The sequence below is a fragment of the Mesorhizobium sp. L103C131B0 genome, assembly GCF_000502275.1.
GTDB lineage: Bacteria > Pseudomonadota > Alphaproteobacteria > Rhizobiales > Rhizobiaceae > Mesorhizobium.
In genome coordinates this window covers 1-57,671 of sequence record NZ_AYXC01000011.1, presented here as the reverse complement: position 1 = coordinate 57,671, position 57,671 = coordinate 1, and the positions used below count along the sequence as shown (strand labels likewise).

The 57,671-nt window shown below is 61.6% G+C and carries 45 protein-coding genes, 1 tRNA gene and 1 pseudogene (1 of these 47 running past the window's edge); 13 read left to right on the top strand and 34 right to left on the bottom strand.

Annotated elements, in window-relative coordinates:
- The 10 genes from X730_RS146300 to X730_RS146345 all read right to left on the bottom strand — a co-directional run.
- Positions 1-1,618 carry the 5' portion of an alpha-glucosidase family protein gene (locus tag X730_RS146300; protein WP_023754825.1) on the bottom strand. 32 nt of this gene lie to the left of the window's left edge, so the window shows 1,618 of its 1,650 coding nt (coding positions 1-1,618); its start codon is at positions 1,616-1,618; its stop codon lies off the left edge, out of view.
- Positions 1,618-3,618: a glycogen debranching protein GlgX gene (gene glgX, locus X730_RS146305; protein ID WP_023754826.1), complete on the bottom strand. Its 2,001-nt coding sequence runs from the start codon at positions 3,616-3,618 to the stop codon at positions 1,618-1,620. Before glgX ends, X730_RS146300 begins: the two co-directional genes overlap by 1 nt.
- Positions 3,619-3,851: 233 nt before the next feature.
- A complete protein-coding gene (locus X730_RS146310) occupies positions 3,852-5,480 on the bottom strand; it encodes an alpha-D-glucose phosphate-specific phosphoglucomutase (protein WP_023754827.1) in 1,629 nt (542 codons plus the stop codon).
- A 3-nt stretch (positions 5,481-5,483) separates the two neighbouring features.
- Positions 5,484-6,929 carry a glycogen synthase GlgA gene (gene glgA / locus X730_RS146315; protein ID WP_023754828.1) on the bottom strand — a complete coding sequence of 482 codons (1,446 nt, stop codon included), beginning with the start codon at positions 6,927-6,929 and terminating at the stop codon, positions 5,484-5,486.
- A gap of 19 nt (positions 6,930-6,948) precedes the next feature.
- Positions 6,949-8,214 (bottom strand): glucose-1-phosphate adenylyltransferase, encoded by a 1,266-nt coding sequence (gene glgC, locus X730_RS146320; protein WP_023715696.1) that lies wholly within the window; start codon positions 8,212-8,214, stop codon positions 6,949-6,951.
- Positions 8,215-8,321: 107 nt separating this feature from the next.
- Positions 8,322-10,535 carry a 1,4-alpha-glucan branching protein GlgB gene (gene glgB, locus X730_RS146325; RefSeq protein WP_023805743.1) on the bottom strand — a complete coding sequence of 738 codons (2,214 nt, stop codon included), beginning with the start codon at positions 10,533-10,535 and terminating at the stop codon, positions 8,322-8,324.
- A 70-nt stretch (positions 10,536-10,605) separates the two neighbouring features.
- A complete protein-coding gene (locus X730_RS146330) occupies positions 10,606-13,068 on the bottom strand; it encodes a glycogen/starch/alpha-glucan phosphorylase (RefSeq protein WP_023826765.1) in 2,463 nt (820 codons plus the stop codon).
- A gap of 140 nt (positions 13,069-13,208) precedes the next feature.
- Positions 13,209-13,991, bottom strand: coding sequence for an ATP-binding cassette domain-containing protein (locus X730_RS146335; RefSeq protein ID WP_023670726.1), 783 nt, complete (start codon positions 13,989-13,991; stop codon positions 13,209-13,211).
- Entirely contained in the window at positions 13,988-15,049 is a 1,062-nt protein-coding gene (locus X730_RS146340) for an ABC transporter permease (RefSeq protein WP_023670725.1), read from the bottom strand. The genes X730_RS146335 and X730_RS146340 overlap by 4 nt, the downstream gene beginning before the upstream one ends.
- Before the next feature lie 151 nt (positions 15,050-15,200).
- Positions 15,201-16,217, bottom strand: a complete 1,017-nt coding sequence (locus X730_RS146345) for a sugar ABC transporter substrate-binding protein (RefSeq protein WP_023670724.1) — start codon at positions 16,215-16,217, stop codon at positions 15,201-15,203.
- Positions 16,218-16,442: 225 nt separating this feature from the next.
- Between X730_RS146345 and X730_RS146350 the strand changes: the two genes are divergently transcribed.
- The 4 genes from X730_RS146350 (at position 16,443) to X730_RS146365 (ending at position 20,475) form a co-directional block, all read left to right on the top strand.
- Positions 16,443-17,669, top strand: a complete 1,227-nt coding sequence (locus X730_RS146350; protein WP_023826764.1) for an ROK family transcriptional regulator — start codon at positions 16,443-16,445, stop codon at positions 17,667-17,669.
- A complete protein-coding gene (locus X730_RS146355; RefSeq protein ID WP_023684581.1) occupies positions 17,670-18,116 on the top strand; it encodes an RbsD/FucU domain-containing protein in 447 nt (148 codons plus the stop codon). It abuts the gene before it with no gap.
- Entirely contained in the window at positions 18,113-19,036 is a 924-nt protein-coding gene (locus X730_RS146360; protein WP_023684582.1) for a carbohydrate kinase, read from the top strand. The genes X730_RS146355 and X730_RS146360 overlap by 4 nt, the downstream gene beginning before the upstream one ends.
- 296 nt (positions 19,037-19,332) lie before the next feature.
- Positions 19,333-20,475, top strand: a complete 1,143-nt coding sequence (locus X730_RS146365) for a DegT/DnrJ/EryC1/StrS aminotransferase family protein (RefSeq protein WP_023684583.1) — start codon at positions 19,333-19,335, stop codon at positions 20,473-20,475.
- Between the two features lies 1 nt (position 20,476).
- Here X730_RS146365 and cysQ read toward each other — a convergent pair whose 3' ends face one another.
- From cysQ to cysD, 3 genes are read right to left on the bottom strand one after another with little or no spacing between them, the layout of a single operon-like run.
- On the bottom strand, positions 20,477-21,265 hold the full coding sequence (gene cysQ, locus X730_RS146370) for a 3'(2'),5'-bisphosphate nucleotidase CysQ (RefSeq protein ID WP_031196090.1): 789 nt from the start codon (positions 21,263-21,265) through the stop codon (positions 20,477-20,479).
- A 10-nt stretch (positions 21,266-21,275) separates the two neighbouring features.
- Complete coding sequence (gene cysN, locus X730_RS146375) at positions 21,276-23,213, bottom strand: sulfate adenylyltransferase subunit CysN (protein WP_023684584.1); 1,938 nt, start codon at positions 23,211-23,213, stop codon at positions 21,276-21,278.
- A gap of 2 nt (positions 23,214-23,215) precedes the next feature.
- Entirely contained in the window at positions 23,216-24,121 is a 906-nt protein-coding gene (gene cysD / locus X730_RS146380; protein ID WP_023670717.1) for a sulfate adenylyltransferase subunit CysD, read from the bottom strand.
- Positions 24,122-24,535: 414 nt separating this feature from the next.
- On the opposite strand from cysD, the gene X730_RS146385 reads away from it, so the two are divergent.
- Positions 24,536-25,828, top strand: coding sequence for an O-antigen ligase family protein (locus tag X730_RS146385; protein WP_031197113.1), 1,293 nt, complete (start codon positions 24,536-24,538; stop codon positions 25,826-25,828).
- Positions 25,825-26,760, top strand: a complete 936-nt coding sequence (locus tag X730_RS146390) for an NAD-dependent epimerase/dehydratase family protein (RefSeq protein ID WP_023826762.1) — start codon at positions 25,825-25,827, stop codon at positions 26,758-26,760. Before X730_RS146385 ends, X730_RS146390 begins: the two co-directional genes overlap by 4 nt.
- Here X730_RS146390 and X730_RS146395 read toward each other — a convergent pair.
- From X730_RS146395 to X730_RS146405, 3 genes are all read right to left on the bottom strand, one after another.
- Positions 26,748-27,287 (bottom strand): sugar transferase, encoded by a 540-nt coding sequence (locus X730_RS146395; RefSeq protein WP_023684586.1) that lies wholly within the window; start codon positions 27,285-27,287, stop codon positions 26,748-26,750. The two genes, X730_RS146390 and X730_RS146395, sit on opposite strands and share 13 nt — an antisense overlap.
- A gap of 17 nt (positions 27,288-27,304) precedes the next feature.
- Complete coding sequence (locus X730_RS146400) at positions 27,305-28,237, bottom strand: glycosyltransferase family 2 protein (protein WP_023732070.1); 933 nt, start codon at positions 28,235-28,237, stop codon at positions 27,305-27,307.
- A gap of 138 nt (positions 28,238-28,375) precedes the next feature.
- Entirely contained in the window at positions 28,376-30,364 is a 1,989-nt protein-coding gene (locus tag X730_RS146405; protein WP_031197112.1) for a nucleoside-diphosphate sugar epimerase/dehydratase, read from the bottom strand.
- Between the two features lie 296 nt (positions 30,365-30,660).
- Here X730_RS146405 and X730_RS1000000167590 point away from each other — a divergent pair, with 296 nt between their 5' ends.
- Positions 30,661-31,386 carry a class I SAM-dependent methyltransferase gene (locus X730_RS1000000167590; RefSeq protein ID WP_023754836.1) on the top strand — a complete coding sequence of 242 codons (726 nt, stop codon included), beginning with the start codon at positions 30,661-30,663 and terminating at the stop codon, positions 31,384-31,386.
- Positions 31,387-31,639: 253 nt separating this feature from the next.
- Positions 31,640-32,344 (top strand): hypothetical protein, encoded by a 705-nt coding sequence (locus X730_RS146415; RefSeq protein ID WP_023754837.1) that lies wholly within the window; start codon positions 31,640-31,642, stop codon positions 32,342-32,344.
- Positions 32,345-32,350: 6 nt separating this feature from the next.
- Here X730_RS146415 and X730_RS1000000167585 read toward each other — a convergent pair whose 3' ends face one another.
- From X730_RS1000000167585 to X730_RS146455, 11 genes and pseudogenes are all read right to left on the bottom strand, one after another.
- Positions 32,351-33,328 (bottom strand): hypothetical protein, encoded by a 978-nt coding sequence (locus X730_RS1000000167585; protein WP_155922470.1) that lies wholly within the window; start codon positions 33,326-33,328, stop codon positions 32,351-32,353.
- Positions 33,318-34,742, bottom strand: coding sequence for an ABC transporter ATP-binding protein (locus X730_RS146425; protein ID WP_023826761.1), 1,425 nt, complete (start codon positions 34,740-34,742; stop codon positions 33,318-33,320). Before X730_RS146425 ends, X730_RS1000000167585 begins: the two co-directional genes overlap by 11 nt.
- Complete coding sequence (locus tag X730_RS146430; protein ID WP_023754840.1) at positions 34,732-35,496, bottom strand: ABC transporter permease; 765 nt, start codon at positions 35,494-35,496, stop codon at positions 34,732-34,734. The genes X730_RS146425 and X730_RS146430 overlap by 11 nt, the downstream gene beginning before the upstream one ends.
- Before the next feature lie 17 nt (positions 35,497-35,513).
- Positions 35,514-38,042, bottom strand: a complete 2,529-nt coding sequence (locus tag X730_RS1000000165395; protein WP_196813853.1) for a glycoside hydrolase family 99-like domain-containing protein — start codon at positions 38,040-38,042, stop codon at positions 35,514-35,516.
- A gap of 105 nt (positions 38,043-38,147) precedes the next feature.
- The gene (locus tag X730_RS1000000165390) at positions 38,148-39,701 is read right to left on the bottom strand and encodes a sulfotransferase family protein (RefSeq protein WP_050588133.1); all 1,554 of its coding nucleotides are present in this window, start codon (positions 39,699-39,701) and stop codon (positions 38,148-38,150) included.
- On the bottom strand, positions 39,698-40,600 hold the full coding sequence (gene rfbD / locus X730_RS146435) for a dTDP-4-dehydrorhamnose reductase (RefSeq protein ID WP_023754843.1): 903 nt from the start codon (positions 40,598-40,600) through the stop codon (positions 39,698-39,700). Before rfbD ends, X730_RS1000000165390 begins: the two co-directional genes overlap by 4 nt.
- Positions 40,597-41,691, bottom strand: a complete 1,095-nt coding sequence (rfbB, locus tag X730_RS146440) for a dTDP-glucose 4,6-dehydratase (RefSeq protein WP_023754844.1) — start codon at positions 41,689-41,691, stop codon at positions 40,597-40,599. The genes rfbD and rfbB overlap by 4 nt, the downstream gene beginning before the upstream one ends.
- Before the next feature lie 25 nt (positions 41,692-41,716).
- Positions 41,717-42,250: a dTDP-4-dehydrorhamnose 3,5-epimerase gene (gene rfbC / locus X730_RS146445; protein WP_031197106.1), complete on the bottom strand. Its 534-nt coding sequence runs from the start codon at positions 42,248-42,250 to the stop codon at positions 41,717-41,719.
- A pseudogene (locus X730_RS1000000166375) lies at positions 42,231-42,344 on the bottom strand (dTDP-4-dehydrorhamnose 3,5-epimerase family protein); the annotation flags it as partial. The pseudogene X730_RS1000000166375 and the gene rfbC, both read right to left, overlap by 20 nt.
- 1 nt (position 42,345) lies before the next feature.
- Positions 42,346-43,227, bottom strand: a complete 882-nt coding sequence (rfbA, locus tag X730_RS146450; RefSeq protein ID WP_023687178.1) for a glucose-1-phosphate thymidylyltransferase RfbA — start codon at positions 43,225-43,227, stop codon at positions 42,346-42,348.
- 271 nt (positions 43,228-43,498) lie between these two features.
- The gene (locus X730_RS146455; RefSeq protein ID WP_023703207.1) at positions 43,499-44,092 is read right to left on the bottom strand and encodes a biotin transporter BioY; all 594 of its coding nucleotides are present in this window, start codon (positions 44,090-44,092) and stop codon (positions 43,499-43,501) included.
- 117 nt (positions 44,093-44,209) lie between these two features.
- Between X730_RS146455 and X730_RS146460 the strand changes: the two genes are divergently transcribed.
- Positions 44,210-45,118 carry an MBL fold metallo-hydrolase gene (locus X730_RS146460; RefSeq protein WP_023754846.1) on the top strand — a complete coding sequence of 303 codons (909 nt, stop codon included), beginning with the start codon at positions 44,210-44,212 and terminating at the stop codon, positions 45,116-45,118.
- 2 nt (positions 45,119-45,120) lie between these two features.
- Here X730_RS146460 and X730_RS146465 read toward each other — a convergent pair whose 3' ends face one another.
- Both X730_RS146465 and X730_RS146470 read right to left on the bottom strand, forming a co-directional pair.
- The gene (locus X730_RS146465) at positions 45,121-45,903 is read right to left on the bottom strand and encodes a DUF1499 domain-containing protein (RefSeq protein WP_023684603.1); all 783 of its coding nucleotides are present in this window, start codon (positions 45,901-45,903) and stop codon (positions 45,121-45,123) included.
- Positions 45,904-46,025: 122 nt separating this feature from the next.
- Entirely contained in the window at positions 46,026-47,654 is a 1,629-nt protein-coding gene (locus X730_RS146470) for a fatty-acid--CoA ligase (protein WP_023826759.1), read from the bottom strand.
- Positions 47,655-47,951: 297 nt separating this feature from the next.
- Between X730_RS146470 and X730_RS146475 the strand changes: the two genes are divergently transcribed.
- Together X730_RS146475 and X730_RS146480 are read left to right on the top strand one after the other, a co-directional pair.
- Positions 47,952-48,311, top strand: coding sequence for a hypothetical protein (locus tag X730_RS146475; protein WP_023670697.1), 360 nt, complete (start codon positions 47,952-47,954; stop codon positions 48,309-48,311).
- Positions 48,312-48,470: 159 nt separating this feature from the next.
- On the top strand, positions 48,471-48,860 hold the full coding sequence (locus tag X730_RS146480) for a DUF427 domain-containing protein (RefSeq protein ID WP_023731365.1): 390 nt from the start codon (positions 48,471-48,473) through the stop codon (positions 48,858-48,860).
- A gap of 165 nt (positions 48,861-49,025) precedes the next feature.
- Here the strand turns inward: X730_RS146480 and X730_RS146485 are convergent, their stop codons facing one another.
- From X730_RS146485 to ppdK, 3 genes are all read right to left on the bottom strand, one after another.
- Positions 49,026-49,796 carry a polysaccharide deacetylase family protein gene (locus X730_RS146485; protein ID WP_050588131.1) on the bottom strand — a complete coding sequence of 257 codons (771 nt, stop codon included), beginning with the start codon at positions 49,794-49,796 and terminating at the stop codon, positions 49,026-49,028.
- A gap of 89 nt (positions 49,797-49,885) precedes the next feature.
- Complete coding sequence (locus X730_RS146490; protein WP_023742710.1) at positions 49,886-50,986, bottom strand: glycosyltransferase family 9 protein; 1,101 nt, start codon at positions 50,984-50,986, stop codon at positions 49,886-49,888.
- Positions 50,987-51,160: 174 nt separating this feature from the next.
- Positions 51,161-53,866: a pyruvate, phosphate dikinase gene (gene ppdK / locus X730_RS146495; protein WP_023826758.1), complete on the bottom strand. Its 2,706-nt coding sequence runs from the start codon at positions 53,864-53,866 to the stop codon at positions 51,161-51,163.
- 215 nt (positions 53,867-54,081) lie between these two features.
- On the opposite strand from ppdK, the gene X730_RS146500 reads away from it, so the two are divergent.
- On the top strand, positions 54,082-54,426 hold the full coding sequence (locus X730_RS146500; RefSeq protein WP_023687172.1) for a VOC family protein: 345 nt from the start codon (positions 54,082-54,084) through the stop codon (positions 54,424-54,426).
- Between the two features lie 110 nt (positions 54,427-54,536).
- Positions 54,537-54,611, top strand: a tRNA-Gln gene (locus X730_RS146505).
- 117 nt (positions 54,612-54,728) lie between these two features.
- On the opposite strand, the gene X730_RS146510 is transcribed toward X730_RS146505, so the two are convergent.
- Positions 54,729-55,037, bottom strand: coding sequence for a hypothetical protein (locus X730_RS146510; RefSeq protein WP_023670691.1), 309 nt, complete (start codon positions 55,035-55,037; stop codon positions 54,729-54,731).
- A gap of 1,230 nt (positions 55,038-56,267) precedes the next feature.
- Positions 56,268-57,671 (bottom strand): chromosome segregation SMC family protein (locus X730_RS146520; protein WP_023826757.1); only part of this gene is annotated, 1,404 nt, incomplete at its 5' end.

The window sequence follows — 57,671 nt, the reverse complement described above, 5'->3', positions numbered from 1 at the left end:
CCGGCAGCAACAGCCCCTCCTCCTGCAGGACGGCACCGCCACCCAGAGCGATCGCCTCGACAGGCTGGAGATCCGGCGGCAGCCGCCAGTCGGCCGGCTTGTCGGCGAAATTGAAGACGCAGAGCAATATCTCGTCCTCGCCCTGCCGGATGAAGGCAAGGACATCGCCGTCGGTATCGAGAAAGCGGATCGGGCCCTTGACCAGCGCCAGATGCGCCTTGCGCAAGGCGAGCATCGTCCGGTAGCCGGCGAGCACGGACTTGTCGTCGGCGTTCTGGATATCGACCGCCCGAGCGCGGTGGCTTTCCGGCACCGGCAGCCAGGGTTTTCCCGAGGAAAAACCGGCATTGTCGGCGCCCGCTTCCCAGACCATCGGTGTGCGGCAGCCGTCCCTGCCCTTTACCCCCGGCCAGAAACGGATGCCGACGGGATCGCGCAGATCCTCGAAGGTCAGTTCCGCCTCCTCCAGCCCAAGCTCTTCGCCTTGGTAGAGACAGATCGAGCCCCGCAGGCAGGAGAGCAAAGCGATAGCGAATGTCGCCACCGCATCTGGATCGCCGCCCGGCCGCGTCCAGCGGCTGACATGGCGCACGACATCGTGGTTGGAGAATGCCCAGCAGACCCAGCCGTCGGCGACAGCTGCCTCGAAGGCCTCGACGCAGCCGCGCACATGGGCGGCTGAGAATTGCTGACCGAGCAGGTCGAAGGTGTAGCACATGTTGAGCTTGTCGCCGCCGGATGTGTAGGCGGCCAGCGTCTGCAGCGAACGGCCTTCGTCGCCGACCTCGCCGACACTGGCGCGGCCGTCATATTCGTCGAGCAAAGCGCGGAAGCGCCTGAGGAAACCGAGGTTTTCCGGTTGCGTCTTGTCGAACAGATGCTCCTGGAAGAGATAGGTGTTGGTTTCGCCATTGGTGCCGGCGACGCTCGACGCCAGCGGCGGATTGCTGCGCAGCCAGCGGTCGTGGACATAGTAGTTGACCGTATCCAGGCGGAAGCCGTCGACGCCGCGCTCGAGCCAGAACCGCACCGTCTGCAACAACGCGTCTTGAACCTCAGGATTGTGGAAGTTGAGGTCCGGCTGCGAGGCGAGGAAATTGTGCATGTAGTATTGCCGGCGGGTCGCGTCCCACTCCCAGGCCGGGCCGCCGAAGACCGACAGCCAGTTGTTGGGCGCGTTGCCGTCCGGCCTGGTGTCGGCCCAGACATACCAGTCAGCCTTGGGATTATCCTTGCTGGCACGGCTCTCTACAAACCATTCGTGCTTGTCGGAGGAGTGCGACAACACCTGATCGATGATCACCTTCAGGCCGAGCCTGTGCGCCTCGGCAACCAGCGCGTCAAAGTCGCCGAGCGTGCCGAACATCGGATCGACCGCCTGATAGTCGGAGACGTCGTAGCCCATATCGGCCATTGGCGATTTGAAGAAGGGCGACAGCCAGACGGCGTCGACGCCGAGCGAGGCGACGTGCGCCAGCCGTGAGGTGATGCCTGAGAGGTCGCCGCTGCCGTCGCCGGTGGAGTCCTGGAAGGAGCGAGGATAGATCTGGTAGATGACGCAGCCGCGCCACCAGTCGGCGCTCTGTTCGGGTCCCGGCTGGGCATTGTCGTCGGCCATCACGGACCCTTCCTGGCGCGGGCCTTTGCGGTCCGGCGCTCGATCATGAAACTGACACTGCGGCCGGGCAGCGGCCACGCGAGGTCGACCGCTTGCGCTTCAACAGCCGGCTGCCATTCAAACCCTTGCCGCGCGGGCAGCGTGAAGACGCATTGGCGGCGATCGCCATTGACGATCACAGCCAGGCGGCCTTCCCCGCCATCGCCGAGCAGCATGACGAGGCGATGGCGCGAGCCATCGTTCCAGTCGGCTTCGCCGAGCGGCGCGCCGGTCTCGGTCAGCCAGGCGACGTCGGGCGTTTCAGAACCGGCCGGCGGCTCTCCGGTCAGGAAGCGCGTATCGGAAAGCGCCGGCACCGCGCCGCGCAGAGCTGCGAGCGCGGACACATGGGCTTCCAGCCCGACGTCGCGCCTGGCCCAGTCGAGCCAGGTGATGGCGTTGTCCTGCGCATAGGCGTTGTTGTTGCCCCCTTGCGTGCGGCCGAATTCATCGCCCGCCGTCAGCATGATGGTGCCGCGCGAGGCAAACAGAGTGGCGAGCAGCGCGAAGCGATCATGGGAACGGGCCTCGGCAATCGCCTTGTCCGAGGTTTCGCCCTCGACGCCGTTGTTCCAGGACAGGTTCTCATTGTGGCCGTCGCGGTTCTTCTCGCCATTGGCTTGGTTGTGCTTGGCTTCATAAGCGACGATATCGGCCAGCGTCATGCCATCGTGCGCGGCGATGAAGTTGACCGTGCGGCTGGCGGATTGGCCCTCCCTGCCGAACACATCGGAGGAGCCGGCGAGCCTTGTCGCCAGCGCACCGACCGTGCCGGCATCGCCGCGCCAGAAGCGCCTGACGTCGTCGCGGTAGCGGTCGTTCCATTCGAGGTAAGGCGGCCGGAAATTGCCGAGCTGATAGCCATTCGGGCCGATGTCCCAGGGCTCGGCGATCAGCACCCTGTCGGCAAGGATGGGATCGGTTGCGATGGTTTCGAGCAACGGGGCTGCCGGATCGAATGCGCCATCGACGCGACCGAGGACCGGCGCCAGGTCGAAGCGGAAACCGTCGACGCCGGCTTGGCGGACGAAATGGCGCAGCGTGTCGAGTACCATGTCACGAACGACCGGATGGTCGCAGGCGATGGTATTGCCGGTGCCGGTATCGTTGGCCAACCTGCCGTCCGGCTCGCTGCGGTAGTAGGCTTGATTGTCGAGGCCGCGCAGCGACAGCGTCGGCCCGAGCCGGTCACTTTCGCCGGTATGATTGAAGACGAGATCGAGGATGGTGCCAATGCCAACCCTGCGCAGCACCCCCACAGTATCGCGCAACTCGGCGAGGCCGCCGGGCGCCAGGCGCGGGTCGAGCGCCATGAAGGTGACTGGGTTGTAGCCCCAGGCATTGCTGAGGCCCAGCGGCGGCAAATGGCGCTCATCGACCCATGCCGTCACGGGCATCAGCTCAACGGCGGAGACGCCGATCTTCTTGAGATGTTCGACGATAGCCGGATGGGCAAGGGCTGCAATGGTGCCGCGCTGCGCTTCGGGCACGTCCGGATGCAGCCTGGTGAAGGAGCGGACGTTCAGTTCGTAGATCAGGCCGCCTGGCTGGAACAAAGGCGGCTTGGCCGGCAGCGGCTTCGGTTGAGCCCGCGCGATGGTCTTCGGCATCAGTGGCGCGGTGTCGGCGCCTTCGTTGCGCCGGGCGGCAAGCCGCCAATGATGCTGGTAGGGCCGGTCTATCTCGACGGCGTAGGGATCAGTGAGCAGCTTGTCGGGATCGAACCACAGCCCGCGCTCCGGCGCATATTCGCCGTCGGCGCGAAAGCCGTAGCGCGTACCCGCGGCAAGGCCGGCGACGAACAGCGCATGGACGCTCTCGCCTTCCGGCTGAAGTTCGAGCCGGTCGATTTCACGGGCGCCGGTGTCGTCGAAGATCGACACCCACAGGCGCCGCGCGGATGACGACCAGGCGGCGAAGCGGATGCCTTCGGGAGTGACGGTTGCGCCGAGCTGGGTCATCGGCGCATCCTCCACTCTCCCCCTTGTGGGGAGGGTCGCGAACGAAGTGAGCGGGGTGGGGGTCGGCGCGGGGAAAGCGCTTTACGAGCACCCCCAACCCGATCCGCTGCGCGGATCGACCCTCCCCACAAGGGGGNGTCGGCGCGGGGAAAGCGCTTTACGAGCACCCCCAACCCGATCCGCTGCGCGGATCGACCCTCCCCACAAGGGGGAGGGTAAAGACGTCACCACCCTCAAGTAATCACGCTCGGCTTGTTGCGCCCGGTGTGGCTCTTGATCCCGGCGATATCATCGGCAGCCGCGATCAGGTCAGCGAGCGCCTCTTGCGTGTCGAGATCATGCCGCGCTCTGTCCGGCTCGTAGCGCTCGATGTAGACGCGCAGCGTAGCACCCGACGTGCCGGTGCCGGACAAACGAAACACGACACGCGAGCCGCCTTCGAACAGGATGCGGATGCCTTGGTTCTTGCTCACCGAACCGTCGACCGGATCGTGATAGGCGAAGTCGTCGGCATTGGCGATCTTCAGGCCGCGCACGCTGGTGCCGGGCAGCGAGGTCAGCTTGGCGCGCAACTCGTCGACCAGGGCGTTGGCGCGCTCGGTTTCGACCTCCTCATAGTCATGACGTGAATAGTAATTGCGGCCGTAGGTCGCCCAATGTTCGGTGACGACGTCCTTGCAGCTTTCGCCGCGCACGGCCAGGATGTTCAGCCACAACAGCACCGCCCACAGCCCGTCCTTTTCACGGACATGGTTCGAGCCGGTGCCGGCGCTTTCCTCGCCGCAGATCGTTGCCATGCCGGCATCGAGCAGATTGCCGAAGAACTTCCAACCGGTCGGCGTTTCGTAGATGCCGATGCCGAGCTTTTCGGCGACGCGGTCTGCCGCGCCGCTGGTCGGCATCGAGCGGGCGATGCCTTTGAGGCCGTCCTTGTAGCCCGGCGCCAACTGCGCATTGGCGGCAAGCATGGCCACCGAATCCGACGGGGTGACGAAAATGCCCTTGCCGATGATCAAGTTGCGGTCGCCGTCGCCGTCGGAAGCGGCGCCGAAATCGGGCGCATCCGGTCCCATCATCTCATCATAGAGATGCTTGGCGTGGACCAGGTTCGGATCCGGGTGATGGCCGCCAAAATCCGGCAGCGGCTTGTAGTTGCGGCAGGTGCCATTCTCCGCGCCGAGCCGGCGCTCGAGGATTTCCTTGGCATACGGCCCGGTGACCGCATGCATGGCGTCGAAGCGCATGCGGAAGCCGTATTTGAAATTGGCGCGGATGGCGTCGAAGTCGAACAGGCTCTCCATCAATTCGGCATAGTCGGTGACCGGGTCGATAATCTCGACCGCCATGCCGCCGGCGGTCACCGTGCCGATCTTGTCGATGTCGATCTGGTCGATGTCGGCGGTCTTGAAGCTCGAAATCGTCTTGGTCTTTTCGAAGATCGCGTCGGTCAGCTTTTCCGGCGCCGGGCCGCCATTGCCGGCATTGTACTTGATGCCGAAATCCTCGTGCGGGCCGCCCGGATTGTGACTGGCCGACAGGATGATGCCGCCGAAGGTCTTGTATTTGCGGATGACATGCGACGCCGCCGGCGTCGACAATATGCCGCCCTGCCCGACCATCACCTTGCCGAAGCCGTTGGCCGCCGCCATGGCGATGGCGTTCTGGATGACCTCGCGGTTGTAGAAGCGGCCGTCGCCGCCGATCACCAGCGTCTTGCCCTCAAAGCCCTCCAGCGCGTCGAAGATCGACTGGATGAAGTTCTCGGCATAGTGCTCCTGCTGAAAGACAGGCACCTTCTTGCGCAGGCCGGACGTGCCGGGTTTCTGGTCGAGATAGGGTTTGGTGGCGACGGTCCGGATCATGCTTCAGGCAACCCTTTTCGAAAGCAGCAGGCGGTAGAGTTCAACGTATTTGTCGGCGCTCTTGTCCCAGGAGACATCGGCCTTCATGCCCTGGCGCTGGATCTGTTCCCAGACGGCCGGGCTCGAATGCGCATCGACCAGCCGGCGGATGGCGTGCAGCATGGCGCCGCCACTATTGGGCGCGAACTGGAAGCCGGTGGCGACACCGGCCGAGATCGCTGCTTCATTGGCGTCGATGATGGTGTCGGCAAGGCCGCCGGTGCGGGCGACGACCGGCACGCAGCCATAGCGTAGGCCGTAAAGCTGGGTCAGCCCGCAAGGCTCGAAGCGCGACGGGATGACGATGGCGTCGCAGCCGCCCTGCATGGTGTGGGAAAGCCCCTCGTCATAGCCGACGACGACGCCGACACGGCCGCGATGGCGGGCGGTGGCAGCCAGCAGCGCGCCTTCCAGGCCGGCGTCGCCTGAGCCGAGGATCGCCAGCCGCGCGCCGGTGGCGACGACGCCGTCGACCACAGCCGCCAGTATGTCCATGCCCTTCTGCCAGGTCAGCCGGCTGACGACGCAGACGATCGGACTGTCGTCGCGCTCGAGGCTGAAGCGGTCCTCGACAACCGCCCGGTTGGGAAGCCGAGCCTTAAGCGTCGCGGCGGAGTAGGCCGACACCAGATGCTTGTCGGTCTCCGGGTTCCAGATGTCGGTGTCGATGCCGTTGACGATGCCGTAGAGGTCGGAAGAGCGCATGTTGATCAGGCCGTCGAGGCCCATGCCGAATTCCGGCGAGCGGATTTCCTGGGCATAGGTGGGGCTCACCGTGGTGATCGCCCAGGCCGCCTGCAGGCCGGCCTTGAGGAAGCCGACGCCGCCATAGTATTCGACGCCGTCGAGCGCCATCGCCGCGGCCGGCAACCCGAGCTCGCCAAAAATGCCGGCGCCGAACTGACCCTGGAAGGCAAGGTTGTGAACCGTGATCAGCGACGGCACGCCGACCGCCTTGCCGTAGCGCATATAGGCCAGCGTCATCGCCGACTGCCAGTCATGGGCGTGGACGAGATCCGGCTGGTAGCCGGAAATGGCGCCGCCGGCGATATCGCCACCGACCTGGCTCAGCGCGGCAAAACGCCGCCAATTGTCGGGCCAATCGGCGCCGGCCGCATTGCCGTAAGGGCCGCCGGGACGGTCGTAGAGATGCGGCGCGTAGAGCACGAACAGGTCGAGCCCGGCGATCTTGACGGCATGGACCGAAGCCTTGCCGCCCTGCAGCAGCGGGTATTGGTAGACAGCCTTCTTTTTCTTGAAGGCGTCCATCACCTGGGGAAAGCCGGGGATGAGCGTGCGCATGGTCACGCCCTTGGCGGCCAGCGCGATCGGCAATGCGCCGGTCACGTCGGCAAGTCCGCCGGTCTTGATCAGCGGGAATATCTCGGGCGTGACCGACAGAACCTGCATGCGTTTATGGTACCCCGTCTTACAGCTTCAGCTTGTCGATCATGTCCTGCGTGACCAGGCAGATGCCCTTTTCCGAAACCCGGAAACGCTTGGCGTCGAGAACAGGGTCTTCGCCAACCACCAGCCCTTCCGGTATCCTTACACCGTGGTCGATGACGACGCGCTTCAACTTTGCGTTCCGGCCGACATGAACGTCGGGCAGCATGACGACCTCTTCCAGCGTCGAATAGGAGTTGATGCGCGCGCCGGTGAAGATCAGGCTGCGCTTCAGCGAAGCACCCGAGACGATGCAATCGCCTGAGACCAGCGAGGAGACGGCCGAACCACGCCGGCCATCCTCGTCATGCACGAACTTTGCCGGCGGCTTCAATTCGGCATAGGTCCAGATCGGCCAGTCACGGTCGTAGAGGTCGAGTTCGGGGGTAATATCGGTCAGGTCGATATTGGCTTCCCAGTAGGCATCGACCGTGCCGACATCGCGCCAATAGGCCTCGTTCTCGGCAGTCGAGCGCACGCAGGATTTGGCGAAGCGATGCGCGATCGCCTTACCATGCTGGACGATGTAGGGGATGATGTCCTTGCCGAAGTCGCGGCTGGAGCCTGGCTCGGCCGCATCGCGGCGCAGCTGTTCCATCAGGAACTTGGTCTTGAAGACATAGATGCCCATCGAGGCCAGCGCGAATTCCGGCTTGTCGGGAATGCCGGGCGGGTCGGCGGGCTTTTCGACGAAGGCGATGATGTTGTCCTTGCCGTCGACATGCATGACACCGAAGCCGGTCGCTTCCAAGCGCGGCACTTCAAGGCAACCGACAGTGACATCGGCATTGGCATCGACGTGCTGGCGCAGCATCAGCTCGTAGTCCATCTTGTAGATGTGGTCGCCGGCCAGGATGACCATGTATTCGGGGCCATAGGCCTCGATGATGTCGATGTTCTGGTAGACGGCGTCGGCCGTGCCTTCATACCACTGGGTTTCCGAGACACGCTGGGAGGCCGGCAGGATGTCGAAGCTTTCGTTCCGCTCCGGGCGCAGGAAGTTCCAGCCGCGCTGCAGGTGGCGGATCAGCGAATGCGCCTTGTACTGGGTGGCGACACCGAGGCGGCGGATGCCGGAATTCAGCGCATTGGACAGCGCGAAATCGATGATGCGCGTCTTGCCGCCGAAATAGACAGCCGGCTTGGCCCTGCGGTCGGTCAATTCCTTGAGCCGGCTGCCGCGGCCGCCGGCCAGCACATAGGCCATGGCATCGCGCGCCAGCGGCTGGGTTCTCTTCAAGTCTGCCATTTTTACCCTCCCAAATTACCAGTCTGGAGCATCGCCCGGTCCGCAACGAGTCGACGGACCTAATCCGAAACGAGTTGACGGATCTAGTCCGCAACGAGTTGACGGACCTAGTCCGCAACGAGTTCAAGCATGATCGTCGACAGCGGCGGCAAAAGCATCGTTGCCGAAATGCCTCCTCCTTCCGCCCTGGCTTCGACCACACCGCCATTGCCCTTGCCCGAACCACCGTAGTCCGAAGCGTCGGTGTTGATGATTTCGCGCCATTTGCCGACCTTGGGCAATGGCACGCGATAATTGTCGCGCGGCACTGGCGTGAAGTTGGAAATGACGGCGATCGGGTTGCCGCCGGGCGCGCTGCGCAGCCAGGCGAAGACCGAGTTTTCCTTGTCGTCGACGATCAGCCAGGAGAAGCCGTCCGGCTCGCAGTCGCGTGCATGCAGCGCCGGGCGCGAGCGATAGAGATAGTTGAGGTCGCGCACCGTCTGCCAGACGCCGCGATGCGGGTGGAAGTCGAGCAGGTTCCAGTCGAGCCCGCGCGCCTCGCTCCACTCGCGGCGCTGGGCGAATTCCTGGCCCATGAACAACAGCTTCTTGCCGGGATAGCCCCACATGAAGGCATAGAAGGCGCGCAAAGTCGCGAACTTCTGCCAGTCGTCGCCGGCCATCTTGCCGAGCAGCGTGCCCTTGCCGTGCACGACCTCGTCATGGGACAGCGGCAGCACGAAATTCTCGGAAAAGGCGTAGGTCAGGCCGAAGGTCAGGTCGTTGTGGTGATGTTTGCGGAAGATCGGCTCCTTGGCGAAATACTCCAACGTGTCGTGCATGAAGCCCATGTTCCATTTGAAGCCGAAGCCCAGCCCGCCTTCGTGCACCGGCGCCGAGACCTTCGGCCATGAGGTCGATTCCTCGGCGATGGTCATCACGCCGGGATGGTGGCCGTAGACCTCCTTGTTCATCTTCTGCAGGAAGGAGACTGCTTCGAGGTTTTCGCGGCCGCCCTTCTCGTTGGGGATCCACTCGCCGGCCTTGCGCGAATAATCGAGGTAGAGCATCGAGGCCACCGCATCCACGCGCAAACCGTCGACATGGTATTTCTCGGCCCAGAACAGCGCGTTGTTGACCAGGAACGACACCACCTCGCGGCGGCCGAAATTGTAGATCGCGGTGTTCCAGTCGGGATGAAAACCCTTGCGCGGATCGGCATGCTCATAAAGCGCTGTGCCGTCGAAATTGGCCAGGCCATGCGCGTCGACCGGGAAATGCGCCGGCACCCAGTCGAGGATGACGCCGACGCCGGCGCGGTGCGCACCGTCGACGAAACGGGCGAAGCCGTCGGGGTCGCCGAATCGCGCCGAGGGGGCATAAAGTCCGGTTGTCTGATAACCCCATGACGGGTCATAGGGATGTTCGGAGATCGGCAGGAACTCGATGTGGGTGAAGCCGGTCTCGACAGCATAGGGGATGAGCTGGTTGGCGAGTTCGTCCCATGACAGGAAGCTGCCATCATCGTGCTGCTGCCACGAACCGGCATGGACCTCGTAGATCGATATGGCTTCGCGCCGCGGATCGGCCTTTCGCCAGTAATTGCGATGCGCCTCGTCGCCCCATTCATGCGCCGGCGGCACCGCCGTCACGGATGCTGTGGCCGGGCGCAGTTCAGACTTGAAGGCGAACGGATCGGCCTTGAGCGGCAGGCGCACGCCGTCGGGGGCAATGATCTCGTATTTATAGGGGTGGCCGGCGCCGATATCGGGAATGAACAGCTCCCAGATGCCGGTGTCGCGGCGGTCGCGCATCGTGTGCCGACGGCCGTCCCATTCGTTGAAGTCGCCGACCACCGAGACACGCCGCGCATTGGGCGCCCAGACGGCGAAGTGTACGCCGGAGGCGCCCTCGTGATCGATGAGATGAGCGCCGAGCTTGTCGAACAGCCTGAGATGCGACCCTTGGGCGATGTAATAATCATCCATCGGGCCGAGTACCGGGCCGAAGGAATAGGGATCGGTCAGCCACCAGTCGCCGCCGGCATTCTTGGCGTGATACCGCAGCGGCTGGCGCTTCTTGATCGACAGTCTGCCTTCGAAGAAACCGGCGTCGTCGCGCCGCGTGAGTTCGCCGGCGTTCTTGCCGGCCAGCGTGTATGCGGTGACGAACTCGGCATTGGGGACGAAGCAGCGGGCAACCAGGCTCTTGCCGGCATCATGCACGCCCAGGATTGCAAAAGGATCGCCATGCGTGCCTGCAACAATTGCGGCGACATCGCCGGCTGACGCCAGCCCGTCCGACCCGCTCGTCGTCGCGGTCGCGCGCGGTTTCTTCATCAGGCGGTGTCCCTCCCTGGGAACCAGTTCTTGTGCACAAGACCCATTGTCGTGGCCTCATGCAATCATATCAGGCCGGCACGTTCCAGATTTCTTTCGCATATTGGCGGATCGTGCGATCGGAAGAGAACCAGCCGACGCGGGCAACGTTGCGGATAGCGCGCGCGTACCAATCGGGGCTGTTGCGCCAGACGGCGTCGACATCGCGCTGGGCGGCGGCATAGGCGTCGAAATCCGCCGCCACCATGAACCAGTCGCTGTTGTAGAGACCGTCGACCAGCTCGCGGTAGCGATCCGGCTGGTCGGGCGAGAACACGCCCGACGATACTGCGGCAACAGCCTGCGCCAATTCAGGGGAGCCCTCGATCACGGCGCGCGGGTTGTAGCCATTGCTGCGCCGCTCGGCGACTTCCGCCGTGCTCAGGCCGAAGATGAAGATGTTGTCGTCGCCGACGCATTCCTTGATCTCGACATTGGCGCCGTCGAGCGTGCCGATGGTCAAGGCGCCGTTCAGCGCGAACTTCATGTTGCCGGTGCCCGACGCCTCCATGCCAGCAGTCGAAATCTGCTCGGACAGGTCGGCGGCCGGCATCATCACCTCGGCCAGGCTGACATTGTAGTTCGGCACGAACACCACTTTCAGCAGCCCGCGCACCGACGGGTCGCTGTTGATGACCTTGGCGACGTCGTTGGCCAGTTTGATGATCAGCTTGGCATTGTGGTAGCTGGGCGCCGCTTTGCCGCCGAAGAATTTGACGCGCGGCATCCAGTCCTGCTCGGGATGCGAGCGGATCTGGTCGTAGAGCGCGATCGATTCCAGGATGTTGAGCAGCTGGCGCTTGTATTCGTGGATGCGCTTGACCTGGATGTCGAACAGCGCCGACGGGTCGAGCTTGATGCCGAGCCGGTCTGCGACCAGATTGGCGAGCTTGACCTTGTTGGAGCGCTTGACGGCGGCGAACTTGTCGCGGAAGGCGGCGTCGCCGGCAAAGGCTTCGAGCCCCTTGATGGCGTCGATGTCGTCGAGGAAACGGTCCCCGATCGCCGCGCGGGTGAGCGCGGTGAGGCCCGGATTGCACTGGATCAGCCAGCGCCGTGGCGTGATGCCGTTGGTCTTGTTGTTGATGCGATCGGGATAGAGCTTGTGGAGATCGGCAAACACCGTCTCCTTCATCAGTTCGGTGTGCAACGCCGACACGCCATTGATCGAGTGCGAGCCGACAAAGGCCAGGTTACCCATGCGCACGCGGCGGTCGCCATTTTCCTGGATCAGCGAGATGCGGCTGATCTGCTCATTGGAAAACTGGTTGGTGGCGCGGGCCTCAAGCAGCACCTGAGCATTGATGGCGTAGACGATCTGCATGTGGCGCGGCAAAAGCCGTTCGAACAGCGGCACCGGCCAGCTTTCCAGCGCTTCGGGCAGCAGCGTGTGGTTGGTGTAGCCGAAGGTGCGCTTGGTGATGTCCCAGGCCTGGTCGAAATCCATGCCATGGACGTCCATCAGCAGGCGCATCAGCTCTGGCACGGCGATCGCCGGATGGGTGTCATTGAGATGGATCGCCGCCTTGTCGGGCAGCGAGGCGAGATCGCCATACTGGCTGAGATGGCGCTGGACGATGTCCTGCAGCGATGCGGTGGAGAAGAAATATTCCTGCCGCAGCCGCAGTTCCTGGCCGGCCTTGTGGGAATCGGCGGGGTAAAGCACGCGCGACAAGGCATCGGCCTTGTTGCTTTCGGCCAGCGCGCCGATGTGGTCGCCGGCGTTGAACTTGTCGAGCAGGATCGGATCGACCGGCATGCCGGACCAAAGCCGCAGCGTGTTGACGCGGTTGGCCCGCCAGCCAACCACCGGGGTGTCGTAGGCGACGGCCTGGACATGCTCGGTCGGCTTCCAGACGTGACGTTCGAGCCGGCCATCCTTGGAGGTGATCGATTCCACCGAGCCGCCGAAGCCGACCTCGAAGGCACGCTCCCGCCGCTCGAACTCCCAGGGGTTGCCGTGGTCGAGCCAGGTTTCGGGCAGTTCGACCTGCCAGCCGTCATGGATCTCCTGGCGGAACATGCCGTTGGCGTAGCGAATGCCGTAGCCATGCGCGGGAATGTCGACGGTCGCCATGCTTTCCATGAAGCAGGCGGCGAGCCGGCCGAGACCGCCATTGCCGAGCGCTGCATCCGGTTCGAGCCCGGCGATGAGGTCGAGGTCGACGCCCAGCGACTTGAGCGCTTCTCGCATATTGTCCATCAGGCCGAGATTGGAGAAGGCATCGCGCATCAGCCGGCCGATGAGGAATTCGAGCGACAGGTAATAGACGCGCTTTTCCTGCTGGGCGTAGGCCTCCTGCGTCGCCTGCATCCAGTGATCGACGATGCGGTCGCGCACGACCTTGATCGAGGCTGTCAGCCAATCATATTGCGTGGCAACGGAGGTGCCTTTGCCGACCCGGTATTTGAGAGCCAGCAAGACTTCGTCGGCCAGCGTCTTGGGATCGGGTATTTCGAGATCGGGGGCTTTGGCTGTCATTGTTCGCGTCATACTGCCTCTCGTGATCGTGCTGCGATCATACCGGCTTTCGCTCTCAGTCCCAGCCTATCCTAGTGCATCGCAACATACGTTCAATCGATTTAGACCAGCATGCCGCCAGTTCCCCTGCGGCAATTTATCCGTCGAGCGGATCAGGCAGCGAGTGCAGCCTCCGGCGGAACCTTCGCTCCCGTCATGAAGGCGACGGCGTCGGACATGGTATATTGCTTGGGATCGATGACGCAGAGGCGGCGACCCAGCCGATGGATATGGATGCGGTCGGCAACCTCGAAGACATGCGGCATATTGTGCGAGATCAGCACGATCGGCAGGCCTCGTTTCTTGACGTCGAGGATCAGTTCCAGCACGCGGCGGCTCTCCTTGACGCCGAGTGCGGCGGTCGGCTCGTCCATGATCACCACGCGGCTGCCGAAAGCAGCGGCGCGCGCCACCGCCACGCCCTGGCGCTGGCCGCCCGACAGCGTTTCCACCGCCTGGCTGATGTTCTGGATGGTCATCAGCCCAAGCTCGGTGAGCTTGTCGCGGGCGCGCTTTTCCATTGCGGGCCGGTCGAGCATACGAAGCCAGTCGCCGAGGAAGCCGGGTTTGCGGATCTCGCGGCCCAGGAACATGTTGTCGGCGATCGACAGGGCCGGCGACAAAGCCAGGTTTTGGTAGACCGTCTCGATGCCCGCCTCGCGCGCCTCCATGGGCGATTTGAAAGCGACAGCCTTGCCTTCAAGACGGATCTCGCCTTCGTCGGGCACGGCGGCGCCGGAAATCGCCTTGATCAGCGATGATTTGCCGGCGCCATTGTCTCCGATGACGGCCAGGATTTCGCCGGGGTAGAGGTCGAAGTCGGCATTGTCGAGGGCGGTGACACGGCCATAGCGCTTGATCAGGCCGCGCGCGGTGAGGATGGGTTCCACGGTCATGCCGAAACCTTTCTGATCCATTGGTCGATCGCCACGGCGCCGATGATCAGCACACCGGTGAGCAGCACCTTCCATTGCGGATCGGCGCCCAGCATGTTGAGGCCCATCGAGACGACGCCGACGATCATCGCGCCGAAAAGCGTGCCCAGAATTGAGCCGCGCCCGCCGAACAGTGAAATGCCGCCGATCACCGTCGCGGTTATCGCCTGCAGGTTGTAGTCGGTGACGGCGGCTGACGGCGAGATCGAGCCGTTGCGGCCGATGGACACCCAGGCAGCGAAAGCGGCGATCAACCCGGCAAGGGTGTAGACCGTCATCAACACCTTCTTGGTCTGGATGCCAGACAGCTTCGCCGCCTCCTGATCATCGCCAACGGCGTAGACATGGCGGCCCCAGGCGGTGTGATTGAGCACGTACCAGAGGATCAAAACGAGCACGACCGTGGCGATGACGCCCAGTGTCAGCACCGCCGTGCCGATCTTGAAACTCAGGGCAAAGAGATGCAGCAGCGGCGCCTGGGCGTCGACGTCGGTATCGCGGATCGTCTCATTGGCCGAATAGATGAAGTTCGTCGCCATGACGATGTTCCAGGTGCCGAGCGTGACGATGAACGGCGGCAGCTTCATGTAGGCGACCAGCAAGCCGTTGAGCAGGCCGCAGGCTGCGCCGGCGGCAAGCCCGATGGGCACTGCGAGCACGGCCGGCATGCCGTAGCTGACCGCGCAATTGCCCATGATCACGGCCGAAATCACCATGATCACGCCGATCGACAGGTCGATGCCGGCGGTCAGGATGACCAGTGTCTGCGCGGCACCGAGGATGCCGACGATGGCGATCTGCTGCAGGATCAGCGTCAGCGTATAGGATGAGAAGAAACGCCCGCCAATGGCGATGCCGAAAATGACGATCGACAGGACCAGCACAATCAGCGGCACCGCCGCCGGCGTGGAGTGCAGGAAATGCTGGATCCGCTTGACGGCCGATTTGTGCTCGTCAAAGGCGGCAACGCTTGTGTCGCTGCTCGAGAGAACCTTCTCGAATTCCTGTGCTTGAGCCATGTTTTCCTCCCCTGGGCTTCAGCTCCATGCCGATACCCGCTCGCGCCTGTCCGGTCTGCTGCCGGGATTATTCGCGTGACGCATCGTCCACCCGAAGCGGCCGGGGATCAAGCCCCCGGCCGTCAGCTTGCCGCTGGCTGTCAGGCAGCCATCAGCCCCAGCACTTGGCGAGGCCTTCCTTGGTGTCGATCGACTTCACGCCATTGGCCGGCTTGTCGGTGACGAGGTTGACGCCGGTGTCGAAGAAGTTCTTGCCTTCGGTCGGCTTCGGCTTGGCGCCGTCCTTGGCGAAGGCGGCGATCGCCTCGATGCCGAGTGCCGCCATCTGCAGCGGGTATTGCTGCGAGGTGGCGCCAATGACGCCTTCGGTCACCGACTTCACGCCGGGGCAGCCGCCATCGACCGAGACGATCAGCACCTGGCTTTCGAGACCGACCGCCTTGAGCGCCTGGTAGGCGCCGACAGCGGCGGGCTCGTTGATGGTGTGGATGACGGTGATGGAGTTGTCCTTCTGCAGAAGGTTTTCCATCGCCTTGCGGCCGCCTTCTTCATTGCCGTTGGTGACGTCGTGGCCGACGATGCGGGCATCGTCCTCATCGCCGATCTTGTTGGGATCCTTCACGTCGATGCCGAAGCCCATCATGAAGCCCTGGTCGCGCAGCACATCCACGGTCGGCTGTGAGGGGGTCAGGTCGAGGAAACCGATCTTGGCGTCCTTGGCCTTGTCGCCGAGGGTCGCGGCTGCCCAGGCGCCGATCAGCTTGCCGGCTTCCAGATTGTCCGTCGCGAAGGTCGCGTCGGCGGCATCGATCGGGTCCAGCGGGGTATCGAGCGCGATCACCAGCAGGCCGGCGTCACGCGCCTTCTTCACCGTCGGCACAATGCCCTTGGTGTCGGACGCGGTGATCAGGATGCCCTTGGCGCCGTCGGCGATGCAGCTTTCGATCGCCGCCACCTGGCTCTCGCTGTCGCCGTCGATCTTGCCGGCATAGGTCTTGAGGTCGACGCCAAGTTCCTTGGCTTTGGCGGTCGCGCCCTCCTTCATCTTGACGAAGAAGGGGTTGGTGTCGGTCTTGGTGATCAGGCAGGCGCCGACGCCGGCGGCCGATGCTGTCGAAGCAAACGCCATCAGGCCGAGGCCCGCCGCGGCGAACACGGTGGACTTCAATAAAGCTTTGGTCACGATCTTCCTCCCATGGAACCATGCGGATGCCGCCAACCGGCATCTTGAGCGCATCCACTGAAGTTCTCCCAGTGTGGACGCGCCCTCAAATGACACCAGCGGGAGCCGCCTGTCAATAATTAAATCACTCTTATTTATTATTGACAGCTTTGCGCGGTTCACTCATTCTGCCGCAAAAGCAGTAAGAATAAACCAAGGGAAGGAACAAGGGTGGAGACCGGCATTGCGAGGCACGGTTCGCCCGAGGCGGCCGCCAGCCGTCTCCACCGTGGCACCAACCAGAGCGGCATGCGCGACCACAATGAGCGGCTGGTGCTGTCGTTGGTTCGCCAGCACGGCAGCTTGGCCAAATCAGACATTGCGCGCATGACCGGGCTTTCAGCGCAGACCGTCTCGGTCATCATGCGCGAACTGGAGGAAGACAGCCTGCTGCTGCGCCAGGCGCCGTTGCGCGGCAAGATCGGCCAGCCCTCCATCCCGATGGCGCTGAACCCCGAAGGCGCCTTCTTCATCGGCCTCAAGATCGGCCGCCGCAGCGCCGAACTGGTGCTGATCGATTTCCTCGGAACTGTGCGTTCCATGCTGCAGCACTCCTACCGCTATCCGGCGCCGCGCGAGACGGTTGAGTTCGTCACCGAAGGCATGAAGACGATGCGCGCCGAACTGACACCTGCGCAGGACAAGCGCATTGCCGGGCTCGGCATCGCCATGCCGTTCGAACTGTGGAACTGGGCCGACACCGCCGGCGCGCCGCGCGACATCATGGACGAATGGCGCCATCGCGACATCCGTGCCGACATCCAGGCGCAGTGCGAATTCCCGGTCTATCTGCAGAATGACGCCACCTCCGCCTGCGGCGCCGAACTGGTGTTCGGCCAGACCGGCGGGGCGCGCGACTTCGTCTATTTCTATATCGGCGCCTTTGCCGGCGGCGGCATCGTGCTCAACGGCCGGCTGTTCGGCGGGCCAACCGGAAATGCCGGGGCGCTGGGTTCGATGCCGGTGCCGGGGCCGGACGGCAAGCCGACGCAGCTCATCGACGTCGCCTCGATCGCCATGCTGGAAAAGGCGCTTAACGCACGCGGCGTCGAGGCTTCGCATCTGTGGACGTCGCCTGAGGATTGGGGCGAGATCGGTCACGAGCTCGACCACTGGATCGCCAATGCCGCTCAGGCGCTGGCCTATGCCATCGTATCGGCGTCCTCGGTGATCGATTTCGAGGCCGCGGTGATCGACGGCTGGATGCCGCTCGCTGTCCGGCGCCGGCTCGTCGATGCGATCAGGCAGGCGATCGGTACGATCGATGGCGAAGGGCTGAAGCTTCCGGTGGTGCGCGAAGGCACCGTCGGCATCCATGCCCGCGCGCTGGGCGGCGCCAGCCTGCCGCTGTCCGAACGCTTCCTCATCGGTTCGACCACGATTTCCAGGAGCATCTGAATGCTGATCGGTATTCCGTCGCTGCTCGGTCCGGAGCTTCTGGCGACATTGCGCGCCATGGGCCATGGCGACGAGATCGCGCTCGTCGACGGCAACTATCCGGCGGAAGAACAGGCAAACCGGCTGATCCGCGCCGACGGTCTTCACCTCATACCGGTGCTTGACGCCATTTTGAGCGTGCTGCCGGTGGACGACTTCGTGCCGGAAGCGCTGTTTCGTGCCTCGGTAAAAGGCGATCCCTCGGTCGCCGATCCGGTCCACCATGAAATCGAAACGATCTGCACCAGGCGCGCGCCGGGCCGCAAGGTGGTTGCGCTGGCGGGCGCCGACTTCTATGCACGCGTCCGGTCGGCATATGCGATCGTCGGGACCAGCGAACCCCGGCTCTACGCCAACATCATCATCCGCAAGGGCGTGATCTATCCGCCGGAGAACAAGAAATCATGATCCTCTGCTGCGGCGAAGCCCTGATCGACATGCTGCCGCGCACCACGACACAGGGCGAGCCGGCCTTTGCGCCCTATGTCGGCGGCGCGGTGTTCAACACGGCGATCGCGCTTGGCCGCCTCGGCGCGCCCGCCGGCTTCTTTTCCGGCCTGTCGTCGGATCTGTTCGGCGGCCAGTTCCGCGAGGCGCTCGGCGCAAGCAAGGTCAGCTCCACCTATGCGCACACCTCCCCTCGCCCGACCACGCTCGCCTTCGTGCGGCTCACCAACGGCCAGGCGACCTACACTTTCTACGACGAAAACACCGCCGGGCGCATGCTGACGACAGAGGATCTGCCGAAACTGGGCGCCGAGATCGAAGCCATGCTGTTTGGCGCCATCAGCCTGATTTCGGACCCGGCGGGTGCTGCCTACGAAGAATTCATGAAACGCGAGCACGAACGCCGCGTCATGATGCTCGACCCCAACATCCGGCCGAACTTCATCCCCGACAAAGCCAAGCACCTCCGGCGCATCCGCTCGATGATGGCGATGGCCGACATCGTGAAGCTATCGGATGAGGATCTGCACTGGTTCGGCGAGGCCGGCTCGCATGAGGACGTCATCCGCAACTGGCTGGATCGCGGCCCGAAGCTGATCGTCGTTACCCACGGCAGCGAAGGTGCCGTCGGCTACAGCAGGGAACACAAGGTCACGGTGATGCCGCATAAGGTGGAGGTGGTCGACACGGTCGGCGCCGGCGACACTTTCAATGCCGGCATTCTGGCCTCGCTGCACGAGCAAGGCCTGCTCACCAAGGCCGGGATCGGCGGCCTTTCGGAGGACGCCATCCGTCAGGCGCTGGCGCTCGGCGCCAAAGCGGCGGCGGTGACCGTGTCGCGGGCCGGCGCCAACCCGCCCTGGCGGCACGAAATCGCCTGATCCACGCTTAGTCCGCCGCCAGCCGCTGCAAGCAGCCGATCACTTTATGTTTCCGCGAGCCGGAAAGACGGACTGATCAGCCGGATTAATAGGCGGCGAAGCCCGGATTTCCGGCATCTTGCGGCAATGCAGGGAAAGCCTGAAGTAACAGGCTGCGACACCTAGACAACCCGTCCCGCGGCCGGTCCGGCTTTCTAGACCGGCCCAACTCTGGTACCAGCGGCCCGGTTAAGTTGTTGTTTCTGTGCGTGTCATTGTCCCCGGGGCAGCCCGCACCACACCGTTTTGAGGCCGACATGCAGTTCATCGATCTTGGCGCGCAGCGCGAACGTATCCGCGACCGGCTGAAGGCCGCGATCGACAATGTCGTCGAGGAAGGCCGCTATATCCTCGGACCGCAAGTCACCGAATTCGAAAACAAGCTCGCAGCCTATATCGGCACCAAGCATGTCGTGGCCTGCGCCAACGGCACCGACGCGCTGCTGTTGCCGCTGTTTGCCGCCGGTATCGGCCCCGGCGACGCGGTGTTCGTGCCGAGCTTCACCTTTGCCGCGACGGCGGAAGTGGTGGCGCTTGCCAAGGCCGAACCAGTGTTCGTCGATGTCGAGGCCGAGACCTACAACATCGACATCGCCAGCCTCGAGGCGGCGATCGCCATGATCAAGAAGGAAGGCCGGCTGAAGCCGAAGGCGATCATTCCCGTCGACTTGTTTGGGCTTGCCGCCAACTACGAGGCGATCATGGCGATTGCCAGGCGCGAAGGGCTGCTGGTGATCGAGGATGCGGCGCAGTCGATCGGCGGTTCGGCCGACGGCACAATGTGCGGCGCCTTCGGCCATGTCGGCTCGACCAGCTTTTATCCGGCCAAGCCGCTGGGCTGCTACGGCGATGGCGGCGCGATGTTCACCAATGACGACGCGCTGGCCGACCAGCTGCGCTCGTTTGCGTTCCACGGTAAGGGCGGGACGCAGTATGACAATGTCCGCGTCGGCATCAATTCACGCCTCGACACCATCCAGGCGGCGATCCTGATCGAGAAACTCGCCATCCTCGAAGACGAGATGGTCGCCCGCCAGGTCGTGGCCAAGCGCTACGCCGAAGGTCTCGGCGACATCGTCAAGGCGTCACGCAATCTGGGCGGTGGCCGCTCGGCCTGGGCGCAATACGCCATCGAGACGCCGAAGCGCGACGGGTTGAGGGCGCATCTCGGCGAAAAGGGCATCCCTTCGGTGATCTATTATGTGAAGCCGCTGCACGAGCAGGTCGCCTATCGCGACTATCCGCGCACGCCGACCGGGCTTGCGGTTTCGGAGGAACTGCCGAAGCGCATCCTGTGCCTGCCGATGCATCCCTATCTCAGCGAAGCCGACCAGGACCGCATCATCGAGACGATCCGCAACTACATTGGCTCGAACTCGGCGCATGTAGCGGCGGCGTAAGTTACGCCGCGTCCGCCGCCTTCCCGCTCGCAATAAAATGCGGGTTGGCGAAATCCTCGTCGTCGCTCTGTTTGCGCTTGCCATAGGTGAGCGGCTCGCCGTCCAGCGTGCGCGTCATGCCGCCGGCGGCGCGCAGTACGGCGTCGCCGGCCGCCGTGTCCCATTCCATGGTGCGGCCGAAGCGCGGATAGATGTCGGCTTCGGCTGCGGCGAGCAGGCAGAATTTCAGCGATGAGCCGACCGAGACGATCTCGGCGGCGCCGAGATCCTTGATGAAGGCTTCGGTCTCCGGGGTGTTGTGCGAGCGGCTGGCAACGACCGCCAGCGGCGTGACCGCCCTCCTAACCGAAATCCGCCGGCGGCCGACGATACGGAAGTCGCCATCGACCTCGATTGCTTCGGCCCAGCCCGGCCGTCCAGAGAAGAACCGCCCGCTGCACGGTGCGAAGACGACGCCGATCTCCGGCACGCCGTGCCGGACAAGCGCGATGTTGACGGTGAAATCGGTCCGGCGGTTGACGAATTCCTTCGTTCCATCGAGCGGATCGATCAGGAAGAAGGCGCCATCCAGATCGGGCGGCACAATGCCTTCGGCGACCTCTTCCTCGGCCACGCAGGGAATATCGGGATAGGCCGCACGCAGGCCGGCGAGGATGATCGTCTCGCTCTCGCGGTCGGCTTCCGTGACCGGCGAGGAGTCCGACTTGCTGTCGACCGCGCAGCCGGCCTTGAAGACCCGCATCACCTCGCGTCCGGCTTCGAGCGCCAGGCGCTCGAACACGTCGAGCATCACTTCGTCGTCAGATGCCGCCGCCGCTGTCATATTGGTCTTCGGCAATGTCGCGCTCATTCAGCCAGTGTTCCAGAGCCTCTACCATCTCCTCGGCCGTCTTGCCGAGTGTCTTGAGATGGATTTCGGGATTTTCGGGAGCTTCATACGGGGAATCGACGCCGGTGAAGTTCTTGATCTCGCCATTCAGCGCCCGTGCGTAAAGGCCTTTCGGGTCGCGTCGGGCGCATTCCTCGAACGGCGTATCGACGAACACTTCGACGAACTCGCCGTCGGCCATCAACTCCCTGGCCATGCGCCGCTCGGCGCTGAAGGGGGAAATGAAGGAGACGATGACGATCAGCCCGGCATCGGCCATCAGCTTTGCCACTTCGGCGACACGGCGGATGTTTTCGACCCGATCGGCGTCGGTGAAGCCGAGATCGCGGTTGAGGCCGTGGCGGACATTGTCGCCGTCGAGAATGTAGGTGTGGCGCCCGGAAGCGAACAGCTTCTTCTCGAGCAGGTTGGCGATGGTCGACTTGCCCGAACCGGAAAGGCCGGTGAACCAGAACACGGCGGGACGCTGGCTCTTCAAGTCGGAACGGCCACGCTTGCCGACATCGAGCGACTGCCAGTGGATGTTTTCGGCGCGGCGCAAGGTATGCAGGATCATGCCGGCGCCGACCGTGGCATTGGTGATGCGGTCGATCAGGATGAAGGCGCCGGTATCGCGGTTGTCGGCGAAGGTGTCGAAGGCGATCGGCGCCCGGGTCGAGATGTTGCAGATGCCGACTTCGTTCATCTCGAGCGACTTCGCCGCCTCGCGAGCGAAGTCGTTGACGTTGACGCGGTATTTCAGGTCGGTGACGGTGGCGCTGGTCTGGTCGGTCTCGGTGCGCAGTATATAGGAGCGTCCCGGCAGCAGCGCTGCCTCGTCGAACCAGACGATGTTGGCGGCGAACTGGTCGGCGACCTGCGGCCGTGCCGCCGGCGACACCAGCATGTTGCCTCTGGAGACCTCGACCTCGTCATCGAGCACAAGGGTGATGGCCTGGCCGGCCACCGCCTGGGCAAGATCGCCGCCTTGCGCGACGATGCGCTTGACCCGCGAGGCCTTGCCGGATTTGGCGACCACCACCTCGTCGCCCTGCGCGACGGAGCCGGACGCGATGGTGCCGGCAAAGCCGCGGAAGTCGAGATTGGGCCGGTTGACATACTGCACCGGAAACCGGAACGGCAGTTCGACCGCGGCCTCGTCGACCGATATAGTTTCGAGATGCTCGATCAGCGACGGGCCGGAATACCACGCCGTCTTGCCGGAGCGGCTGGTGACATTGTCGCCATAGCGGGCCGACATCGGGATCGGCACGATCGTCTGGAAGCCGAGCTCGTGCGAGAACTGCCGGTAATCCTCGACGATACGGTCGAACACCGCCTGGTCGAAATCGACGAGGTCGATCTTGTTGACGGCAAGCACGATATGGCGGATGCCGAGCAGCGAAGCGATGATCGAGTGGCGCCGGGTCTGGCGCAGCACAGCCTGGCGCGCATCGATCAGCACGATGGCGAGATCGGCAGTCGATGCGCCGGTCGCCATGTTGCGGGTGTACTGTTCATGGCCGGGGGTGTCGGCGACGATGAACTTGCGCTTGGGCGTGGCGAAGAAGCGGTAGGCGACGTCGATGGTGATGCCTTGCTCGCGCTCGGCCTCGAGGCCGTCGACCAGAAGCGCGAAGTCGATGTCGTCGCCAGTGGTGCCGTGCTTGCGGGAATCGCGCTCGAGTGCGGCGAGCTGGTCCTCGAAGATCTGCTTTGTGTCGGACAGAAGACGGCCGATCAGCGTCGACTTGCCGTCGTCGACCGAGCCGCAGGTGAGGAAGCGCAGCAGCGACTTCTTCTCCTGCGCCGCCATGTATTCGCGCACGCCGTCGGTGGGAGCGAGGCTCTTGGCCAGGATATGGCGCATGCTCAGAAATATCCCTCGCGCTTCTTCTTTTCCATCGAGCCGGCTTCATCGCGGTCGATGAGGCGGCCCTGGCGCTCGGAGGTGCGCGCCGTCAGCATCTCGCCGACGATGGCTTCGAGCGTGTCGGCGTCGGATTCGATGGCGCCGGTCAGCGGATAACAGCCGAGCGTGCGGAAACGCACCAGACGGTTCTCCATCGTCTCACCGGGGCGCAATTGCATGCGATCGTCATCCTTCATGATCAGCATGCCGTCGCGTTCGACCACCGGCCGCTCCTTGGCGAAATAGAGCGGCACGATCGGGATGTTTTCCTGCAGAATGTACTGCCAGATATCGAGCTCGGTCCAGTTCGACAGCGGAAACACGCGGATCGATTCGCCCGGCGCGATGCGGGTGTTGAAGATCTTCCACATCTCCGGCCGCTGGTTCTTCGGGTCCCAGACATGCTGGGCGTTGCGGAAGGAAAAGATGCGCTCCTTGGCGCGCGACTTCTCCTCGTCGCGCCGAGCCCCGCCGAAGGCAGCGTCAAAGCCGTATTTGTCGAGCGCCTGGCGCAACGCCACCGTCTTCATGACATGGGTGTGGGTGTTCGAGCCATGGTCAAAGGGGTTGATACCGTCGCGCACGCCGTCTTCATTGACGTGGACCAGCAGGTCGAAGCCGAGCTTCTGCGCCATCTGGTCGCGAAAGGCGATCATCTCGCGGAACTTCCAGGTGGTGTCGACATGCAGGAAGGGGAAAGGCGGCTTGGCCGGATAGAAGGCCTTCATCGCCAGATGCATCAGCACGGAGGAATCCTTGCCGACGGAATAGAGCATCACCGGCTTGGAGAAGGAGGCGGCAACCTCACGGAAGATGTGGATGGACTCGGCCTCGAGCCGCTGCAGGTGCGTAAGCGCGATGTTCATGGACTGTGAGCGTTCTCTCGTGCAATCCAGACCTTGCATCAGATGGATCGGGCGTCCTTTTCAGCCGCCCGGTTCAAGCTTCACTGCTGGACACTATCGGTTCGTGCCGGCGTTCTAGCAGATCGCCACCTGATATAACAACGCTGGAAAGGCCGGCGGCCACACCGATCGGCAACGAATTTTCCATGAAAAGCCTAGAATCCGAAAATTCCTGCCCGACGGAGCGATAGCATTCAAAGGCCGGGAAAAATCTTGCCTGGACCGAAAGAAACGCCGGCCCGACCTCGTCGCACTTTCGAAAACCGCACCCAGCCGCTATACCGGCTCCTGAACCTGCGCCGGGCGGCATGCCGCAAATGCCGCCGCCAAACATCGTCCGTCGCCAAGCGACCCAGCGCATTGTGAACCAGAGCATTGACCCCGATTTCCGCCATCAAGCAGCACGTTTCGCCGTCACGGATCAACATCACCTTCTCCATTCTGTGCTTCTTTTTCCCGCCGGTGCTGGGATCGGCGGTCAGCTTTTTGTTCAATGGTGGCGGCCTGTGGTCGGTGCTTCTGCTTGCGTTGAAAAGACGGCGTTTCAACATTGACCGGCCGATGACCGCGATGACGGTGGCCATCTATGCCTATTGCGCAGCCAGCGTGTTCGCCTCCATCGTCAACAATTCGATCGCCAGGGATGCGCCGCATCTGGCAGGGCTGATCACCTTCCTGTTTTTCCCTGTCTCATACGCGACCTGGAGCATTACCGAGAAAACCACGCTGACGCGCATCGTCGTGCTGGCGAGCGCCGCCGCCTGTTTTGGCGCCCTGCTGCTGGCGGTCGTGCAATATCACGGGCTGGGCATACGGGCCGAAGGCGGCGCCGGCAATCCGATCGTGTTCGCGACCGTCGCCTGCCTCAGCATGATGATGTGCCTGGCAGGCGCCTTATCGGGTGTCGAAAAGAACAGGGCGTTGCTGGCCTGCGCGACACTGGCCGGCGCGGTCGACATTGTCTATTCGGGGTCGCGGATCATCTGGCTGGCGATGCTGGTGGCCGGCATCGCGGTCCTGCTGATCAATCGTCGCAAGCTCAACAACAGAAACGCCATTCGGCTTTTGCTGATTGCGGGCGCGATCGGCATCGTCATCGCGGTCATTGGTCTCCCCATCATTTCCGAGCGCGCGGCCTTCCTGTTCAGCGACTGGGATGCGCTCGCCACGAAGGGCGACCACACGACCGCGCTCGGCTTGCGCGCAGCACTTTGGCAGATTGGGCTGAGCGCCTTCCACGACATGCCGATTTTCGGTCACGGCATTGCTGCAAGCCGTGAGCTGATAAAGGATGGATTCCACAATCAGTTCCACATGCCGTCCACGGGCTTCAGCCATTTTCACAATGGCTTCCTGACTGCATTGGTGGAGGCCGGGCTGCTTGGAGCCGTAACGCTCGCGGCTGTGTTCTTCGTTGCCGCGAGAAACGCGGCCATCGTGCTGCGCACCAGCACGGACGCGATCGAGCGGTTCGGCGCCACGATGATTGTCGTCACTGCGATCACCTACCTCATCGGCGGCCTGACCGGCATTCTGGTCGGCCACGACATCCTCGATGCCACACTGATGGTGTTCCTGGTGTCCGGGACATATCTTGCATCGGGCCGGCAACAAATGCTGCCGGAACAACAGGCACCGGCCCCGGCGCCCCAGGCAAGCCGGCCGTGAAAGTGCTGGTCACAGGCGCGACGGGTTTCATCGGCAGGCAGGTCGTCAACCAGCTGCGCGAAGCCGGGTTCGGGGTGCGCATGGCATCGCGCCACCCGGAACGGCTCGATCCCGTGAGCGATGCGGTTTTGTTGCCGGACTTCGACGCACCGGCTCAGGCATACCAGGCGCTGATGCGAGATATCACCCATGTCGTCCACTGTGCGGCGCTCAACAATGACCGCAAGGCGAGCGAAGCCGACTTCATGGCAGCCAACGCGACACTGACCGCGCAGCTGGCGCGCGCGGCCGCCTCGCGGACAAGCGGGCGCTTCATCTATCTGTCGTCGATCCGGGCAGTAGCCGGTCCCGGTTTCAGCGGAACGATCAGCGAGGCGACGCTCCCTGCCCCGCAATGCGCCTACGGGCGCTCGAAACGCGAAGGCGAGATCAAGACACTGGAAGCCTATGCGTCCAAGCCCTCCGATGCCACGGCGCTGCGCCTGCCGCCGGTCTATGGCGAAGGCATGAAGGGAAACCTGCGTGGAATGATGCGGGCTGCCGCCATTGCCTTACCATTGCCCTTAGGCGCTTTCACCGCAGTTCGTTCGCTGATATCGCGCGACGCGGTGGCTGGCGCCGTGGCGCATCTTTTGACTCGTCCCACGCCACCGCGCCCGACCTATGTCCTGGGCGATGCTTCCCCCGTTGCGATGTTCGAAATCTTGACTGCATTCAGGCACGGATACGACGTTCCGACCCGGCTCGTTCCTGTGCCGGCCTGGCCATTCAGGCTGTTCGCCACACTGCTTGGCAGAAAAGCAGCGTACGACGCTTCCATGGCGACACAGATTTGCGACCCGTCACTGCTGATCTCGGAAGGCTGGATGCCGGAAACCGACACGCTCGGCCGGATTGAGGAACTTGCACGACAGGCCCGTCAGGTCCGGTAGATTGTGCCAAGCAGGATTTTGACGTCGAGTCCGATCGAGGCTCCCCTGAGATATTCGGCATCGGTTTCGGCGCAGAGTTTCGGATCCGACATGTCGATGCCTCTCATCTGCGCAAGCCCGGTAATGCCTGGAAGTGCGGCAAGCACACCCAATTGCCTGCGGCGGTCGACCAACTCGGTTTGCGTGGGCAGGCATGGACGCGGCCCGACCAGGCTCATCTCGCCCTTCAGCACGTTCCAGAGCTGCGGCAGCTCGTCGATCTTGAATTTTCGCAGCACCTTACCGGCGGCGGTGACGGAGTTTGCCGGCGCCTGATGCGAGGGCAGAGATGGCGTTCCCACAACCATCGTCCTCAACTTGTGGCAGCGAAACAGCACCCCGTGCTGGCCGACGCGAGTTTGGGAGAGGAGTGCCGGTCCGGGCGACGACAGCCTGATTGCCAGTATGGCAAGCAGGGTGACGGGCGAGGTCAGCGGCAACAGAACCGCCGCCGCGACGAGATCGAAAGCTCGCTTGGGTCCCCTCATGGCCATCTCAGCATGCTCTAGATCCGCCGCCAGATGAAGGCCACATAGAGCCCAAGCGTCCCAGCCAGCGTCTGCCGGTAGACGCCGCTTTTCCTGAGAAGGCGCAGGCGTCGCAAGATACCGCCCTTTCGCGCCCTGATGAACAGGCCGAGACAGGCGGCGGCATCCCTCGTGAGGATGTCGCGATTGACGGCCAGGCCGCTCAGATTGTGATCGGTCCAGACGGCGAACTCGCCCCTGAAGAGGCGCCCCAGCCGCGACAGCCTCGCCTTCCACGACACGTTGGCGCCGACCAGGTTTGCCTCATGCTGGCGGTAGCGCACCAGCGGTCGCGGGTCATAGCGGACAATGCCGCCGGCAGCCGTGACGATCAGATATGTCCACCAGTCATGGCTGACGAACTCGGTCCTTGCCGATGCCTTTGCCAGCAACTTTCGCGCGGCGCGGTTGATCATCATCGTGTTGCCGCCGGCAATGCTTTGCACAAGCGCATTGCGAAATGCGGGTGGATGCTGGAACAGCGGCGAATACCCTTGCGCTGCTCCGGTTTCGGACATGGTCGCGGTTCTGGAGCAAAACAGCAGCGGCGTTCCGGCGTCGTGCCCTTGCATCCAGGCAATGGCGCTCTCCAGCCTGTCCGGCTCCCAGATGTCGTCCTGGTCGCAGAAGGCGTAGTAGTCGGCCTCGATGCGCGGATCGATGATCATCGCGCGGAAATTGGCGGCAAAGCCTTGGCGAGGACCATTCGACAGGGTCAACCGGCCCTTGGACCAGCGGCTCTGCCAGGCGCCGATAATGGCCGAAGTGCCGTCTGTCGAACCGTCGTCGGAAACCCAGAGGTCGACAACAGGATGCGATTGCGCAGCCAGCGACGCGAGCTGCTCGTCAAGGAAAGCCGCGCCATCTTTCGTGCCCAGCAGCACGGCCACGCGCTGATCTTGTCTGCTCACTGGTTCAAAATCATCTGCAAACGCCTGGGAACGGCCATCGGATCGGTTTCAATAGCCAATCCCGGTCGATCAGGACAGGCTCTTTGTTTTGACGCAATCCCGGACGGAAAACCGCTCCACACTTTTCTTGGAATTGCTCTAACCAGCTTGCCCGACTGTTTTCGCAACGGTTTCCCGGCGTGCCTCACTTGGAGGCTCTTCCGCCTGATAGAGGCCGGCCATGACGGCGAGCGCCGAGGCCTTGTCCTGATCGCGCATGGCCGCCTGCAGCAATGTCAGCGCCGCCTGGACCTTGGGCCATCCCACGACATCGGTCCTGAGGCCGAAGATCTTGGGGATATCCAGCGCGACGATCTCCTCATTGCCGCCATGCAGCACTTCGTGAAGCTTCTCGCCCGGCCTGATCCCGGTGAAACGGATCGGAATGTCGGTGTAGGGGCTTTTGCCGGCCATGCGGATCATGGTTTCAGCGACTTCGAGGATCGGCACCGGCTTGCCCATGTCGAGCATGTAGATGGCGTAGTCGTCCTTGCCCTGGCGCCGCTCGGCGTCGGCCGCCGACATGATGACGAGGTCGACGGCTTCGGCCACCGTCATGAAGTAGCGGGTCATGCGGCGATCGGTGATGGTGACCGGACCGCCGGCCTCGATCTGCGCCTGGAAGATGGTGGCGACCGAGCCATTGGAGCCGAAGACATTGCCGAACCGCACGGCGATGAACTTGGTGCCGGAGCGACGGCCGCTGGCCCCGGTGGCGTGCGTTTCGTGCAGCGAAGAGACGATCTGCTCGGCGGCGCGTTTCGTCATACCGAGCACCGAGGTCGGATCGACCGCCTTATCGCTGGAAATCAGCAGGAACTGCGGCACCCCGCATTTGGCGGCAACCTCGGCGCAGACGAGGGTGCCCAAAATGTTGGTCTGGATCGCCGATTCCCAATTTTCCTCGAGCAGCGGCACATGTTTGAGCGCGGCGGCATGGAAGATGATGTCGGGCTTGAAATCGCTGACGACGCGGGTGATCTGGCGCCGGTCTGTGACATCGACGATGCGGCTCTTGAGCCGGACATGGTCCTTTTCGTCAACCTGCTGGTCGAGCTGGAAAATACCGAACTCCGAGATATCGGCGACCAGAACCGCCTCGGCGCCAAGTTCCAGCGACCGCTTGACCAGGATGCGACCGATTGAGCCGGCGCCGCCGGTGACCAGGACGCGCTTGCCACCGATAAAGCCGCCGATCCGCTCAATATCGGAAGCAACTGTGGGGCGGCGCAGGATGGTTTCCATCTCGACAGCGTCGAGTACCAGCTTTCCGCCTTGGCCGAGCTCCGAAACGCCGGAGAATTGGACGACGGCGATACCGCTGTGACGGGCGACACGGACCAGTTCCGAATATTCCTCGATCTCGCGTTCGGTGCCATTGCCGAAAATCAGCATGTCGAGGCTTTTGGTGCCTCTTGCATATTCTTCGAGGACCTCGACCAGGCGGGGCCGCACGGCTACCACCGGAACGCCCTGGATCTGCGTGCCCAACGGCGCGCCGTTCTCGATGGCCATGATGCCGGCGATGGAATATTCGGCCGGCTCGGCCGTGCGTGTGAAGCGGATGATGACGTCTGCTTCGCCAAGCCTGCCGACGAACAGCGCTTGTTTGATCGCCGCATTGTTTGCGTTGCGGCTCAGGATTCGCCAGCTCGCCCCGTCGCGCAGGAACCGGTAATAGAGCCGAGGCGCCGATATGATGGTGAAGGAGACGAGGAAAAAGACGATGAACTGGCGCTCGTTGAGGCCGGTCACCGGCTGAAACGATCGAACCGCCAGCGAGACGACATAGAGCGTGACGGTCAGGATGGCGCAGCTCTTCAGGATGTTGAAGAAGTCCGGCGTGGAGGCGAAACGCCACACGGTGTTGTAGAGGCCGCAATAGCGAAACAGCATATGGCTGAGAAAAACAATACTTGCCCAGCACGCCAGGCCGGCCGTGGAGAGCGCGTCGAATGAAAGTCTCGACTGAGAAAGCCCCAGACTCAGCGCCACCGCGACCAGGACCATGACCAGATCCTGGATCATTATAATGGCGCGCCGCATCTTCGGCCGAAGTCCGGACACGACCTCTACATAGGATGTCATTGGGTAGTACTGAACTCCAGGCGCAAGGACATGGACACTAACGTGGTGCAAGAGCGACGAAAACCCGTCACCGATCACCTGTTTAGAGTGCCAATCCCCAGCCCCGCCGCTTTGTATCGCATAGCGTGGAGTCGGGGACGCCGCCAGATATTTTTTTCGTCTGTCGCACTCTCGCGCAAAGCTGTGGTGCATGACACGGCTCTCGCATTGTGGAAGAGTCGATCGGGGCAATGCACACAGCATATGGGTGGAGAATGAATGCCGCCGTTAGGGCAGGCTAAAGTGGAGAGCTATTGATGCAGGATGCCGACTACGGGAAACGTGTTACAGGAAAACCATATCTTGGTTTTTTGGAAGACATCCACAAACAGCTGAAACCCAATACATATTTTGAGATCGGCGTTCAATTTGGCGATACTATTAAATTGGCAAGTTGTTCGACCGTTGGCGTTGATCCATTTTTCTCTTGTCAGACCAACATCATTGGCAAGAAGCCAACCTGCCAGCTATTTCAACAAACCAGCGATGCCTTTTTTGCTGAACGCGACCTCTCTCGCATCTTTGGGAAATCCGTCGATCTTGCCTTTCTGGATGGCATGCATCGGTTCGAATTCCTGCTCCGAGATTTCATAAATACAGAAAAGCATTGCGCTCCCGAATCGATCGTCGCCATGCACGACTGTTTGCCGCCGGGATTCTATATGACGTCGCGGGATATCGCCGACGCCAAACATCCTCGCTCCGCATTTCCAGGCTGGTGGGCCGGCGACGTATGGAAGATTGTGCCCACCCTCAAACACTACCGGCCGGAACTCTCAATTACGGTTACCGACAGCGCACCAACCGGCCTTGTGCTGATTACCGGACTCGACCCTGAAAATGATGCTCTCTGGGCAAACTACGAGAAGATCATTGCCGGTTTTCAGCCGATGGACCGCAGTGAGTTCGCTCACTACTGGTCCTCAGTTTCAGTGGTCTCAACCGACTCCGTGGACCTGGGAAGGTTCCGACCTTTCAGCTAGCCCTATTGCCTCTTGAGATCGACTTGTGAAGGGAGTAGGCACGGCCACCCTTTGGCGGGCGTCCCACGAGATGTTCAATGGCTATGTATCGATTGAAGCAGCCGTAGGCATTCTTGGGGCGCGGTGCGTTTAAACCAGGACGGAGAGCCTGTACCCTCCGATGCATCGCTTGTTACCGATCGCACCGAGGCAATTTGAACCTTGCCCTCACAGCGACGTTTTCCAAGCCCGCAACATATGAGAGAAAGGTGTGATGTTTCGGATCAAGCTGCCTTTTCAGACACGTGACAGAGGGGCCGTCGACGGCATGAAGCGATTGTTGAACCATAAGGTTCATGAGCTTGCCGTCAGCCTTGTCATCGGAGTAGCTCCGGCGATTCCGGTGGGACGGAAGGATGATCTCGCGGAACATTTAGATATGGTGAGACAGGAGTTCGTGGGCCGAACCGAAATCGAATATACGCATGCGGCGCTGATCGTGCTTTTACGTCGCGGCATTGCTGAAAAACGAAGTTGGAAGCGCTTCCAACAAGTGTGGGAGGAGTGCGGGCCCTTTCTGCTGCAGCGGCTCAACACCCGATGGCTGATCTCAGCCTGCGATACCATCGCCGACTTCTCTCCCGATCGAGCCGAACGCGCGCTGGCACTTGCGGGTTCGCTCTTGATGAACACAATCAAGCTCTATGAAACCGAGATTTGGATGAAGGCCACCGAAGCTAAAGAATATGAACGCATTCCGCAGGGAGGCATGACGCTCTTTGACGGCGTGACACCCTTTATGGTTGGCGCCGGCGACATGATCGCAAATCTAAATACCAGAGTACAGTCTCTGTGCGAGAAACAAACCATAGCTTCGAATATTCTCCAAGAGATATTTCGTAGGATTCATGTCAACCCAACAGTATTCCAGCGATTTCAGGCGCTGCACACCTCAGATCTCACCAAGTGGAGCGCATAAACAAAGTCAACGGCGAAGAAGCGAGTAGGCTCGCCATACCTCTAGTTCCCTTCGTCTGCGGTGAATGTTCGACTGGTCCAACGGATCGATCTCTCGAAAAAGACCAGCGGCGACCAAGCGTTCAGCATAGCTGATGTTGGTCTGTCTAAATGCCAGCTTGGTTTCGGTTGGCGATGCAAGGCAGGAGAACAATTCACCATTTAATACGCGCTTTATTGCTCCCGACAGTCCAGCGGCATCACCCCTTTGATAGTGGGTAACATCAGCAGGAAGTTCCAAGAGGTCGAAAAGGCTGGTGAACTTGGAAGAGTATCCTATCAACCCGACTTGTCGACCCGACAGGAGCCCCCAATAGGCGACATGATATGAATTTGTTACGATCTTTCCGGTCAAAGCGAACTTGGACCGAAATTCAGGTTCCGACATAGAATTAGTGCCAACTATCGCATTCGGCTCGATAGTCGAAAGGACATCCAAGACCGCCTGCCCGCTTGCGGCCGGATTCTGGTTGAGGAAAACGCCCAGCGCCGTCCCTGGCAAGATATCGACGATATCTCCCATCACGCTGGCACAGGGTACGAGTGTAGAATTGGATACCGCCAGAGCACGATCGCGAGAGCCAAAAAAAGAAAAATCCGTTGGAATTGAGGAAGAGAGTTCTCCGAACCCGTTCAAGGGTTGGATACTCTGGCCAACCCCCCAAGCGACTTTTCGGTCCGACTCAACCAAGGAGCTTGCATAAGCTCCGAAATCATTGAACGCGCCACCACCCAGAATGAGAATTCGAGAGAACCCGCTTTCTGAAGGTGAGTGACATTTGAAGTCGAAATAGTGGCGCGGGCTGGAAAGATAGTCGCCGATATTAAACGTCGAAGGCCACGCATGCACAAACGACAGCGTCGCTCCCCCGCAATGCATTGAAATGGCCGGAAATTGAGCCTGGATCCCCTCCGAAGACATGGACGCGCCTAGCTCATCGGTCAACAGTGACCACCATAGAGAGATCTACGAGCCCTGCCGCCAATGTTTCGTCCTCCTCTACCACTCTGAAAGCGATGGCGTCGATAATTCGGTGGAGAGGCACCTCATCAACCTCTGGCAATCCGCGGACCTGGCACGTGACAAAATAGTGACCAGGAAGCAGTAGGCTAGTGAACTCAAATCTTGATCTTAGAGATGAACCAGCCTGCGCCAGTTCGACCCGAGACGCCCTGCATTTGGCACCTGCGACATGGAACCCGGTTGTGGTTGTTATGCCGATGCCGAACCCCACCCGAGTAGCGTCGGTTGAAAAATCGGTCCAATATTCTATGAAGTATCTTCTGCCGAGCCTCAGCACATTCACCTGCTCGCCGCTCACAGTGAGTATGCGAACGTCGCGAATGCGTGCGCCTCTCTCTTCTTGATAGGCAGTTGACTTGGAAACGAGTGAAGGATCGAAGCCATCCGCAGATTCCAATTGTTTGGAGAGCGCTTCGCTGTGCTTAATTTCGTTTGTGGGCGCCTGTGAATTTTCGACAACAACTTCATCTTCGGATTCTGATCTCAGCCAAGGCAATTCGATTGGGATGGTGGGAGATATCGTTGCATCCCTCATAGCCACAATTTGCGCCCGGATTTCCGCCGCGCCCTCCGCACTGGCATTTACCAGCCGCTGATATTGGCCTGTCACCGTCTTTGGGCGGCCGGTCAACATTATTTCACCCGCGTCGAGCAATACGGCGCGATCACAAAGTTGGACGATGGTCTGAGCGGCGTGGCTGACGAACAGAATCGTACCGCCACGTTCCCTGATCTGCTCGATTCGCGCGAAACATTTACGGGAGAACGCCTCGTCACCCACCGACAGCGCCTCATCGACCACCAGAATATCCGGATCGACATTAATGGCGACGGCGAACGCCAACCGAACATACATACCCGAAGAATAGGTCTTTACAGGTTGCTCGATAAAGTCTCCGATATCGGCAAAGGAGGCGATGGAGTCAAAGCGATTGTCCATCTCGGCACGGCTGAGGCCAAGGATGGATGCGTTGAGATAGGCATTTTCGCGACCGGTGAAATCGGGGTTGAACCCCGCGCCCAGTTCCAGCAACGCCGCTACGCGGCCATTGACGGTAACCGAACCACTGGTGGGCTGCAGTGTTCCGCAGATAATCTGCAGAAGCGTCGATTTTCCCGAACCGTTGCGTCCGATGATGCCGACGGTCTCGCCTCGCCGGACGTCCAAAGAAATATTGGTCAATGCAGCGAAGTCACGGAAGTAGCGCCGAGGCAGTTGCCTCACCAGCCGCTGCAGTCGCGGCACCACCATCTGTTTCAGCCGGTCTTCAGGCCGGTTGAACATCAGATGGTGCTTGGATACAGCCTTCACCGAGATGGCGATTTCAGAGGACATCTGCGAAGCCCTTGCGCGTGGCTCGGAAGAACAAAAACCCAAGGCCGGCAATGACCGCTGCCGTCACGGTATAAAAAGCCAACGCGTGCAAGTTCGGCAGTTCACCAAAAATCAGGACCCTGCGGGCCTGTTCAACGGGAGTCGAGATGGGATTCAATACCAGCCACGGTCGCACGGCCGCAGGCAGCGCCTCAGCCGGCACAAAAATCGGAGACAGGAACATGAGCGCGCTGACGATCGGGTTCAGTACCTGGCCGATATCGCGAAAATACACACCAACAGCGGCGAGGAACCACGACAAACCAAGGAGGAGGAGGATAAATGGAGCCACAACGACCGGCAGAAGCGGCGCCGTCAAGGGAATCGACCCCTGCGAAATCACAAGGAAGATGAGCATGACCAGAAAACTGACCATCATGTGAAACAACGCCGCTGCAAGCGCCACTACCGGTAGCACTTCAAGCGGGAAAACAATCTTCTTCACGTAGCTAACATTCGCCAGCACAAGCGTAGGAGCCCTCGTCAGCACCTCGGAGAAGGTTTGAAAGAAGATCAGGCCAACGAACAATATGATCGCGAACTGGGCCGTCGGCTGCCCCTCGCCTCCCCCTGCCCAACGCATCCGCAGAACCGTACCGAACATGAATGTGTAAACTGCGAGCATAAGCAGCGGGGTCAATAGCGACCACAAGATGCCAAGCATCGACCCTCGGTATCGTCCAGTCACTTCCCGACGCGTAAGGCTGATGATCACGTCAAGATAGTTAACAGTCACAGTTCGACAACCTTAAGAAGGGCGCGGACACGTTGAACCAAAGTGTCTGTGTCGACTTGGGACGTTACATGACGCTGGGTCAAATGAGGCTGGCCCGGAAATGGGCTTTCAACCATCTGCGAACGGCAGACCACCACTTCGTAGTCGAGCGAAAATAGCGTGCACGTGCGCGATAGCCACATCTCGGTGATGCCGAGATCGTTCCAGTAGCCGACCCAATCGTCGGGCGTCAAATCGACCAGCTTGGTGCCGGGTCGGCACCAGATTATGTTGGCGAAAGCTGACCCATGCGCGCCAACAATCACCTTGGCGTTTCGAAACAATTCCATTTGATCGACATATGGTAGTTTCGATGGGTCGATTGCAGTGAAGCCCAAAGCCTCCAGCGCCGAGATTACCTCGGGTTCGTTGTCAATGAACCGGTTGGAATAGGTGTTGGCCCGATCCCGTGCAAGGTAGATCAACTGTGGGGTTTCGGAAGCGGTCGGCAACGCCGGTTGCAGAGCATACTGTGCCAGGGAGTCCGGGTTGGGGTAATATGTTGTCCCAGTCGTGAGACTATTGCAGACCATGGCAGAGCGGAATCGAAATGGCGTATGCGGCAGAATTAGAAAATGATGGGGTAGAAAACCCCAAGTCGCCAAGATACCGCGCACCCACAATGGTGCATCATTTGGCAGCACCACCTTAAGGCGATTCTCCTTGATTTCGTTCTCCCAGAACAAAATCTGCGGAATAGCGTCGAATATGACGTGACCAAACGCAAAACTGGAGTGAAGCGGGAGCAACACATCTTCATCAATGAATTTGAATTCATTGAATAGCAATATATACTTCCCGTCCTCTTCATCCAGATAATCCAGAAGATTGAGGTCTTGATAGACATATCGGTAGACGATAATTGACTCTTCAATAATCGCTCCACCTTGCGTAATAACGCCGATGGCACGGGAGTGCGCTACGCAATTTAGAAAGCGTCCAAATTGAAATGGTACGGCGTCAAAAGATTTCTCTGCAAAAAGTTCCTTTAGTCGATCCAGCTTAGTGGCTCCGCAACCCGCAGTAACCTCGACGCTTTTGCTCGTGACGGCCCTACCTGGATAGGCCGTTAAAATAGCGTCGTTCTTCGACGCAAACAACTCGCCCCTCGTTTGAACTTGTCGGGCCGCTCGAGCAAGGGCGACGCTCTGCAAGACCAATGGAAATGTGGCAGTGGGCGCCGAGGAGCTGTTGTTCAGAAACGGCGATCGACGCCACAGTGATCGGATTGGTCGGGCGGCGGCGCGAGCAGCCCGGAAGCCACATCTGGCAACCCAGTATGCCACCGGCGCGTTAGCCAGCATCCCTTGAATCTTTAACTTGGTCGCAGCGAAGCGCTGTACCGGCGAATCTGCTTTCCATATCGCACCGCTTGAAACCGCAAGGGAAGTTCCTGCGTCCGTCCGGAAAGGATGCCGGTCAAAAACATCGTCAAGAACGGACTTGCTTTCCTTGACCCGCAGAGTCGCATCCAGGAAGGCACGCCCGAACTTCCTATCCGGCTCTAGGTGACAGCCCTCGGCCCATTCGTTCCATGCATTTATAAAAACAAGCCGTTCGTTTGGAGCGCGCTCGACCATAGTACGGGACGTCGCCGCCCTCAACCAACGCTCATAGTTATCAGGGGTGGCAGCAAGCATTGCGACCGCGCGGTCGCGAATTCGGGCAGTGTTGTCCCATGAAGGGACTACGGTCCGATAAATTTTCTTATCGCGATAATCCCGACCGAGATAGTTGCCGGCCACATCTGCATAATCCACGAACATACCTCTGAAGGAATCAAAGGTCGTCACTTCACGGTTGATGTTTTGGACCACCATATTGTGTGGGGGGAACTCCACTCCAGCATCGAACCCGAGTGACTCATAATCGAGATTGCCATGCGTTAACGCGGCAACAAGGTGGATTTCTCCGATCCCGATCTTCCGGCAATGCTCACGCCATATTTCTAGAGCTTGGGCGGGGTTCGGAAGCTGCTGCGGCCTGTAGACAAGCAAGATTGGTCGCCCGTCCACGCGAAGATATCGGTCATCTCGGAAGAAGGGGACCACGCTTTCGATAAAGCTGATTTCATAACCCGGCTCATAATTCTGCGAAATCAGCATATGCTGCTCCGCACCATCCCAGCGCCGTGTCCAGTTCTCGTTTGCCCAAGATAAGCAGAAGGGCATACGAGCGGACTTATCGGCAAGGTAGGCATCGACCGGCTTGTCCAACAGCCGCTTACCGCTGAACCAATAATAGTGAAAACAGAACGCATCGACACCATACTGCTGGGCAAGTGCTATCTGCTCGTGTTGCGTTTCCCGTACCCGAAGATCATAGAATCCAAGTTCCGTGGGGAGATGCGGCTGATAGTGACCGTCAAACAATGGCGTCGCCTTGGTAACATTGGTCCATTCTGTAAAACCCTTGCCCCACCAGGCATCATTCTCTGGGAAAGGATAAAACTGCGGCAGGTAGAACGCCAGATATGTCGGTTTCATAAAGGAAATTCCAAGCATTTATATCCACAGTCATTCTCGCACCGAAATCGAAGCTATTCGGCTAAAATTCCGGTCACGGGCAACCCAGGCACTAACTATTTCGATTTAATTTTTAACCCGCATCCTAAAGAAATATCGAATCTTAGATGTTATTTTATATAAACTCCAAAAAAAGCTTTTGTGAACTCTCTCCAAACCGATAGAATTATCTGAAATACCTTGTTGCTTTTCTCCTAGTTCCTTTACCACTCTAAGCAAATATTCTTTAGTCTTTATTATCTCCTCTTCTTTTTCTGCGACTTTATCTCGACTTAGCGCAAGGGCGATTTCCAGCTGTTGCCGTTCATGCTCGACTACAGATTGAGCCGAAACACTTGCTGCTCGCTCTCTGAGATACTTCTCATTCGCGGCAATTAACACCTGAGCCTGTTCCTCTTTTGTAGAGAGCGCTTTTTCCAACGCCTTGGCAGCTTCGGTAGACTCAACCTCTAACCTCTTAGACTCAGATAAATTTTCTTGGAGCGTGACGAGCTCTTCCTGGACCTTAGCTCTTTCCGCAGCCCAACCTGACCTTTCATTACGAAACTCCTGCAATATAATCTCACAACTATCTATTATCCTTTTCAGTTCTTCGTCTTTTTTTTCCAATATCTCCCTAAGGCTTCTTTCTATAAACCTGAATTCGTCAGTTTTCCTTTTCAATTCTGGGAAAACGGCCTCACCGAAAAGAACGGTCTCCGCGTCGAATTCAACTCTGATACTATCGAGGACCGCCATCGCTTGGTTATCGGCTGGATCGGCTTCCAGCGCTCGAAGGGCTTTGTAGGCCTCTTTGACCCAAGGAAGGACCCGTTCGTCGGCAGAAAGCCGGTCATCGTTTATCGCGTGATGTCTGTGATCCGAGGACAGATAAGCATCAATCTCCGGCCCGGCGTCTTCGAACGGCCTTGACCAACCCGGTCGCACGGCGGTGACGACTTTCGTCAGCTCCGAGCGCCAATCGACCATCATGGCGTCATATGAGACGAAGACCCGCGACATACCCCGCGTTGCGCGCTCGGCTTCAAGTTGATGTCGTAGCCAAAGCAGCGAGCCTGTTGCGAAAGTCGAACCGTCGCGTTTGCCAAGAGACGCGATGACCTCCAGCGGATTGCGGTTTGCCAGCACGTAGTGCAGTTGAAAATTTTTCGCCTTTAGAACAGCGGCATAAAGCTGCGCAAAGCGGGAAATTCGTGGTTCCTTGAGAACGATCGCAGAAGCATTTTCGTACTCTTCGTCGACAATTCGGGAAATTTCCGCTTTGTAGAACCCGATGCGCGAAGCTCCCAGATCTCCTGGGTCGAAGCTGCGCCAGTCATCCCAGCGGCTGCCGGCCTCAGCCAGCATCTTCTCATTGAGATGATTGAGGCTCGTCGGCTCCCAATAGCCGCTGGCATTGCTGTCGTCCGGATCAATAACCTGGTGCGGAAGCGCCGCGCCCAAAAGGCTGATGACCCTGGTCAGCGCGCTCGTGCCCGAGCGGTGCATGCCCAGCACCATGATGCAGATACGCTTCGCTGGCTTGGCAGCCTTGGCGCGCTTCTTCGGCGCCGGTTGATCGATCCCCTTAGGGTCGGGCGTCGCGTCATGCAATTGCTCGGGTAACGGATGCTTGTTCATGCAGTCAATGCCTGTTTTGTCTTGCTCCCCGCCAGCCTGCGCACCACCTTTTCCGCCGACTCGTGCCACACCGGGGCCGTGCATTCAAACGCCGACGCGAACTTTTCGCTCGACAGCCGGGAACTGGCGGGCCGCTTTGCCCTAGTCGGATAGTCGCTGGTCGCGATGTCGCGCACCCGCGCGGTAGGCCCGCCGTGCCGCGCGCTTGTGTCGAGAACATGACGGGCAAAGCCGCTCCAGCTGGTCTCGCCGGTGCCGGCAAGATGATAAATGCCGTAGCCGTCAAAGTCGCCGCGCAACACCGCCGCCGCATGCAGGATCGCGTCGGCAATATCAAGTGCGGATGTCGGATTTCCCCATTGGTCGGCGACCACGGCGATCTCGTCGCGGTCGCCGGCCAGCCGCAGCATGGTTTTCACGAAATTCTTGCCGAACGGGCTGTAGACCCAGGCGGTGCGCAGGATCAGATGGCGCGGATTGACGGCGGCCACGGCCAGCTCGCCGGCAAGCTTGGAGGCGCCGTAGACGCCGAGCGGTGCGGTGGCGTCGGTCTCGACATAGGCGCCGTCCTTGGTGCCATCGAAGACGTAGTCGGTCGACAGATGGATTACGGGCACGCCGAGCTTCGCGGCCGCCTCGGCGACCTTGCCGGCGCCGACGGCGTTCACAGCGAAGGCAAGATCGGGCTCGTCCTCGGCCTGGTCGACCGCGGTGTAGGCGGCAGCCGACACCACGATATCCGGCCGCGCTGCCGCGAGTGCGTCGAATACCGTATCGGGCCGCGCCAGATCGAGCACTGGGCGGCCGAGGGTGACGACCTCGATGCCATCGCGCCTCTGCCCGGCCTCCAGCAGGCTGGCAGCGACCTGACCGTCGCGTCCGGTGACAACCAGCCTCACGCCGCGCCCTTCCTGCCTTCAACCTGGCCGCGCGACCGGACTTGCCCCAGCCGCTCGCCGGCGTAGCGCTGCTCGCGGATCGGTCCCCACCACCATTTGTTGTCGAGGAACCAGTCGACGGTCCTTGCAAGGCCGCTGTCGAAACTCTCCGCCGGCGCCCAACCGAGATCCCGGCCGATCTTGGAGGCATCGATTGCATAGCGGCGGTCGTGGCCGGGCCGATCGGTGACGAAGCTGATCAAATCGCGGTAGCTCCTGCCGCCGCTGCGCGGACGCCTGATGTCGAGCAGGCCGCAGATCGTCTCGACGACGCCAAGGTTGGTACGCTCGGAATTGCCGCCGACATTGTAACTTTCGCCCGGCTGGCCCTTGGTGGCGACCAGCTCCAGGGCGCGGGCATGATCCTCGACGAACAGCCAGTCGCGCACATTGGCGCCGGCGCCGTAGACCGGCAGCGCCTTTTCGTCGAGCGCGTTGAGGATGACCAGCGGGATCAGCTTTTCGGGAAAGTGATACGGACCGTAATTGTTCGAACAGTTGGAGAGCACGACCGGCAGGCCGTACGTCTCGTGCCAGGCCCGCACCAGATGGTCGGATGCGGCCTTGGAGGCGGAATAGGGCGAGGATGGCGCGTAAGGCGTCTCCTCCACGAACATGCCGCCATCGAAGGGCAGATCGCCGAACACCTCGTCGGTCGAGACATGGTGGAAGCGGAAGCGCGCCTTCCTGTCCTCGTCAAGGCCGCGCCAATATTCGAGCGCCGAATTCAGCACCCGGTAGGTGCCGACGATGTTGGTCTCGATGAAGGCGCCGGGTCCGTCGATCGAGCGGTCGACATGGCTTTCGGCGGCGAGGTTCATGACGACGTCGATCTCGTCGCGGTGGAGGATGTCGAGAACCGCCCGCTCGTCACAGATGTCGACCTGCGCAAATTTGTAGTTGTGTGCATTCTCGATGGTGCGCAGCGAGGCCAGATTGCCGGCATAGGTGAGCTTGTCGAGATTGGTCACATGGTAGGCCGGATTGGCGCACAAATGCCGGCACACGGCCGAGCCGATGAAGCCGGCACCGCCTGTCACCAGAAAATTCATGGCGCTCTCCTCACATCGTCGCGCGTCATGCGAACACCTCGGCCTCAGCAAGCGCCGACGCCTTGAGGTCCTTGGCCGAGAGCTCGAAGGCGCCGGCCGGCGACGGCCAATCGATGCCGATATCAGGATCGTCGAAACGGATCGATCGATCATGCGCCGGCGAATAGGTGTCGGTGACCTTATACAGAACCTCGGTGTCCGGCACGAGCGTGACGAAACCGTGCGCGAAACCCTTCGGCACCAGGATCTGGTTGCCTCTCTCGGCCGATATTTCGAGCGCGACCCATTTTCCGAAGGTTTTCGAGCTGCGGCGGATGTCGACCGCCACGTCGAGAATCTTGCCTCGGATCACACGCAGCAACTTGTCCTGCGCGCGTGGAGGCAGTTGATAGTGAAGCCCCCGCACGACACCTGCGGCAGCCGAATAGGAATGATTGTCCTGGACGAAACGCAGATCGATGCCGGTCTCGGCAAAGGCCTCGGCATTCCAGGTTTCGATGAAATAACCGCGCGCATCGCCGTGCCGCTTCGGCACNGGTCTCGGCAAAGGCCTCGGCATTCCAGGTTTCGATGAAATAACCGCGCGCATCGCCGTGCCGCTTCGGCACGATTTCCAGCACGCCGTCCAAACCGAGCTGCCTGACTTCCAGCACTCTATGTCTCCGTCAGCTCGGCGACACGCCGGCGCAGATAGGCGGCGTATTCGTTCTTGCCCAGGCGCGTGGCGCGCTCAAGCACCTTGTCGGCGGTCAGCCAGCCCTGCTCGAAAGCGATTTCTTCAGGACAGGCGACCTTGATCCCCTGGCGGTGCTCGATCGTGCGCACGAAGGAAGAGGCTTCATGCAGGCTGTCATGCGTGCCGGTGTCGAGCCAGGCATAGCCGCGGCCGAGCTGATGCACGTGCAATTTCCCGCGCTCGAGATAGACGTTGTTGACCGCCGTGATCTCGAGTTCGCCACGCGCCGAGGGCTTGATCGTCGACGCGATGTCGACGACCTCATTGTCGTAGAAATAGAGGCCGGTGACCGCCCAGTTGGACTTCGGCTCCCGCGGCTTCTCCTCGATCGTCAAAGCCGTGCCGCTGAGCTTGTCGAACGACACCACGCCGTAGCGCTGCGGGTCCTCGACATGGTAGGCGAACACCGACGCGCCGCTTTGGCGCTGCGCAGCAGTGCGGCAGAGCTGCGACAGGCCCTCGCCGAAATAGATGTTGTCGCCGAGAATCATCGACACATTATCCTTGCCGATGAAGTCGCGGCCGATGATGAAGGCCTCGGCAAGCCCGTTGGGCTGCGCCTGCTCGGCATAGGAGAATTCGACCCCAAATTCCGAACCGTCGCCCAGCAACTCCCGAAACACCGGCAAGTCGCGAGGTGTCGAAATGATCAAAATCTGGCGGATACCGGCGAGCATCAAGACGCTCAGCGGATAAAAAATCATCGGCTTGTCGTATATCGGCAGAATCTGCTTAGAGATCGCTAATGTAAGGGGATACAGACGCGTCCCGCTGCCTCCTGCAAGGATTATTCCCTTCAACAAGCTCTCCTTGAATTACCGGCCCCCGCCTCGAAATCAAGTTGCCCGTGCTTAGGTTTCGCGCAATGGCTTGTCAATTCAATCTCGGCCGTGGATCGGCGCCAGAATTGCTCTGGATCTGCCGCCTCGCGGCAATTTGACCGACCAGCACAGGCTGACGATGCAAATGGGCGTGGCGATTTGGCAACCGGCTTGCACCATCGGCTGGCGGACGCGTGACAACAAAAAGCCGGCGGGCCCTGGGCCCGCCGGCTCATTCATTTGTCCGGTTTCAGGGCTGCTTGGGCAGCAGCGACCATACCGCCGGCACCAGGCTGGCGGCGAGCGCAACCTTGATCAGGTCGCCGAGGACGAACGGCAAAACGCCGAACTGCCACGCCTTTTCCGCGCCGATGAGGGTGGCCAGCCAGGCAAAGCCCATGGCCATCATGACGATTTCGGCGACCAGCATGGCGTTGAACAACTTGATCGGGTGGCGGTCCCAGCCGCGGTCGGCGGCCCAGCCGACAATGGCCGCCATGACGACGAAGCCGGCGAGATAACCGCCGGTGCCGCCGATCATGTAGGCGATGCCGATGCCCTTTTCAGGCGTGCTTTGGAAGACCGGGAAGCCCATGGCGCCTTCGGCCATGTAGAGAAGCAGGGTAGCGACGCCAAGCCGCAGGCCAAATGCAGTGGCGATCAGCAGGACGGCCAGCGTCTGCAGCGAGATGTCGACCGGCCCGAGCACGACTTTCGTCTTGGCCGACAGGGTCAAAAGCAGCGTTCCGGCGATCGCCAGCAAAAGCTGGGTTGCCAGGCGCTGCGCGCCCTCCTGGGGCAAAGCGAGAGAAACAAGCGGGCGCATCGTCGTTGCAAGTGCCATGGTCTTCCCCAATCCGGATTGCCGCAGATCGCGGCCTTGCGTTTTTCTATATTGGCTTCCGTGTTATGCGGCAATCAGTTTTGCCGTCTTCCTGAACAGAGATTCAACGACACCGCCATGGCGCTCAAATTCGACACCAGCTTCGATCCGGCCTATGGCGAGGGCGTCACCGTTGCGCCGGACGTCTTGCGCGTCACCGCCAAAAACCCCAGCCCGTTCACCTTTCACGGCACCAACAGCTACATCGTCGGGCGCGATACGCTGGCGGTGATCGACCCGGGTCCGGATGATGAAGCGCATTTCCAGACGTTGCTGAAGGTGATCGCAAACCGGCCGGTCAGCCATATCTTCGTCAGTCACACGCATCGCGACCATTCTCCCCTGGCCGCCCGGCTGAAAGCGCGCACCGGTGCCGCCGTGCTGGCCGAAGGCCCGCACCGCCCGGCAAGGCCGCTGCGGATCGCCGAGATCAATCCGCTCGACGCCAGCGCCGACACCGGTTTCGTGCCGGATGTCACTTTGCCCGACGATACGCTGGTCGAGGGCGATGGCTGGACGATCCGGACGGTGCTGACGCCGGGCCACACCGCCAATCACGCGGCATTTGCGCTCGAAGGCACCGGCATCCTGTTTTCGGCCGACCATGTGATGGCGTGGGCGACGTCGATCGTGGCGCCGCCGGACGGCGCGATGGCCGACTACATGGCCTCGCTGGATAAATTGATCGCGCGCGGCGACCGCCTGCTGCTGCCCGGCCATGGCGGCCCCGTGAATGCGCCGCGCAGCTTCATGCGCGGGCTGAAGACTCACCGCAAGATGCGCGAACGGGCGATCCTCGAACGGATCCGGGGCGGCGACCGGACAATCCCGGACATGGTCAAGGCGATCTACAGGGACACCGACCCGCGCCTGCATGGCGCCGCCGGCCTGTCGGTGCTTGCCCATCTCGAGGACCTGGTGGCGCGCGGCCTGGTTGCTACCCAGGGTGACCCGGCCATCGACGGCGTTTTTGTGCCGGTGGGGTAGAACTACTCAGCCGGCGCCGCACCCACCTGGCCCGCAACTTCCTGATCAAGTTCGGCGAGGAACCCGACGATACGGGCGGCATTGTCGCCGAGGTCGTAGCGGCCGTAGCGGGAGGCCGAGCGCATGTCGACGACGATGGTGTCGCCATCATTGCTGACCCGGATGGCGACGTCGGCGGGCAGGCCGACGACGAAGCTCCGGGCCACGGCCGATATCGTCACCTCGTCTTGACCGTCGGTCACTGGGTATGGCGCGGTAAGTTGCCAATCGCGGCGGTCGAGCACGGTTTCAACGGCGTCGACGACGGTTTCGAAAGGCAGATTGTAGCTATGCCCGGTGACCAGCGGATAGGCGTCGGCCTGCAGGCGCGCTTCGCCCGGCGTTGGCAGCGCGAGCACGTTCATGTCCTTGGTGCGGTCGCTGGTGTCGAGCACTGGCGGATTGTCGAGGTCCGTCGTGATGTCCCTCAGGGGCGGCGTGGTCGCCGCCAAATAGGTGGCAAAGCCGTAGGGCGTCAGCACCAGCAGCGCCAGCAGGGCGCCGACCGAGAGGTCACGGCCGCCACGGTCACCGAAATGCCACAGCCTGGACAGAGCGAGACCGGCAAACAGCAAAGCGAATGCGGCAAGCAGGGCGACGATCGCCAGCACCCACAGGAAGGCCGGCGTTTCCACCAGTTCGAAATGATGGCCGGCCAGCACGGTGAGCAGCAGGACCAGGGCAAAAGCGCCCGTGCGCCGCGACCAGCCGGCCGCCTTCGATGTCTGCCGCTCGTCAATTTCCATTGTCTTCAGCACCGCCCCAACCCGCACAGACGCTTAGAGCAAAGGATGCTCAAATTGAACATCCCCTGCCCTAACGTTTTTGCGGCCGGTAGCTTGAAGGTCAAGGAAACGCACGGTCCCGGTCAATCCGTCGGCAGGCGGTAGTCGCTGAACTGCTTGCGCAAGGTGATCTTCTGGATCTTGCCGGTGGCGGTGTGCGGGATTTCGCTGATGAAAGCGACGTCGTCGGGTATCCACCATTTCGGCACCTTGCCGTCCATGAACGCCAGTATATCGGCCTTGCTCGGCTCCTTGCCGGGCTTGGCGACCACGACCAGCAAGGGCCGCTCGCCCCATTTCGAATGATGGACGCCGATCGCCGCGGCCTCGGCGACATCGGGATGGCCGACGGCGAGGTTCTCCAGGTCGATGGTCGATATCCACTCGCCGCCCGACTTGATGACGTCCTTGGCGCGATCGGTGATCTGCATGTAGCCGCCGGAATCGATATGGGCGACATCGCCAGTGTCGAACCAGCCGTCCTTGTCGAACTGCTCGGCTCCGACGCCGCCATAATAGGCGCTGGCGACGGCTGGACCGCGCACCTTCAGCCGGCCGAAGGTCTTGCCGTCCCAAGGCAGTTCCTTGTCGTCGTCATCCGTCACCTTCATCTCGACCCCGAAGGGCGGGTAGCCCTGCTTGCCCTGGATATCGAGCCGGTCCTCGCCCTCGAGCGCTTGATACTGCGGCTTCATGGTGCACAGCGTGCCGAGCGGTGACATTTCGGTCATGCCCCAGGCATGGATGACTTCGACACCGTAATTGTCCTGGAATTTCCTGATGATGGCGCGCGGGCAGGACGAGCCGCCGATGACGACTTTGCTGAGATAGGGAAGCTTCTTGCCGGTGTCTTCCAGATGCTGCAGCAGCATCATCCAGACGGTCGGCACGGCGGCGCTGAAGGTCACCTTCTCGGTGTCGAGCAGCTCGTAGATCGAGGCGCCGTCCATCTTGCAACCGGGCATGACCAGCTTGGCGCCGATCATCGGCGCGCTCTGGCCAAGGCCCCAGGCATTGGCATGAAACATCGGCACGACGGGGAGGATCGTGTCCCGCGCGGAGAGGCCCATGGCGTCGGGCATGGCAGCAATCATGGCATGCAGCACATTCGAGCGGTGGCTGTAGAGCACGCCTTTGGGATCGCCCGTCGTGCCGGAGGTGTAGCACATGCCGGCTGCGGTGTTTTCGCCGAAAACCTTCCAGGCGAAGTCGCCATCGGCCTCGTTCAACCAGTCCTCATAGGCAACCACATTCGGCAGCGTCGTTTCAGGCAGATGCGCCTTGTCGGTCAGGACGATCACCTTTTTCAGCGATTTGACCGCGCCGGCGATCTTTTCCAGCAGCGGCATGAAGGTCAGGTCGACGAAGATCCCTCTATCCTGCGCATTGTTCATGATCCAGACGATCTGCTCGGGGAACAAACGCGGGTTGAGCGTATGGTAGATGGCGCCGATGCCCATGATGCCGTACCAGGCCTCTATGTGGCGCGCCGTGTTCCAGGCCAGGGTCGCGATGCGGTCGCCGAGCACAAAGCCATCGCGCTCCAACCGTTGAGCGACCTTGAGCGCGCGGCGATTAACTTCAGCATAGGTGGTGCGAACGACAGGACCTTCGATCGAGCGCGAGACGATCTCGCGCGTCCCGTGCTGCCGCTCGGCATTGTCGATCAGCTTGTGGCAGAGCAGCGGCCATTCCTGCATCAGTCCGAGCATCTGGTTCCTCCCATTGCTTCCTCGTTTTTCCCGTCTTTTGTTCCATTGTGGGACGAACGGACGGATTGTCCAGCCATGACGTCTCCAACCGTTAACGGCTGAAGCAAGCAGTGATCGAAAGGCGGGGAAAACCGCCACAATCCGGCCATCGTCGACGTTAAGGTTCGTTAACGGGGTAGGGGTGCGGATTGGCGACTGAAAGAGGTTCGCATGGACACGCAGCTCGACGGCAAGCAGATCGACGACAGGCAGATCGACGACAGGCAGCTGGATGACAGCGGGGCCGAAGACGTGCAGTTGGACGATATTCAACTCGACGACAAAGAGCTTGAAGACACGCTTGCCGCAAGTCTGGCCGATCTCGTGCCGGAGGCCAAAAAGGTCTCCGAAGACGAATTTGTCGAGGTGGTCGGCGGCGCCCTTGAAGCGGTCGGCGGCACGCTGCTGTTCAAAATGTGCGTCCAGAACGAAGGCGAAGGCCAGCATGTCGCCGCCGCATCGATCGGCGATGGCGGCAATCGCCAGTTCCTGCTGCTCACCTTGCCGACAGGCGGCGGCCCACTGAAGGTCGAGACGACGTCAAGAAGCACCAACCCGGTAGCCGGTATTGCCGCGGCCTATGCCGGCCTCATGGACGTGTTCAAGACCGCAGCCTGAGCATTCCACGCGGGATCGTTTTTAGTGATCGGAAGGCCAGCTCTGGGCTACTGGCGAAGGCTTGCGCAACGGGTTCTCCAGACACATTTTAGAGACATGGGAAGCATCCCGCACGCTCTCAATCGGACTGTGCTCCCAATCGAACAAGGAGAACCCCGCATGGACCAGATCGCCAACCCCGCCCCCGGCTTTCAGAGCAATCCCGGCAAGGTCATCACCGTCGAACCCTATCGCGGTACCGTGGTAGTGCGTGCCGGCGATACGGTGATCGCCTCATCGACGCGGGCGAAGCTTCTGTCCGAACCGCCCTACCGCCAGGCATTCTACATCCCCTTCGAAGACATCGACTTCACCCAGCTCGGCAAAACCACCCTGTCGACCCACTGCCCCTACAAGGGCGACGCCAGCTACTGGAGCGTGCTGCCGGCCGGCGAGACCGGCAAGGACGCAATGTGGGGCTATGAGCAGCCGTTCGACGAAATGGCTGAGATTCGCGACCACGGCGCCTTCTATCCCGACAGGGTGACGATCGAAGCAGCACCGGCCTGAGCAAGCGACTCAAGCCGCCGTTGCTCGCTTCGTCATCCCAGGGTCTTCGCGACGGAGCTTCGCTCCCGTTTCATCCTGGGATGACGAAGCTCAGAGGCCTCGGCTAATCTCAAACGTCGGCGACGTCAGTCCAAAGGCGGTGAAACTGCCTGCCGCCGCCTGATCCTAATCAGTCGTCCCGTCGTTGCCGACACCGTCGGCGTCATCCAGCCGCACGAACGTCAGCCCCTTGGCCTTCAGCGCGAGCAGACCTTGCACGACGCCCTCGCCGGCGGCGTGGGTCGGCTGGTTGATGTGGGCGATGATGACATCGCCATCCTTGGCGGCGGCGATGCGCCGGGCAGTTTCTGTTGCGCCGAGCAACGAGCCGCCATCGCCGTTGATCGAAAAGCCGGCGACCTTGAAGCCAAGCTTGCGGATCATGGCGATAGCCGACGGGCTGTATTCGGCGGTCGCGCCGCGAAACCATTTCGGCGCCGGCTCGCCGGTGCCAGCGAGAGCGGCAGCGCCCGATTCGACTTCGGCCTGCACCGCTTCCGGGCTGCCGGCGCTGCGGATGCCATAGATCTTGCGCGGCGTGTCGACGGCCGGGATGTGATGGCCGCCATGGTTTTCCAGTTCGAACAGGTCCGGATGCGCGCGCATGATCTCGACGGCGGCGGCGTTGCGCTTCAGCCAGATACCGGTGACGAAGATCGTCGCCGGAATCCGGTTCTCCACCAGCGCCGACAGGATCCTCGTATCGGTCTGGCCGCCGCAGGCGTCGAGCGTAAGCGCGACGCGGCCGACACTGCTACCGTCCTCAGCCTTCAGATGCAGCGCCGGCTCGACAAGCGGCGCGGCCTGGGCCGAGGACACGGCCACGATAGATAGCGCCAAGGCGCAAAACAGCTTTTGCAAGGGATGCCTGTCTTGTCTGAGAATCGGCGCTGTCATAGCCGCATCCCAGGACCCGCAACAAGGCGGAAATCGGGATAGTGGCCGTGAGAAAGCTGATATCCCGACAATGTGACCGCCGCGCACCGTCAGACGGCGTGTTCCAGTTCCACATGCGTGCGTGACAGGACTTCGCGCACGGCCGCGACGACCGGTTCGACCTCGAGGCGCCAGACACAGCAGGCCTTGCTGGGATCGAGCGGATTGCACAGGCTGCCCGCCACGCAATTGCACGGCATGGATGGCTGCAAGGCGAGACTGGGCACGCCGACCGGTCCCCAGACGGTCGGGCTGGTCAGGCCGAACAGGCCGACAACCGGCGTTCCGGCCGCTGCTGCCATGTGCATGGGGCCGCTCTCATTGCCGACAAACAGCCGCGCCTGCTGCAACACCGCCAGCAGCGTTTCCAGCGACAGCGCGCCGACGAGGTTGATGATCGACGCGGCACTGGCGAGGATCTGCTCGGCCGGCTTGCGCTCGTCAGGGCCGCCGACGAGTACGAAATCCAGTCCGGTTTCGCGCGAAATCGTGTCGATCACGGCGGCAAAGCGTTCATGCTGCCAGCGCCGGCCGTGAAAACTTGCGCCGGCATGCACCGCGATAAAGCCGTTTGGCCGCAAATGGTGTTTGTCCAGCAATGCCTGGGCCCTCGCCGTCTCCATCGGCAATGGCCGAATCGACGGCACCCGCACGCGCAGGCCGACGCCGAGCGGCTCGAGCGGCGAAAGGTAGCGGTAGAGATAGTGACGTTCGCCAAAACCGAACGGCTCGGCAAAGACATTGGCGGGCTGGCGCTCATGCCAGCGCAGCGGCCTTTCCGGAGGATTGTAGCCGATGCGGGTGCTGGCGTTGAGGAACCTGACGATGAGCCGCGATGTCTTTGAATCGGTGAGGTCGATGGTCAGGTCGAAACGGAATTGGCGCAGCTGGCTGATCATCGAATAGAGTTCGCGTCCACGCTCCAGCGGGGTGCCGCGCATGGCGGCGCGGCGGAAGGTCACGACTTCCGAGGCGATGCCGTGGGCGGTCACGAAACTGGCGAGGCTCGCCTCGCAGAGGAAGACGATCCTGACACCGGGATATTCGAGCTGCAGGTTCTTGGCGAGCGTGGAGGACAGAACAACATCGCCGATGAACTTGGTCTGGATAATCAGGATCGAGCGGAAGGGTCTGGGCGAAATCTGTAACATCTTTTTCTCGGCACCGGGCGGGTTGGGGGGCCGTGAAATTGGGCAGAAACGATGTCGGGATTGCGTGTTGGGGCGCGCACATCAGCGTGAATTTGCTTACAAAATCGTAAGCTTAGCGCTAAACGGCCACCCAGGGGTGGCCGTTTCATCGATACCGAAAGGACTGTGTCGAAATCAGGATGCCGCGGCGCTCTTTTTGGGGCGCGGCACTGCTGTTTTGGCAATCTGCACCGCGGCTTGGGCTGCGGCCAATCTTGCGATCGGCACCCGGTAGGGAGAGCACGATACATAGTCGAGGCCGACCTCTTCGCAGAAGCGGATCGAGGCCGGATCGCCGCCATGTTCGCCGCATATGCCGAGCTTGATGTCGGGCCGCGTCGCCCTGCCTTTTTGCGCAGCCATGCGCACCAGTTCGCCGACACCCTCGATGTCGAGCGAGACGAACGGGTCCTGCTCGATGATTCCTTTCTGCCGATAGGTCTCGAGGAAGGACGCCGCATCGTCGCGCGAGATGCCGAAGGTGGTCTGGGTGAGATCGTTGGTGCCGAAGGAGAAGAACTCGGCCGTAGCGGCGATGACGTGGGCGCGGATCGCCGCGCGCGGAAGCTCGATCATCGTGCCGGTGAGATAGTCGATCTTGACGCCGGTCTCGTCCATGACAGCCTTGGCGACCGCATCGATGCGCGCCTTGACGTAGTCGAGCTCCTTCACCAGGCCGACCAGCGGCACCATGATCTCGGGAACGACCAGCGCGCCGGCTTTCTTGCCGGCCTCGACGGCTGCCTCGAAAATGGCGCGCGCCTGCATCTCGGCAATCTCGGGATAGGAGACGGCGAGACGGCAGCCGCGATGGCCGAGCATCGGGTTGAACTCGTGCAGGGCTTCTGTGCGCTGCCTGAGCTTGTCGAGCGAGACGTTCATGGCGGCGGCGACCTCCGCCACCTCCGCTTCCGTCTTGGGCAGGAATTCGTGCAGCGGCGGATCGAGCAGCCGGATCGTCACCGGCAGGCCGGCCATGATCTCGAACAGTTCGAGGAAATCCGAGCGCTGCATCGGCAACAGCTTGGCAAGCGCGGTGCGGCGGTCCTTCTCGGTATCGGCCAGGATCATCTCGCGCATAGCGACGATACGCTCGCCGTCGAAGAACATGTGCTCGGTGCGGCAGAGGCCGATGCCTTCGGCGCCGAAGGAGCGCGCCATGCGCGCATCGAGCGGCGTCTCGGCATTGGTGCGCACCTTCATGCGGCGCACCGCATCGGCCCATTCCATGATGGCGGCGAAATCGCCCGACAGTTCCGGCTGCAGCATCGACACGGCGCCCTTCAGCACCTGGCCGTTGCTGCCATCGATGGTGATGATGTCGCCCTTGCGGAAGGTCTGGCCCATCGACATCAGCGTGCCGGCCTTGTAGTCGACACGCAGCGAGCCGGCGCCCGAAACGCAAGGCTTGCCCATGCCGCGCGCGACCACGGCGGCGTGGCTGGTCATGCCGCCGCGCGTGGTCAGGATGCCTTCCGAAGCATGCATGCCGTGAATGTCTTCGGGGCTGGTTTCGATGCGCACCAGGATTGCCTTGCGACCTTGCGTCTTCAGATCCTCGGCATCGCCCGAGGAGAAAACAATCTCGCCGGTCGCCGCGCCCGGAGAAGCCGGCAGGCCGACGCCGATGACATCGCGCGCGGCCTTGGGGTCGATGGTCGGATGCAACAGCTGATCGAGCGAGGCCGGATCGATGCGGGCGACCGCCTCCTCCGTCGTGATCAGCTTGTCGCGCGCCATTTCGACGGCGATCTTCAGCGCCGCCTTGGCGGTGCGTTTGCCGGAACGCGTCTGCAGCATCCACAATTTGCCGCGCTCGATGGTGAATTCGAGGTCCTGCATATCGCGGTAGTGCTGTTCCAGGCGGTCGGAGATGTCGACGAAGGAGCGAAACGCGTCCGGCATCAGTTTCTGCAGCGACGGCTTGTCGGAGCCAGCGGCGATGCGCGCCGCCTCGGTGATGTTCTGCGGCGTGCGGATGCCGGCCACGACATCCTCGCCCTGCGCGTTCACCAGGAACTCGCCGTAGAGCATCTTTTCGCCGGTCGAGGGGTTGCGCGTGAAGGCGACGCCGGTGGCTGACGTCTCGCCCATATTGCCGAACACCATGGCCTGGACATTGACCGCCGTGCCCCAGCTTTCCGGGATGTCGTGCAGGCGCCGGTAGGTGATGGCGCGGTTGTTCATCCAGCTGGAAAACACCGCGCCGATCGCCCCCCACAGCTGCTCGTGCGGGTCCTGTGGAAACGGCCTGTCGAGCTCCTCCTCGACCTTGGCCTTGTAAAGGGCAATGACGCTCTGCCATTCCTGCGCTGTCAGTTCGGTGTCGAGCTCGTGGCCGAGGCTGGCCTTCTGGTCCTCGAGGATTTCCTCGAACACTTCGTGGTCGAGACCCATGACGACATCGGAATACATCTGGATGAAGCGGCGGTAGCTGTCATAGGCAAAGCGGGCATCGCCGGAATCGGCTGCCAACGCCTCGACCGTCTCGTCATTGAGGCCGAGATTGAGCACGGTGTCCATCATGCCCGGCATCGAGGCCCTGGCCCCGGAGCGGACCGAGACCAGAAGCAGCTTCGACGGATCGCCGAAACGGCGCCCCGTCAGCTGCCCGATATGGTCCAGCGCCTTGACGACATCGGCCTGCAACGCGGCCGGATAGCTGTTGCTATTGGCGTAATAGGCGTTGCAGACTTCGGTGGTGAGGGTGAAGCCCGGCGGCACGGGCAGGCCAAGACTGCACATCTCGGCCAGATTGGCGCCTTTGCCGCCGAGAAGGTTGCGGTCGCCCGCACGTCCCTCCGCGGCGCCATCGCCGAAGGTGTAGACCCATTTGGTCATGCTCGCCCTCCAAGTCCTCGGAAGATAGAACACCGGGGCCAAGACCCGGTTCCCCCGCGTTCCGACCCGAGCGTTATTATGCTGCAGTGCGAAAGGCAAGGTGTGGCAGCGAAGCCTGGCGACTACAATCGATTAAGCAAAAGCTGCGTCGAAAAGACTTGCCGGATCGCTGCCCAGGATATAGAACATATAGGGAACAAGTTGGGAGCAGCGTGATGAAACTCAACGGAAAACTCGACTATCTCGAACTGCCCGCGACCGGCGCGACGCTGGACAGCGTCAAGGCTTTCTACAGCGCCGCCTTCTCGTGGTCGTTCACCGATTACGGGCCGACCTATTCAGCCTTCGGCGAAGGGCTCGATGGCGGCTTCCAGGCCGATGCAGGCGAGGCTCCGGCGAAACCATTGCCGGTGCTCTATTCGCAGGATCTGGAAGCAACCCTCGACGTTGTCGAAAGCGCCGGCGGCACGATCGTCAAGCCGATATTCTCGTTCCCGGGCGGCAGGCGGTTCCATTTCACCGATCCCGCCGGCAACGAGTTGGCGGTCTGGGGCGAATAGCGCTTCCCCGCGCGAAGCGGTGGATCAGTTTTGCATAGTGGCCAACTCGGCATTGAGCTTTCGTGCCGCTCGTCTTATAAGGCCGCGCGCAACGGGCAAAGCTCGCTTGCTGGGGCGTCGCCAAGTGGTAAGGCATCGGTTTTTGGTACCGACATTCCCAGGTTCGAATCCTGGCGCCCCAGCCAAATCACATGCCTTTGGAATCAATGATTTACCGACCTTATCGATGGCTCCCGTCAGGAGCTATCTGACTCCCACGCGACCCCGACTCCGTTGACAGAGCCGGGGCCGTGCGGAGAGGATCAGTAATCGTTGTCGTCCTGGATGACGACGGGATGATGCCGATGATGTCGATAATAGCGATGATGGCTGCGCTCGATCGAGCCGGTCACGATGACCGTATCCCGGCGATGATGTCTGCGGCCGTGGTCGTAGAAGGCAACCGTGCCGTGTCTGCGGTGATGAAGGCGTTGACCCTGGTCATTGATGACCTTTACGCTCCTGTGATGATGTCGATGGTGGGTCGTGATGACCACGTCAGCTTCGGCTGCCGGAGCTATCGTCGGCATGGCAATGAACAGCGCCAAGGCGCTCACGATCATTGTTTTCATTGTAATATCTCCACCTGCTAATTATCCCTTCGCGGGGATAACCGCGTCCCATCCCTTTGGTTCCGAGTAGCGTCGTCGGTCCACGGGCGCGATCAGTGACGGCTGCTCCCGTGCAACACGGCGTATCGAAAGAAGAAGTTGCGACAGCAGCTCCTGTTGGCAACTTCTGGTAAAGGCGCTCTTTCAAGCCGACCACCAGGGTTACGCCACTCGACAAAGGAGCGCTGCACAGGACCCTTCTATGTCGTCGCGTTCGATCTCCTGATCTGTGACGGGAAACACCCGTCTTGCGAGGAAGACCGTCGGCACAATTTGTGAGATTTACGAGACCAATCAGGCCATCTTAGATCGCCTAAGTCGGGCCGTCTCAGATCCCGTAAGAAAGTGCAAGGTAAACCACCGGCGCCAAGATCAGCAGAACCGCGATTCCGATAACCACTGCGATTGCCAGGCGCTCTGTTCGCCTGACAAGCTCAGCGACCTTGTCGTCGTCAGCCGATGGTATGAGGTCAAGAACGGAAGAAACCTCCGCAGGACTGTCGTTGTCGTTTGCGGGTCGGGTTGCGCCGTCACGCACAGATCTCTGGACAAAGGTCACTGTTAGCCTCGCTATTGAAACGCACGCCGTTGGCGGTGTCACGACAATCGGGTGCCCGCTAACCTCTCAGGAATGGCGGGCACCCGATTGACCACCGATGAAGGGACTCATGCTCGGCAGCCCGGTTCCAATGTATCGGGAGGGCATAGGTTGCCCGCCTTCAGGCCTATGGCTCCGACGTCAGGACTTCAGTCATACCCTGTTCGGACCTTGGTCTGGCAATCGACGAAGCGATGGCCGCCATTTTGTTTCGACGCAGAAAATGCGGGAACATTAGTAGGCTCTTACGAGTTCACTCCCAGCAACTAGTTCGGGAGAGATACGGTGAACAACATAATCTGGCTCATCGGAGCAGTCGTTATCGTGATTGCGATACTGAGCTTCCTGGGCTTCCGATAAACGTGGCAGCTGAATTGCTGTCGGAGCCTATTGCCATCTGCGCCTTGTAGGCATCGCTTTCGCGTTGGCCGGCGCTTTGCATGTGGGCTTTGGCGTTCGCTCTCAGGTGGCGCTTAAATTCCTTCTCTTCGAACCTTACAGAATGCGCGTCGCAAGCAGGTCGCAAGGGCGACGGTCCTGTTGCAACAGTCGGATCGACGCCATCGCCGACGAAATCAACAAAGCATGCTGCGTCAGCTCGCCTCGCGCATCGCCTCGGCGGCCTGCAGATCGACCGAGACCAGTTGGCTGACGCCCTGCTCGGCCATGGTCACGCCGAACAGGCGGTTCATGCGCGCCATCGTGATCGGGTTGTGGGTGATGATGACGAAGCGCGTCTCGGTGGTCGCGGCCATTTCGTCCATAAGGTTGCAGAAGCGTTCGACATTGTGATCGTCGAGCGGCGCGTCGACTTCGTCGAGCACGCAGATCGGCGCCGGATTGGTCAGGAACACGGCAAAGATCAGCGACATCGCCGTCAGTGCCTGCTCGCCGCCGGACAGCAGCGTCATGGTCTGCGGCTTCTTGCCGGGCGGACGTGCCAGGATTTCGAGCCCGGCTTCGAGCGGGTCGTCGGATTCGATCAGCTGCAGTTCGGCCGTGCCGCCACCGAACAGATGCGAGAACAGCCGCTGGAAATGGCCGTTGACCACCTCGAAAGCGGCAAGCAGCCGTTCGCGGCCTTCGCGGTTCAGGCTCTGGATCGCTTGCCTGAGCTTGCGGATCGCCTCGATGATGTCCTCGCGCTCGGAGACGATGGTCTCCAGCCGGTCCGACAATTCCTTCTGCTCTTCCTCGGCGCGCAGATTGACGGCGCCGAGCCGCTCGCGCTCAACCTTCAGCCGGTCGAGCTGGCGCTCGATCTCGGCCATTTCCGGCATCGGGCTGTCGGCTTCCAGGCCAGTATGGCGAATGACCAGATGCGGCGGCGTGTTCAGCGTTTCCTGGATGCGCGCCTCGACCTCGAGCCGGCGCTCATCGGCGGCGGTCAATCGCTCTTCGGCGCGGACGCGGGTTTCGCGGGAATCGGCCAGCGACTGGATGGCCGCGGTGGCGGCCTTGTCCAGCTCGGCCTGCTTGTTCTCGGCCTCCTGCAAACGGTCGGCGGCCGCCTTGCGCAAGGTCTCGGCCTCGGTCAGCTGCGACAGCAGCGCGCGCCGCCTGGCGTCGATCTCGTCGGGGGCGTCGGCCAGCGTTTCGCGCTCGGCCTCGGCCTCGGCCCTGCGCTCGCCCAGCGAGGCAATCTGCGTCGAGGCGTTTTCGGCCCGCTGCAACCAGTTGCTGCGCTCGGCGCCGATGGCGTCGAGCCGGCGCGTGCGCGCCTCGGCTTCGCGGCGCAGGCCTTCATGGACGGCGCGCGCGTCGGCCAAGGTTGCGCGATCGCGGCTGACATTGGCGGCGGATTGTTCAAGCTGCAATTGCAGGTCGCCGAGATCGGGGGCGTCCTGCAGCAGCATTTCGGCCTCGGCGAAGGCGGCGGCCGTTTCTTCATGGCTGTCGACGATTCGCGCGCGCGCCTCGTCCAGGGCGGCGCGGCGGCTTGCCAGCTCGCCACCGGCCTTTTCGGCCTCGGCCAGCGCGCTGCGGGCGGCGTCCAG

Excerpts from the sequence above, each read along its gene's own strand:
- glgX (WP_023754826.1), bottom strand. The coding sequence starts at position 3,618 with ATGACCCAGCTCGGCGCAACCGTCACTCCCGAAGGCATCCGCTTCGCC.
- X730_RS146310 (WP_023754827.1), bottom strand. The coding sequence starts at position 5,480 with ATGATCCGGACCGTCGCCACCAAACCCTATCTCGACCAGAAACCCGGC.
- glgA (WP_023754828.1), bottom strand. The coding sequence starts at position 6,929 with ATGCAGGTTCTGTCGGTCACGCCCGAGATATTCCCGCTGATCAAGACC.
- glgC (WP_023715696.1), bottom strand. The coding sequence starts at position 8,214 with ATGGCAGACTTGAAGAGAACCCAGCCGCTGGCGCGCGATGCCATGGCC.
- glgB (WP_023805743.1), bottom strand. The coding sequence starts at position 10,535 with ATGAAGAAACCGCGCGCGACCGCGACGACGAGCGGGTCGGACGGGCTG.
- X730_RS146330 (WP_023826765.1), bottom strand. The coding sequence starts at position 13,068 with ATGACGCGAACAATGACAGCCAAAGCCCCCGATCTCGAAATACCCGAT.
- X730_RS146335 (WP_023670726.1), bottom strand. The coding sequence starts at position 13,991 with ATGACCGTGGAACCCATCCTCACCGCGCGCGGCCTGATCAAGCGCTAT.
- X730_RS146340 (WP_023670725.1), bottom strand. The coding sequence starts at position 15,049 with ATGGCTCAAGCACAGGAATTCGAGAAGGTTCTCTCGAGCAGCGACACA.
- X730_RS146355 (WP_023684581.1), top strand. The coding sequence starts at position 17,670 with ATGCTGATCGGTATTCCGTCGCTGCTCGGTCCGGAGCTTCTGGCGACA.
- X730_RS146360 (WP_023684582.1), top strand. The coding sequence starts at position 18,113 with ATGATCCTCTGCTGCGGCGAAGCCCTGATCGACATGCTGCCGCGCACC.
- X730_RS146365 (WP_023684583.1), top strand. The coding sequence starts at position 19,333 with ATGCAGTTCATCGATCTTGGCGCGCAGCGCGAACGTATCCGCGACCGG.
- cysQ (WP_031196090.1), bottom strand. The coding sequence starts at position 21,265 with ATGCTCGACGTGTTCGAGCGCCTGGCGCTCGAAGCCGGACGCGAGGTG.
- cysN (WP_023684584.1), bottom strand. The coding sequence starts at position 23,213 with ATGCGCCATATCCTGGCCAAGAGCCTCGCTCCCACCGACGGCGTGCGC.
- cysD (WP_023670717.1), bottom strand. The coding sequence starts at position 24,121 with ATGAACATCGCGCTTACGCACCTGCAGCGGCTCGAGGCCGAGTCCATC.
- X730_RS146395 (WP_023684586.1), bottom strand. The coding sequence starts at position 27,287 with ATGAGGGGACCCAAGCGAGCTTTCGATCTCGTCGCGGCGGCGGTTCTG.
- X730_RS146405 (WP_031197112.1), bottom strand. The coding sequence starts at position 30,364 with ATGACATCCTATGTAGAGGTCGTGTCCGGACTTCGGCCGAAGATGCGG.
- X730_RS1000000167590 (WP_023754836.1), top strand. The coding sequence starts at position 30,661 with ATGCAGGATGCCGACTACGGGAAACGTGTTACAGGAAAACCATATCTT.
- X730_RS146415 (WP_023754837.1), top strand. The coding sequence starts at position 31,640 with ATGTTTCGGATCAAGCTGCCTTTTCAGACACGTGACAGAGGGGCCGTC.
- X730_RS146425 (WP_023826761.1), bottom strand. The coding sequence starts at position 34,742 with ATGTCCTCTGAAATCGCCATCTCGGTGAAGGCTGTATCCAAGCACCAT.
- X730_RS1000000165395 (WP_196813853.1), bottom strand. The coding sequence starts at position 38,042 with ATGAAACCGACATATCTGGCGTTCTACCTGCCGCAGTTTTATCCTTTC.
- X730_RS1000000165390 (WP_050588133.1), bottom strand. The coding sequence starts at position 39,701 with ATGAACAAGCATCCGTTACCCGAGCAATTGCATGACGCGACGCCCGAC.
- rfbB (WP_023754844.1), bottom strand. The coding sequence starts at position 41,691 with ATGAATTTTCTGGTGACAGGCGGTGCCGGCTTCATCGGCTCGGCCGTG.
- X730_RS146455 (WP_023703207.1), bottom strand. The coding sequence starts at position 44,092 with ATGGCACTTGCAACGACGATGCGCCCGCTTGTTTCTCTCGCTTTGCCC.
- X730_RS146460 (WP_023754846.1), top strand. The coding sequence starts at position 44,210 with ATGGCGCTCAAATTCGACACCAGCTTCGATCCGGCCTATGGCGAGGGC.
- X730_RS146465 (WP_023684603.1), bottom strand. The coding sequence starts at position 45,903 with ATGGAAATTGACGAGCGGCAGACATCGAAGGCGGCCGGCTGGTCGCGG.
- X730_RS146470 (WP_023826759.1), bottom strand. The coding sequence starts at position 47,654 with ATGCTCGGACTGATGCAGGAATGGCCGCTGCTCTGCCACAAGCTGATC.
- X730_RS146480 (WP_023731365.1), top strand. The coding sequence starts at position 48,471 with ATGGACCAGATCGCCAACCCCGCCCCCGGCTTTCAGAGCAATCCCGGC.
- X730_RS146485 (WP_050588131.1), bottom strand. The coding sequence starts at position 49,796 with ATGACAGCGCCGATTCTCAGACAAGACAGGCATCCCTTGCAAAAGCTG.
- X730_RS146490 (WP_023742710.1), bottom strand. The coding sequence starts at position 50,986 with ATGTTACAGATTTCGCCCAGACCCTTCCGCTCGATCCTGATTATCCAG.
- ppdK (WP_023826758.1), bottom strand. The coding sequence starts at position 53,866 with ATGACCAAATGGGTCTACACCTTCGGCGATGGCGCCGCGGAGGGACGT.
- X730_RS146500 (WP_023687172.1), top strand. The coding sequence starts at position 54,082 with ATGAAACTCAACGGAAAACTCGACTATCTCGAACTGCCCGCGACCGGC.
- X730_RS146510 (WP_023670691.1), bottom strand. The coding sequence starts at position 55,037 with ATGAAAACAATGATCGTGAGCGCCTTGGCGCTGTTCATTGCCATGCCG.